The following is a 55,996-nucleotide window of genomic DNA, read 5'->3' on the forward strand; positions in this document are numbered from 1 at the left end:
GCGCCCGGAGACCAGCCAGTACAGCGCAGTCCACGGATTATAGCTGGCGACGCGGGTCGCATCGGTGCCCAGCCCCACCGGCACGTCCAGTTCCAGCATTTTCGCTACCGGCGGGGTATGTTTCACCGCCTCTTTGCCGTAGCGATCGACAAAATATTCGCCCTGGAAGGCCATCCGATGCTGCACCGCAATACCGCCGCCCAGCGCCTTCACCCGCTCAATGTTACGCTCGGTAATGGTCTCGGCATGATCGAAGAACCAGTGCAGACCATTAAACGGGATATCGCGGTTCACCTTCTCAAACACGTCCAGCATCCGACTGATGGACTCGTCGTAGGTGGCATGCAGGCGGAACGGCCAGCGATGCTCCACCAGATGGCGCACCACCCGCTCCAGCTCATCCTCCATGCCTTGCGGCAGATCCGGCCGCGGCTGCAGGAAATCTTCAAAATCCGCCGCCGAGAACACCAGCATCTCGCCGGCGCCGTTGGCGCGATAGAAGTCGGTGCCCTGCCCCGGCTTCAGCATATCGGTCCAGCGTTCGAAGTCCTCCAGCTCCTGCTTCGGCCGCTGGGTAAACAGGTTGTAAGCGATGCGCACGGTCATCTGCTCTTTCGCATGCAGCTGTTCGATAATTTCATAATCTTCCGGATAGTTCTGGAAACCGCCCCCGGCGTCGATGGCGCTGGTCAGCCCCAGTCGGTTCAGCTCGCGCATAAACTGGCGGGTAGAATTCACCTGCAGATCCAGCGGCAGCTTCGGCCCTTTGGCCAGCGTAGCGTAGAGGATCATGGCGTTCGGCTTGGCGATCAGCATCCCGGTCGGGTTGCCACGGCTATCGCGGACGATCTCTCCGCCCACCGGATCCGGCGTCTCTTTGGTATAACCCACGGCTTTCAGCGCCGCGCGGTTCAGCAGCGCGCGATCGTAGAGATGCAGCACAAACACCGGTGTATCGGGCGCCGCGTCGTTCAGCTCTTCCAGGGTTGGCATCCGCCGCTCGGCGAACTGGAATTCGCTCCAGCCGCCGACCACCCGCACCCACTGCGGGGAGGGAGTGCGATCGGCCTGATCCTTAAGCATTCGCAGGGCATCGGCCAGCGAGGGGACGCCCTCCCAGCGGAGCTCAAGGTTGTAGTTCAACCCACCGCGGATCAGGTGCAGGTGAGAATCGTTGAGCCCAGGGATCACCGTATGCCCTTTGAGATCGACGATTTGCGTCCCCTCGGCGGCAAAGCTCATGATCCGATCGTGACTTCCGGTAGCAACAATTTTTCCGTCGGCGATGGCCACGGCTTCCGCCAAGGGATTCGCACGATCGAGGGTATGAATCTGACCGTGGGTCAGAATCAGTGTGGCAGTTTGCGACATAACGCACTCCTTGAGGAGGCTGACTCAGTTTTTCTTTAACCAGCCAGCAAACAGGCGGGTCACGATGGGCATCCAGAACCAGACCACCAGCGCAACCACGCAGGCATCATTGATCAGGTGCAGCAGCAGGCTCCCTTTGAGCGACGGCAACAGCATGCCGGTGACCGCAGGCACCAGGTTGGTGCTGGGAAAAATCACCAGCAGGGTGATCAGAAACTGTTTCCACCGCCGCGGCTGGCGCACGTTCGCCGCCGGCGGGGTAAACCAGAAGGCCGGCTCCGTCCGCACCTCCGTCCGATCGCCTTCCGTCAGCAGCGGCGCAATCTCTGCCACCAGCTGCCGACGGGTTTCCGACTGCGTCCAGGCGTAGAGGTGCTCCAGGGTATCGAAGCGGATAATCACGCTCCACAGATTCTGCCCCGCGGTGGGACGGATCACATTCGCGCCAAGATGGCCGGGAAACTCGGCCGCAATGGGCATAATTTTACCGAGCCACTCTTCGTAGCGCTGGCCGTGTTGCGGATCGAGCAGATGGCTGATGACCAGGGTTACCGATTTTTGCTGCGCCATAAAGCGTTCCTTACTTCAGGGGAATGACAGGATTGCTCCCGCCATTGGCCATAAATGATATACACAACATCATTCATGCTGCGTCGAGGCGACAGAGTGGTACGTCCCCGGAGCTGAGCTGAGGCAGTGACCGGGGACGGGCAAACGCAGCCGACAAAGAGGCAGCCTGAAGGATGAAGTGATTTACGCTTTGCGCTCCGGCGCGCCATGCACCATGGTATAAGCGTAATCCACGCCCATCCCGTAGGCGCCGCTGTGTTCGCGTACGAGGTCCATCACCGCATCGTAGGTCGCTTTGCGTGACCAGTCGCGCTGGTACTCCAGCAGCACCTGTTGCCAGGTGACCGGCACCGCGCCCGCCTGCACCATCCGGTCAATGGACCGCTCATGGGCGTCGACAGAGGTGCCGCCGGAGGTATCCGTCACTACGTACACCTCGTAGCCTGCTTCCAGCGCCATCAGCGCCGGGAACGTCAGACAGACTTCGGTCCACAGGGCAGAGATCACCAGCTTTTTACGGCCGGTCGCTTTCACCGCCGCCACAAACGCGTCGTCTTCCCAGGAGTTCATTGAGGTACGTTCAATCGGCTTGACGTCAGGATGCACGGCCAATAATTCCGGCCAGATATAACCGCTGAAGCTTTTGGTCTCTACGGAGGTATAAATCACCGGCACATTAAAAATTTTGCCCGCTTTTGCCAGCGCCACGGTGTTATTTTTCAGGGTCTGGCGATCGATATTCGCCACGCCAAATGACATCTGCGGCTGGTGGTCAATAAAGATAAGTGCGGAATTAGTGGGATCGAGCAGTTCACGAATAGACATTAAATACCTTCTTAATCAATAAGTTAAAAAGATTACATGATGGTTAATGCGTCGTGTAGATCCTGACTGATAAAGCATGGTGAGTATAGCCAGTTATTTCTAACAAGTTATTAAAGTTTTTTTGTGGTTTATTTTTTTGCCCGTAGCAAGGATTTGCTCGCATCCGCATTAATCAAATTTTTACGCCAAACTGTTCTGATTTATTCACTGGCATTGATTATTGCGCTTAGGTACAACAAGGGAAAATGAATTAATGGATAGCTCCCCTATGCGCGTGAACTTTGATGTACTCATGATCCTTGATGCCCTGGACAGACACGGCTCCTTCGCCACCGCCGCGGAGTCGCTGTATAAAACCCCCGCCGCCCTGAGCTATATGATCCAAAAGCTGGAGAACGATCTGGATATTGTGCTGTTGGATCGCTCCGGCCACCGGGCGAAGTTTACCGATACCGGCCGGTTGATGCTGGAGAAGGGGCGGCAGCTTTTAAGTGCCGCCAGAGATCTGGAAAAGCAGGCGCAGCAGCTAAGCGCGGGCTGGGAACGCGAACTGGCGATTGCCCTCGATGCTTCCTTTCCCTTTTCTGCCCTGCTGCCGCTGATCGCCGAGTTTTATGCGCAAAATCCGCAGACGCGCCTGAACTTCAGTCATCACACCCTCGCCGGTTCGTGGGAAGAGCTGACCCACCATGGCGCGGATATTATCCTCGGCGCCATCAATGAGCCCCCGACCTCTGCAGAGTGGTCATGGCAAACCCTCGGCGCACTGGATAATATTTTCGTGGTTGCCCCCGCCCACCCGCTGGCTCAGGCGAAGGAGCCACTGACCAATAAACAGCTCAGCCAGCATCGGGCCATCGTGATCCGCGACAGCGCCCGTTATTGCCATCCGCTAAACAGCAATCTCCTCGACGAGCAGCCGCAAATCGGCGTCGATGATTTCGCCAGTAAAGTCGAACTGCTGTGCGCCGGGTTGGGCTGCGGCTTTCTACCGCGCCATATCGCTCGCCCGTGGCTGGAAAAAGGCAGTCTGGTGGAGAAAAGCGTCGCCTGCTGGCGGGAAAAAGATATCACCTACATGGCCTGGCGCAGCGGCAATGACGGGCTGGCTCAGCACTGGTGGCGGGAGGCGCTCCTCCGCGACGACCTGCTGAGCCAGCTCTACCGTTAACGGCCGGACCAGACGCTGGCGGAGATGGCCGGGAGGGTCAGCACTCCGTCCTGGAAGGCGCCGGCGCCTTCCAGCAGCGTCCACCCTGCCACGTTCAGCAGTGGGGAATCCTCGATAACCACCTCGCAGGCTTCCCCGCGGTTAATTGCCACCAGCACCCGCTGCTGTTTGTAGACCCGGACAAACACCACTACGTTATCCTCGGCGTAAATCACCTGGCAGCCGCCGTAGCGCAGCGCCTGCTGAGCCTTACGCAGTTTTGCCATCCGCTGATACAGCGCCAGCAGTTGGGTATCCTGCAGCGCCGGATCCCACGGGAACGGTTTGCGGCAGAACGGATCGTTATTGCCATCCACGCCCACCTCGTCGCCGTAGTAGATGCACGGTACGCCCGGCCAGCTAAACAGCCACACCACCGCCAGCGGCAGGCGTGCTACGTCTTTGCCAAGGAGAGATTTAAAGCGCGCCGTATCATGGCTGTCGAGCTGGTTGAACATCCGCAGCTGCTGCTGATGCGACAGCCCGGCGCGATAACTATCCATCCACGCCATACAGGTCTGGGCGTCTATCTTCTGCGGATCGTAGGAAATATCAGTATTGGCGAGGAATCCCCAGATCGGGAAGGTAAAGCCGCGATAGTTCATCGCCGAATCTTCGGCATCCGCCTGCAGCCACTGTCGCGCATCGCCAAAATGTTCGCCAAAGACAAAGGCTTCTGGCTGCGTTTGCTTTGCCGCCTGAGTGATGCCGGCGATATGCTGCAGGTTATTTCGCGCCCCGCCACCTTCGCCCAGCATATGCACCACGTCCAGACGCCAGCCGTCCATGCTCCACGGCGCCTTCAGCCAGTGGCGTACGATGCTGTCCTCGCCGGCATAGATCTCGTTGACCAGGCTGGTCGACCGATAGTCGAGCTTCGGCAGACTGGCATAGCCCAGCCAGTTGTGCGCCTGCCCCTCCTCTGAGAAGGTGAACCAGTCGCGCCACGGGGAGTCCGGATAGTGGCCGGCGCCGCCGCTGCCCTGCTGGTGTCGGTCGAACCAGGGATGGGAATCGCCGGTATGGTTGAACACACCGTCGAGGATCATACGCATCCCCGCCCGCTGCGTATTGTGGCGCAGCCGGAGCAGCGCCGCGTCGCCGCCAAACTGCGGATCGACGCGCCGATAATCCTCGGTATCGTATTTATGCACGCTGGGGGCGGCGAAAACCGGGTTCAAATAGAGGGCGGTGACGCCGAGCTGCTTCAGATACGGAAGTTTTTCGCTGATGCCGTCGAGATCGCCGCCGTAGAACGTCGACCCGCCCGCTTCGCCGGTTAGCGGTTCGTCCCACGCTTTGCGCACAATCTCCCGCCCCGCCGCGTGATGGTAATAGACTGCATCCTGGTCAGCCTCACGTGCGGCGCTGCGGGCAAAGCGATCGGGGAAAATCTGATAGAAAACCTGATCGACCACCCACTGCGGGCCGGCGTCCGGCAGGTCAATGGCAAACTGCTCCAGCCTGGCCGGCGGGAAACGGGTGAAACCTTGTGGCGTAAACCAGCGCTGATGGTCAGCCCACAGCAGCTTAAAGCTGTAGCGGCGGCGTGGCTGGCCGCTGGCGAGAGAGATTTCACCGCGCCATACCACCACGCCGGGCTGCGGCGCCTGGCGGAGCCGCTGCATCGGCAGCGACAGCTCTTCGTTATCTTCTTCCGCGCGCAGCGTGATCCGCTGCGGCAGCGACTCACCGCTTAACCACAGGGTAATAAACAGTCGGTCCTGTTGCACCTTGATAAAGGGTGCAACCGGAAGGTGCCATGCCTTCAACATCGTGAATCCTCATTGTGCAGAATGGGCACACCTTGCCATAGCCGTCAGGCGCAGAACTCATCATCACAGGATTTTTTGGGGGAGGATAACGGGGGAGGACGCGGGACTGCAAGCCGCCCCGGTCGCGTGATGCTGACCGGGGCGGTGTCATTTACTGAGCCTGCGCCAGGCGGCGATCGCGACGGGTCTTAAAGACCCAGCCCAGCAGCAGCAGGCCGATCCACGCCATACCGACATACAGCGAGATACGAGTATCCGGATGATAGCCGATCAGGGCGATAATAAAGGCCAGGAACACCAGGCCGACTACCGTGGTCACCACTCCGCCGGGGACTTTGAATTTCAGCGCCTTAACCTCTTCGGGTGACAGACGGCGGCGGAAGGCAATCTGTGACAACAGGATCATAATCCACACCCACACCGTAGCGAAGGTGGCCAGGGAGGCGATCACCAGGAAGACGTTTTCCGGCATGATGTAATTGAGATACACCGCAAACAGCAGCGCAATGGTCATCACCATCACCGTCACCCACGGAATACCGCGACGCGACGTTTTAGCGAACACCTTCGGCGCACTGCCCTGCTCAGCCATACCGTGCAGCATACGACCTACGCCGAACACGTCGGAGTTAATCGCCGACAGCGAAGCCGTCAGGACCACGAAGTTAAGAATACTGGCCGCGAAGGTAATGCCCAGATGCTGGAAGGTCAGAACAAAGGGGCTGCCGTCGGTTCCCACCTGGTTCCACGGATAGATGGACATAATGACGAACAGCGTGCCGACGTAGAACACCAGAATACGCATCGGCACCGAGTTGATCGCGCGCGGAATGGATTTCTCCGGGTCTTTCGCCTCACCGGCGGTAATACCGATGATTTCGATGCCGCCGTAGGCGAACATCACCATCTGCAGCGACATCACCATCCCCAGCCAGCCGTTGCTGAAGAAGCCACCGTTGCTCCACAGGTTATGAATGCCGGTCGGCTGGCCGCCGTTGCCGATCCCCCAGATAATAATGCCGAACCCGGCGAGGATCATGATGATAATGGTGGCCACTTTGAAGAACGAGAACCAGAACTCCAGCTCACCAAACACCTTGACGCTCATCAGGTTGACGGCGCAGATGATCAGTACCACGCTGAGCACCCAGATCCAGTGCGGCACCGTCGGGAACCAGACGCCCATGTAGATACCGAAGGCGGTGACGTCGGCGATGGCGACGATCAGGATTTCGAAGCAGTAGGTCCAGCCGGTGATATAGCCCGCCAGTCCGCCGAGGTTTTCCTGGGCATAGCGGGAAAATGAGCTGGCGGAAGGGTTATGCACCGACATCTCACCGAGCGCCCGCATAATGATATATGCCGCGACGCCACCGATAATGTAGGCCAACAGCACGCTGGGTCCGGCCATTTTAATGGCGTCGGCTGAGCCGTAAAAAAGCCCGGTGCCGATGGCGGAACCCAGGGCCATAAAGCGGATGTGCCGGGTGCTTAGCCCGCGCTTAAGCTTGTTACTACTTTCCATCGTGGTTTTTTCAATGCCGTTTAACACAAAAAATAAAAAACCACGGAACCCGAAGTCCCGTGGTTAAACGCTTTTCCTTAACGCCTGTTAATGGGCGCTGGAAGTCACCTGACGTCCGGCTGCGCGATCCCAGATCACCGCGAGGAACACCATCACGGCGGTGGGCATCAGCCAGGCCAGGCCCTGCTCCGCCAGCGGCAGACGCGCGGTCCAGGCCGGCAGAATCGCGGCAAACGCCGATGACTTAATCCCGTCAATGATACCAAACATCAGACTGATAAACATGGCCGGCGCGATAACGCGGGACGAATTATGCCACCAACTGCGGGTAAAGCTTAATACAACCAGTGCGATACACGGCGGATAGATAGCGGTCAGCACCGGAATTGACACCTGAATCAGATGGCTCAGGCCCAGATTGGAGACCGCCATCGAGAACAGGCCAAGGATAAAGACCAGCGTGCGATAGGAGAACGGCAGATACTGGGCAAAGAACTCGGCGCAGGCGCAGGTCAGGCCCACCGCCGTCACCAGGCAAGCGATGAAAATCAGCGCCGCCAGCAGGAAGCTGCCTGCCCCGCCGAAGGTATGCTGCACGTAGGAGTGCAGAATGGCCGCGCCGTTGGCGGACTGGTCCACGAGAGTGGCGCTGTCAGAACCCAGACGGAACAACGCCAGGTACAGCAGCGTCAGGCCAACGCCTGCCATCAGGCCAGCCCAGACGGTGTAGCGGGTCAACAGACGCGCTTCGCTGACGCCGCGGGAGCGTGCCGCATTGACAATCACGATCCCGAACACCATCGCGCCGAGGGTATCCATGGTCAGGTAGCCGTTAACGAAGCCATTGGAGAATGGCGCCGTGCGATACGCTTCCAGCGCGTCGCTGATCGGGCCCGCTGGCCAGACAATGGCCGCTACCGCCAGCACAATCAGGGCAATAATTTTCAGCGGCGCGAGGAAGTTGCCCACGGTGTCCAGCAGTTTGCCCGGATAGAGGGAGACCAGAATCACCAGCGCGAAGTAGATAACGCTGTAGATCAACAGCGGCAGCGGGCCATCGCCGGTCAGCGGCGCAATACCGACCTCAAAGGAGACGGTCGCGGTACGCGGGGTCGCGAACAGCGGCCCCACCGCAAGATAACACACCACCGCCAGCAGGATACCCGCCACTTTACCAATGGGGGTGCTCAGGCTTTCAACGCCGCCGCCGACTTTCGCCAGCGCCACCACCGTCAGCACCGGCAGACCCACCGCAGTGATCAGGAAGCCGATCGCCGCCGTCCAGACGTGCTCGCCCGCCTGTAAGCCAACCATCGGAGGGAAAATAATGTTGCCTGCGCCAACAAACAACGCGAAGGTCATAAAGCCCAACGCTATGATGTCGCGAGATTTTAACTGATGGGTCATAAATTCATTACTGCCTGTGGATGTGGTGTTGTAAAAAAATGGAAAAATACCGCGCTCCCCTCTCAGGGACGATACAGCGGCTATTGCCGGTAAACTCAGCGAGATATGCTCCCGAAGCGGCGTGGGAAAGAATTGTTTTTGGTATTACCACGCAAAAGCAGTCTGTCATCGACTACGCAGGCGCAATTTAAACGCTTATAACGTTTTAAAGCAAGGCACGATCGCAAAAGCAGATGATTATGCTGGTTATCAGTTGTGCACCAGAATCATTTACCATATTGATGGAAAACCCGTGGCTTATCATGCGAACAAAAAAGCAGCACACGTTCATTAAATAGGCGAGGAAAAAAGGGATGCCAACGAAAATGACCAGCCGGGGCTGGTCATTGGCAAGATAAGCTGACAGCACGCCGATCAGGCGTCGTTTCTGGCAATTAATCGTTCCGGGAGCAGGAAGCTAAAACGGGTTCCCTTGCCCACCGTGCTGGCGATCTCCAGCCGGCTGTCATGATGGTTGACAGCGTGTTTGACGATCGCCAGTCCCAGACCGCTGCCCCCCGTTTGCCGGGAGCGAGCTTTATCCACCCGATAAAAGCGCTCGGTCAGACGGGGAATGTGCTCCGGCGCAATACCCGGTCCATTATCCTCAACGCTGAACAGCGCCCCCTGCGGGGTCCGCTGCCAGCTGACGCGAATTTCGGTCCCAGGCGGGGTGTGGTTCACCGCGTTATAGACCAGGTTGGAAATCGCGCTGCGCAGCTGTTCCTCGTTGCCAAGCACCTTGAGCTGCTCGTCAACGGTGAAGATCAGCGTCTGTTTCTCCTGGCTGAGGGTCTGCGCCTCGCGCTCCACCACCCGCAGCATCATCGGCACGTCAATGCGATCATTCATCACCAGCGCCGGCGCGGCTTCAATGCGCGACAGTGTCAGCAACTGCTTCACCAGCCCTTCCATACGCTGAGTTTGCTCCCGCATGGTGTGCAGGGCTTTTTCCCGCGTCGCCCCCTCCAGCACCTGCTCCTGCATCATCTCCAGATAGCCCTGCAGCACCGTCAGCGGGGTGCGCAGTTCATGGCTGACGTTGGCGAAAAAGTTCCGCCGCGCCCCTTCCAGTTGATGCATCTGCGTCACGTCGCGCGCCACCATCAGCCACTGCTTGTCGGTGTAAGGCATCACGCGAATTTCCAGATGGCGAGCGTTATTCAGCACCAGGTTGAGTGGCTTAGAAAAATCACGCTGTTTCAGATAGTTGGCGAACTCGGGATAACGCAGGAGGTTGAGAATATTTTGGCCACTGTCGTCCGGCCAGCGCAGGTTTAGAATCTGCTGCGCCAGGCCATTACACCAGAAAATGGCCCCCTCTTCCGTGGTCAGTACGACCGCATCCGGCAGCGATTCCGCTCCGCTGCGAAAACGTTTAATCAGGCTTCCCAGCTCGCGTCGACGCTTTTTATTACGCATCTGCATCTGATGCAGACCATACAGCAGCGGCTCCCAGCTGCCACGGCCAGGCGGAGGAGTCATGCTCCGATCCACCCACAGCCACCACGACAGGCGCATCAAATTCCAGAAATGCCAGACCAGCAAACCGGTCACTGCCGCCAGTAAAAACCACGGCAAATGCCCCCAAAATGCCCCCAGAATCAGGGCCGGAATACACGCTAAAAAGAGCTCCAGCGCCAGCCTTTTCCATGACAGCCGTTCCAGCACGGGTCACACTCCTGTCAAAATTCAGAAACGGGCGGAGAAACGATACCCCGTGCCGCGAACCGTTTGCACCATACGATCATGGCCACTGTGTTCCAGCGCTTTGCGCAGGCGGCGAATATGGACGTCCACCGTGCGGTCTTCCACATAGACGTTGGTTCCCCAGACGTGGTTCAGCAACTGCTCGCGGCTGTACACTCGCTCAGGATGGGTCATAAAGAAGTGCAATAACTTAAATTCCGTCGGCCCCATATCCAGCGGACTGTCGCCGGTCATCACCCGGTGCGACGAAGGGTCGAGGCTCAGACCCTGCATTTCGATCACCTCTTCCACCGCCATCGGCGAAATACGGCGCATCACCGCCTTGATCCGCGCCACCAGCTCTTTCGGTGAGAAAGGCTTGGTAATGTAATCATCCGCCCCGGTCTCCAGGCCGCGAACGCGATCCTCTTCTTCTCCACGCGCGGTCAGCATCACGACCGGGATATCCCGCGTCATCGCCTCGCGCTTGAGCAACTTAATAAACTGCAGCCCCGAACCACCCGGCAGCATCCAGTCAAGGAGAATCAAATCAGGCCAGGGTTCATTGAGTTGATTCACCGCGCTGTCATAATCTTCCGCCTCGACGGGCTGAAAGCCATTTTGCTCCAGAACAAAGCAGACCATTTCGCGGATTGGAGCTTCATCTTCAACGACCAGAATTCTTCTCGCCATTATTTACCCTGTGTTTTTTAGCCATCAGTATAGAAGTGCGGCGTCATTATGCGTCACTTTTGTGACAGATTTATGAAAAAAATGACGGTCTGATGATCGGGTAATTTGAAGCATGACGCGGACTTACCCCCCGCCGACAAATGATATACTGCCGCCCATGCTTTTTTCGCTAGGGAAGATTTATGCGCCTCCTTCACACCTCCGACTGGCATTTGGGCCAGAATTTTTACAGCAAAAGCCGTGCGGCCGAACACGACGCTTTTCTTACCTGGCTGCTGGACCGCGCGCAGGAGCATGAAGTCGACGCCATTATCGTGGCTGGCGATATTTTTGATACCGGCTCGCCGCCGAGCTACGCCCGCGAACTGTATAACCGTTTTGTCGTCCAGCTGCAGCAGACCGGCTGTCGCCTGGTGGTGCTGGCGGGCAATCACGATTCGGTGGCGATGCTCAATGAGTCCCGCGATATTCTCGCCTTTTTGCACACCACCGTGGTGGCGAACGCCGGCTACGCGCCCATTGAGCTGCCGTTGCGCGACGGCACCCCGGGTGCCATCTTTTGCCCGGTGCCGTTTTTACGCCCGCGCGAGCTGGTCACCAGTCAGGCCGGCCACTCCGGTCGGGAAAAACAGCAACAGCTCCTGCACGCCATCAGCGACTATTATCAGGAGCAGTATCAGCAGGCCTGCGCGCTGCGCGGCGATCGGCCGCTGCCCATCATTGCCAGCGGCCACCTGACCACCGTCGGCGCCAGCAAAAGCGATGCCGTCCGCGACATTTACATCGGCACGCTGGATGCCTTTCCGGCGCAACACTTCCCGCCTGCCGACTACATTGCGCTGGGCCATATTCACCGCGCGCAGGTGGTCGGTGGTTGCGAACACATCCGCTACAGCGGCTCGCCGCTACCGCTGAGCTTCGATGAAACCGGCAAAGCCAAATCGGTGCACCTGGTGAGCTTTAACGACGGGCGCCTCAGCGCCGTGGAAACCCTGGAGGTGCCCGTGACCCAGCCGCTGGCAGTGATCAAAGGCGATCTGGCCGCCATCACCGCCCAGCTGGAGCAGTGGCGCGGCGTCGAGCAGGACCCGCCGGTGTGGCTGGATATCGAAATTACCACCGAGGACTACCTGCACGATATTCAGCGTCATATTCAGGCGCTGACGGAGGATTTACCGGTGGAAGTGTTGCTGGTACGCCGCAGCCGCGAGCAGCGCGAGAAAATATTGCTCAACGCCCAGCGGGAGACCCTCAGCGAACTGAAGGTGGAAGAGGTGTTCGAGCGCCGGCTGGCGCTGACCGAGATTGACGATGACAAGCGCGCCCGGCTGCACGAGCTGTTCACCCATACGCTGCATACACTTACCGCGGAGGACGAAAACGCATGAAAATCCTCAGTCTGCGTCTGAAAAATCTCAACTCCCTGAAGGGTGAATGGAAGATAGACTTTACCGCCGAGCCGTTCGCCAGCAACGGCCTGTTCGCCATTACCGGCGCCACTGGCGCCGGCAAAACCACCCTGCTCGATGCCATTTGCCTGGCGCTTTATCACGAGACGCCGCGCCTGAATAAAGTCTCCCAGTCGCAAAATGACCTGATGACCCGCGATACCGCCGAGTGTCTGGCGGAAGTCGAGTTTGAAGTAAAAGGCATCGCCTACCGCGCTTTCTGGAGCCAGAACCGGGCGCGCAACCAGCCGGATGGCAATCTGCAGGCGCCCCGCGTCGAGCTGGCGCGCTGCGCCGACGGCAAAATCCTCGCCGATAAGGTCTCGGACAAGCTGGAGCAAACCGCGACGCTCACCGGCCTCGACTATGGCCGCTTCACCCGCTCAATGCTGCTTTCCCAGGGGCAATTTGCCGCCTTCCTGAACGCGAAGCCGAGCGATCGCGCGGAACTGCTGGAGGAGCTGACCGGCACGGAAATCTACGGCCAGATTTCGGCCATGGTCTACGAACAGCACAAAACCGCTCGCCACGCGCTGGAGAAGTTCGAAGCCCGGGCGGCGGGCATCGTCCTGCTGACGGAAGCGCAGCAGCAGGCGTTGCTGGAAAGTTTGCAGGTACTCACTGACGAAGAGAAAACCCTGCTGACGCAGCAGCAAAATCAGCAGCAGCAGCTTCAGTGGCTGACGCGCCGCGACGAGCTGACGCAACAGCACCAGCAGGCGGTCACCCGGCAGCAGCAGGCCCGCCAGGCGCTGACCGACGCCGCCCCGGCGCTGGCGAAGCTTGAGCTGGCCCAGCCCGCCGCCCAGCTGCGCCCCCTGTGGGAGCGTCAGCAGGAACAGGTGGCTGGTCTGGCGCAAACCCGGCAACGGATCAACGAAGTAAATGCTCGCTTACTTGCCTGCACCGCGCAGCGCGCGCGCATCCGCCGTAGCGCCCTGCACGCTCAGCAGCAGCGTCAGGCTGAACTGACGGAGCTGGCGCAGTGGCTGGCCGCCCATGATCGATTCCGCTTATGGGGTCAGGAGATTGCCGGCTGGCGAGCGCAGTTCTCGCAGCTGACGCGGGATAAACAACAGCTAACGGCTCAGACCACCCGCCTGGGCGCGCTGCGCCAGAAACTGAGCGCTCTGCCAGTCAGTTCCCTGTCGTTGTCCGCAGAGGAAGTCACGGCGGCGATGGCGCAGCAAACGCAGTCGCGGCCGCTGCGCCAGCGGCTGATCTCCCTGCATGAACAGCATCAGCAGTTGCACAAACGCCTGCGTCAGCACGCCGAGAGCGTCCAGCAGGCGCAGACGGAGCAGGCAAAACTCAACGCCACCCTGACGCAACGTCGGGAGCAATATAAAGACAAAAACCAGCACTATCTCGACCTGAAGGCGCTCTGCCAGCGGGAAGAAACGATTAAAGATCTGGAAGGTTACCGCGCCCGGCTCGAGGCGGGTAAACCCTGCCCGCTGTGCGGATCCTGTGAACATCCGGCGATTGAGCAATACGCCTCCCTAACGGTCACGGATAATCAGCGCCGCCGCGACGCGCTGGAAAAAGAGGTCGCCGCGCTGAAAGAAGAAGGTCTGCTGGTCCTCGGGCAGGTCAACGCCCTGACGCAGCAGCTCCAGCGTGAGACCGAAGCGGCCCGGCGGCTCACAGAGGAAGAGCAAGCGCTCACTAAAGCGTGGCAGGAAACCTGCGCCGCTCTGCAGGTCACCCGGGATATTGCGCAAGAGATAAACGACTGGATGCAGGAGCAGGAGCGCTACGAGCAGCAGCTCTATCAGCTCAGCCAGCGTCTGATGTTACAGAGCCAGCTCAACGACCAGCAAGCGCTGGAGCGCCAGGCTCACCAGCAGCTGGAGACCACGCGCCAGGGGCTGGAGAACGCCCTGCAGACGCTGTCACTCAGCCTGCCGGAAGAAGGCGCAGAAGCCGCCTGGCTGCACGCTCGCGAAAGCGAATTTTCCCGGTGGCAGGCGCAACAGACGCAGCATGGCATGATTCAGGAGCAGATCGCCGCCCTGAAACCGCTGCTCGATACGCTGCCGTCCGGCGACGAGGATGACGCGGAGGCTGAGCCGGTTATCCCGGACAACTGGCGCGAAATCCACGAGGAATGCCTGTCGCTGCACAGCCAGCTCGTCGCCCAGCAGCAGCTGGAGACTGAAGAAACGGCGCGCGTGCACCAGTCACAGACGCAATTCACGACTGCCCTGGCCGCCAGCCGCTTTAACGATCGGGAGGCGTTCCTCGCCGCGCTGCTGGATGACGAGACCAGCCAGCGGCTGACGCAGTTAAAACAGACGCTGGAGCAGCAGCTCCAGCAGGCGACGGCGCTTTGCGAGCAAGCGACCCAGCAACAACAGGCGCATCTGGCGCTGCGTCCGCAAGGATCAGACACTGACGGCCCCACCCTGCAAACGCAGCTGCACGCCCTGGCCCAGAGGCTGCGGGACAATACCACCCGCCAGGGTGAGATCCGCCAGCAGCTCAGGCAGGATAATGAAAGCCGCCAGCATCAGCAGGCGCTGGGACAGCAGATTGCAGAGGCGACGCAGCTGGCGGACGACTGGGGCTATCTGAATTCGCTGATCGGATCCAGCACCGGCGACCGGTTCCGCAAATTCGCCCAGGGGCTGACCCTCGATAATCTGGTCTGGCTGGCAAACCAGCAGCTCAACCGCCTGCACGGCCGCTATCTGCTGCAACGCAAGGCCAGCGAGGCGCTGGAGCTGGAGGTTGTCGATACCTGGCAGGCCGACGCCGTGCGCGACACCCGCACCCTCTCTGGCGGCGAAAGTTTCCTCGTCAGCCTGGCGCTGGCCCTGGCGCTGTCTGACCTGGTGAGCCATAAAACGCGGATTGACTCCCTGTTTCTCGATGAAGGCTTCGGCACCCTCGACAGCGAAACGCTGGATACGGCGCTGGACGCCCTGGATGCCCTTAACGCCAGCGGCAAAATTATCGGGGTGATCAGCCACGTGGAGGCGATGAAGGAACGTATTCCGGTGCAGATCAAAGTGAAGAAGATAAATGGCCTGGGTTACAGTCGGCTGGACAGAGCGTTTGCCGTGGAGTGAGGTCTGGGTTATTGCGATGTTCCCGCAGCCCGGCCCTCTCCCGGAGGGCCCGGATGCGGGGAAACGGTTCAGGTCCCCTGGAGCGGCCACAGCCAGGCCGCGCCGCGTACTCCGCTGGAGTCACCGTGCAACGCTTTGCGGATCGGTGTTTCACACTCGCCGCCGAAGACCCACGGCTTCACCAGGTCCGGTACCGTCTGGTACAGTCGCTCGACGTTGCTCATCCCGCCGCCCAGCACGATAACGTCCGGGTCGAGGATATTCACCACGTGAGCCAGCGATTTCGCCAGCCGCTGTTCATAGCGGCTCAGCGCCAGTTCGGCCTTTTCATCACCTTCACCCACCAGGCGCATAATCTCGCTGCCGGTTAACCCCTTGCCGCTCAGCCGCTGGTAGTCGGTGGCAAAGCCGGTGCCGGAGATAAAGGTTTCGATACACCCCTGTTTACCGCAGTAGCAGGGCACTTGCGCACGATAGCACAGCTCATCGTCGTCCATCCACGGCAGCGGGTTATGCCCCCACTCGCCGGCATTACCGTTGCCGCCGATATGCGCCCGCCCGTTGAGCGCCACCCCGGCGCCGCAGCCAGTGCCGATAATCACCGCGAACACCGTTTGCGCCCCCGCCGCCGCGCCGTCCACCGCTTCCGACACCGCCAGACAGTTGGCGTCGTTGGCCAGCCGGACTTCACGCTCAAGGCGCAGGCTGAGATCCTTATCAAAGGGCTGGCCGTTGAGCCAGGTCGAGTTGGCGTTTTTCACCACCCCGGTATAGGGCGAAATTGAGCCAGGAATGCCCATCCCCACGGTACCCTGCTGTCCGGTCGCCTGCTCGGCCATCGCCACCAGGGTGGCGATAGTCTCGATGGTTTGCCGGTAGTCCTCACGCGGCGTGGGTAACCGGTGGCGAAACAGCTGCTCTCCCTGGTCACTCAGGGCTATCACTTCGGTTTTTGTTCCACCTAAATCAATACCAATACGCACGCTCAGCTCCTCACCCCGATTAACAATGCAAGCATAGCGACAATTCGCTATCATGCCCGCCTGATTTAACGACAAAGCCGTGGAAATTATCATGCTGTGGTTCAAAAATTTAATGGTTTACCGTCTCAGCCGCGATATCGAATTGCGCGCCGAGGAGATGGAAAAACAGCTGGCCGAGCTGACATTTACCCCTTGTGGCAGCCAGGATATGGCGAAAACCGGTTGGGTGTCGCCGATGGGATCGCACAGCGACGCGCTGACGCATACGGCAAACGGCCAGATCGTTATCTGCGCGCGTAAAGAAGAAAAGATCCTGCCGTCGCCGGTGATCAAGCAGGCGCTGGAAGCGAAGATCCAGAAGCTGGAAGCCGATCAGGGCCGCAAGCTGAAGAAGACCGAGAAAGATTCCCTGAAAGATGAAGTGCTGCATTCGCTGCTGCCGCGCGCCTTCAGCCGCTTCAGCCAGACGATGATGTGGATCGACACCGTTAACGGCCTGATCATGGTGGACTGCGCCAGCGCGAAGAAAGCGGAAGACACCCTGGCCCTGCTGCGTAAAACCCTCGGTTCGCTGCCGGTGGTGCCGCTGACCCTGGAGAATCCGATTGAGCTGACGCTGACCGAGTGGGTCCGCTCCGGCACCGTGGCGCAGGGCTTCCAGTTGCTGGATGAAGCCGAGCTGAAAGCGATGCTGGAAGATGGCGGCGTGATCCGCGCCAAGAAACAGGATCTGGTCAGCGACGAAATCGCCGTGCACATTGAGGCCGGGAAGGTCGTCACCAAGCTGGCGCTGGACTGGCAGCAGCGTATTCAGTTTGTGATCTGCGACGACGCGTCGATTAAGCGCCTCAAGTTCTGCGATGAATTACGCGATCAAAACGAAGATATCGATCGGGAAGATTTCGCCCAGCGCTTTGACGCCGACTTTATCTTAATGACCGGCGAGCTGGCCGCTCTGATCCAAAGCCTGGTAGAAGGGCTCGGCGGCGAAGCACAGCGCTAAGCGCCGCTTTCCTTCCTGCCAGGCAGGAAGGAAAAAACAACCCGGCGGCAGGCGCCGGGTGTCACTCTGGCTTACAGATAGCGGCACAGATAAGAGGTTGGCTCAGCCACCTGCAGATGAAATTCGCTGTTGCCTGGCACATTGAAAACTTCGCCGGCGGCGTAAACTTTCCACTCAGTCTCACCCGGCAGCAGGACATTCAGCGCCCCGCTGACCACCGTCATCTCTTCCGGCTGCGCCGTACCAAAGGTATATTCCCCTTCCGCCATCACGCCAACGCTGGCGCGACCGGTACTGCTGCTGGTGAAGCCAATGGATTTCACTTTTCCGTCAAAGTATTCATTGCTTTGAAGCATAAACAAGCCCTTCTGATCGTCGATTAAAGGCTCAATATAGGGGGCGCTCCTTGCCCCTGTCACGTGAAATTAACACATTAGACCAATAGTTCTGCCGCCAGTCGGGAAACCAGCACATTCGACAGCAAAACCGGGACGTCCAGGGCTTTTTGTAACACATCGCGGTGATGTTGATAGTAACCGAGACAGTCGAGCACCAGGACGTCGGCGCCCTGCTCCAGCAGCGCTTTACCGGCGCTTAATAGCTCACTGTCGCTGCCGGTAAAGGGGTTGGCCAGCGCGTAGTACGGCGACTTTTCCAGCGAGAGCCACTTTTGCCGCTGCATGGGCATGATCTCTTCCACCGGCACGATCACCCCCACCTGATGCCCATCGACGATCGACGCCACCAGCGGCGGGATGATCCGCTGCGGCTCAAGAAGGATCGCATGGTGGGTCGTAAAACCACTCAACTGTTCGGAGCTAAGCAACAGGATCACATCATAGTTCTGCCGATCCAGCATCGCGATCACACTGCGGATATCCCGTTCAATTTTCTGCCGCGATATCATCGCCAGCTGGTTATCACTGAGCAAGGTCAGCAGGCCCTGCTCGCCGTCACCCACCGTGTACTCTTTGCTTACCTCAGCATGGGTCATATCGCCCAGCAGACTAATGTGGGTGATCTGTTCTTCCCTGATATGTTCGGTCAGGAGCGGCAACACTCCCGCCAGCGGCACAACGCCGATGGTCAAAATTGCCATCGTTGCACTACTCATATCATGTACCTTTTCACTACCACTGCTTCAAGACAGACTTACCACACACAGCATCCGCCCCCCTGTTGAGTAAAAATCAACCGTCGAGAAGCGTAGCAGCTCCGCGCCGCCGTTGAATGTAAAGATTGACCGGCGGCAGCGGCGTGCCTGAAAAATCCGTGTGTTAGATATTCATTAGTACGACTGATAAATAAAAAATGTGAGATACGCCCGATATTGCCAGTATGGCAGGCAATCCGGGCTCAGGGGTTACGACTTGTCAGGATCTTCATAGCGCCGCTTGGCATCCACGGCTTCCTGCTCGGTAGGATGTTCGCTGATCAGCGAATTGGGTTCAGGATAATCCGCGCGGAGTTGATACCAGGTGACGGTCTGACCCTGCGGGCCTTTCTCTACCGCCACAACGCGGGCTTCTCTCGGATAAGGGGGCCTGTTTGGCATAGTTCTTCCTTCTTCTGGCGTCAGAACTATCAAGTATAGGCGCCCCTCACCGTCTTAATGTAAGTAAATTCTTAACTTACCGGGGTCGCCGTCACGCCACACAGCATGGTCATAATCTGCTCCACCACCCGATCCGGGGAGGCCGTGGCATCCACGATGTGATGGGCGGCGTCACGGTATAAGGCTTCGCGCTGCGCCAGCACCTCGCCCACTTCTTCACGTACCGGTTTCCCGGTCAGCGTCGGCCGCTGCTCGGCTTTTGGGTAGGCCTCCAGACGATCAATCAGCGCCGACACCGAGGCCTGCAGATAGATCACCACGCCATTCTCCCGCATAAACTGGCGGTTACCTTCCGCCAGCACAATGCCGCCGCCGGTGGCGATCACCGTATTCGGCAGAGTCACGGCCTTCAGCGACAGGGTCTCCAGTTCGCGAAAACGCGCCCACCCTTCTGCCTGCACGATCTCTGCCACCGTCCGCTGCTCATGAGCCTGCAGCCGATGATCGGTATCGGAGAACTGAAAATGCCGCGCTCGCGCCAGCGCATGGCCGACGGTGGTTTTACCGCAGCCCCGTGGCCCGATGAGAAAGATTGGCTGTGTCATGACCGAAGACCCCCTGGTTCCGCCTGTCGTAAAAAATGAAAACGAAAGAACGTATTATCGCTGTTTGTTCCGCAACGCATGCGTAAATTAAACGTTACACAACTTCTTTACACCCCTATTACCACAGTGAGAAAAGGGGCTCTTGATGTAAACTTATCATTGCATTAAGTGTTTAACCAGCTTTACTTTCGGCTGGGCGTTATTTTTTATCCAACGCTGGCGTAAACGGTAACACATTTATGCATAGCTTTACGAAGCAACATATTTACAACATCGTGTTTCAGACGCACCCTGATGCCAATTCAACAGTGTGACAGAGGAATGTAACATGCAATCTGAAGAACAACGCCTTATTGATGGGCTGTTTTCCCGGCTGAAAGAGGCTGAGACACACAGTGCATCGCGCGATACCAGCGCCGAGGAGCGGATTGCCCAACATGTGAGCGCGCAGCCGGCGGCACCCTACTATATGGCGCAAACCATTCTTATCCAGGAAGCCGCGATTAAACAGCTTAACGATCGCATCCAGGCGCTGGAAAGCCAGGTCAGCCAGCTGCAGGCGGCGAAGCCCAGCAGCGGCGGATTCCTCTCCGGCTTGTTTGGCGGAGGCGGCTCGTCACGCGGTTCTGACCCTATCCCGGGCGCGGAGCAATACGGACGCCCGCAGGCCAGCGCCCAGCCGCAGTATGCCCCGCCGCAACAGCAGCAGAACTATGCCCCGCAGGCAGCCGCACGCGGCGGCGGCTTTATGGCGGGCGCGCTGCAAACAGCCGCAGGCGTAGCAGGCGGCGTGGTGCTGGGCAATATGCTGACCAATATGTTCAGCGGCTCGCACCCGCAGGAGATCGTCAATATCATCGAAGAGAAGCCGCAGCCTGATGCCACTCCCGCGCAGGACGCCACCGCAGGTGACGATCCGTTCCGCCAGGGAGACGATCAGTTCCTTGCCGACAATACCTGGAACGACGACTTCGACGCCGGCTTTGGCGACGATGATGTTGGCAGCGACGACGATAGCTGGGTCTAACCCTGCTGACGTTTAACCGCCAGCAACCACTTCTCCAGCTCGGCGGCAAACTGTTGCCGATCGCGCTGCGATAAACTATCCGGGCCGCCGGTCTGAACGCCGCTGGCCCGCAATGTCTCCATAAAATCCCGCATTGTCAGCCGCTCGCGGATCGTCGCCTCACTGTAGCGTTCCCCGCGCGGATTCAGCGCCGCACCGCCCTTCGCCAGCACTTCCGCCGCCAGCGGGATATCGGCGGTGATCACCAAATCCCCCGGCGCACACTGGCGGACGATTTCGTTATCCGCCACGTCAAAACCTTGCTCAACCCGCAGAGTGCGGATGAAACGCGACGGCGGTACGCGCAGCGGCTGATTCGCCACCAGCGTCACCGGGATCTGGGTTCGCTCTGCCGCGCGGAACAAAATCTCTTTAATCACGTTCGGACACGCGTCCGCATCTACCCAAATAGCCATGCCAGCTCCTGTTACCTGCAATAAGTGACGCCAATGTTACCTGCTTTTCTCCCCCATGAAAGCGCCAGGATGGTAAGCTAATCAGATCGTAACGAAAAAAGCAGAGGGGAATGGTGATGGATAAGAAAATTGGCTTTATCGGCTGCGGCAATATGGGTAAGGCCATTCTGGGTGGACTGATCGCCAGCGGCCAGGTACAGCCGGGACAAATCTGGGTCTACACCCCGTCGCCGGACAAGGTTGCGGCTCTGCGCGACCAGTATGGCATTAACGCGGCCGGGAGCGCTCAGGAAGTGGCGCAGATTGCCGATATCGTCTTCGGCGCGGTGAAGCCGGAGATCATGACCAAAGTGCTGGGCGACGTCGCCTCAAGCCTGAATAAAGAGTCGCTGGTGGTCTCCATCGCCGCCGGGGTCACGCTTGAGCAACTGGCGCGCGCCCTCGGTCACGATCGCAAAATTATTCGCGCGATGCCCAATACGCCGTCACTGGTCAACGCCGGTATGACCTCCGTCACGCCTAACGCGCTGGTGAGCAGCGAAGATGTGGCCGAAGTGCTGACCATTTTCCGCTGCTTTGGCCAGGCGGAACAAATTGCCGAGCCGATGATCCATCCGGTGGTGGGCGTGAGCGGCTCCGCGCCGGCCTATGTCTTTATGTTTATCGAAGCGATGGCCGATGCCGCCGTCCTCGGCGGGATGCCGCGCGCCCAGGCCTATAAATTCGCCGCCCAGGCGGTAATGGGCTCCGCCAAAATGGTGCTGGAGAGCGGCGAGCACCCGGGGGCGCTGAAAGATATGGTCTGCTCGCCTGGCGGGACCACCATCGAAGCCGTCCGCGTGCTGGAAGAGAAAGGGTTCCGCTCCGCCGTGATCGAAGCCATCACCCAGTGTATGGAGAAATCAGAGAAACTGAGCCGCGCCTGAGCCTGAGAGGGTAGGCAGTAATACCCTGAGTATTCAAAGAAGAAGGGAGCGGATAAGCGCTCCCTTTTTTTCAGGCTTTCTTCAGGCAGGTACTCATGAAGGTACTGCGTTCATCACCCTTCAACGATTTTGCCGAGGCCGCTTTGTTGCAGTCGCTCATCTTCTGCTGCTGAGGGGTGAGCGCTTTTCCTTGCGACGTGGTGGTCTCTTTTTTCAGGCACTGGCTCATAAACGTTTTGCGCTCATCTCCCTTCAGCGCTTTGGATGACGCTTGCTGATTGCAGTCCGTCATCTTTTGCTGCTGTGGAGTGGGCGTTTTTTCTGCCGCGCCAACCGCGCTGATAAAGATCAAGCCAAACAGTAGGGTCATTAGTAAGGTTATTTTCATCGCACCATCCTTCTGTGAGTGGATCGTTGTAAGTCTGGACGCAGATAGAAAAAAAACCAGCCGGTGACGCAATTTCGCCACCGGCAGCGACTTATTTCAGACTCAGGGCAGCTTTCATGGTCGAGAACAGGTCGGTCTGGTCGGTCAGGCCGACGACGTTAGCCGCGTGTGGACCGTAGGCCGCAATGCGCAGCTGGGTGCCGGTATGCTCCATCGACTCTTCCTCAGAGTTGCCGTAGCTCATGACCATCACTGCGCCATCGTGGGTATTCAGAGCCTGGGTCAGTCCCGGGGCTTTGCTGTCCGCCGGAATGATCTGGCTGGCGTGCGCATGGTCGGCGGTGACGATCACCAGGGTATTGCCATCTTTTCGCGCAAACTCCAGCGCCTTCTGCACCGCTTCGTCGAGGTCAACGGTTTCACCGATCTGGCCGCACGGATTCGCCGCATGATCCTGTTTATCGATGGAAGCGCCTTCCACCTGCAGGAAGAAACCTTTCTCGTTGCGGCTCAGCAGGTCAATCGCTTTCTCCGTCATCTGCGCCAGCGTCGGCACCGAGGCGTCGCGTTTCGGGTTTGGCGTACAGGTCACCGGCGCCTTATCGATATTGCCGTGATAAGACGCCTTCGGCCCTTCCCAGCGTACCGGCATATTGCCGTCGGCGAAGAGTCCCAACAGCGGCTTAGCCTGACTGGCGTCAGTCGCGGCGGCAAGAGAAGCCGCATCGGTCACTATCTGGTAGCCGCGGGCCTCCGCCTGCTCGCGCAGGGTTTTGCCCTGCCACTCGCCCGCCGTCGCCGTTTCGGCAAAGGTCTTCGCCCCGCCGCCTAAGGTGACATCCGGCCGGGCATTCAGCAGCTGTTCGGTAATGGAGCCTTTGCCCCCTTTCTCCAGCGCATTGCTGGGGCATTTTTCGCTGGTGACCGTGGGGCCGTAGCATTTACGCGATGTCACATGCGCTACCAGCGCCGCGGGGGTGGCATCCTGCAGCTCGGCGGTGGAAACGTTGCCGGTGGCCAGCCCCGCCGCTTTCGCCAGCTCGAGGAGGGTCTGGTGATCTTTTTCATGAATATCGACGCCCAGCGCGCCGTTATAGGTCTTCACGCCGGTGGTCCAGGCGGTGGCGGACGCCGCCGAGTCGGTCACGTAGTCCGGTTTACCGGTTTTTTTATCCAGCGAATAGTGCGTGTATTGTCCGGTTAACGGCAGGGCGTCAATGCCTTTAAAGAAACCGCCCGCCCCTTCCGCATAATTTCGCGCAGCGGTAATTTCCGAATCACCCATGCCATCGCCAATCAGCAAAATAACGTTTTTAGCCGGCTTATTGATTAACGAGGCGCGCAGCGCTTCGGTTTGATCGCCTGTTAAACGACGCGCGCCGCCGGGAGTGGTGATATCTCCTTGCGCAGCGCGATTTTCCAGAACCGGCGCAGCAGTGGTTTCTGCATGAATAACCGGCGAGCCCAGCAGAGGAACCAGGGCAATAAACAGGGCGCTTAATTTCACTTTTGTCATCTCCATGTAAAAAATACTTAAAAAAACAAAACGGGGGAGACTTTATAAAAGGGAGATGACAGAAAAATGACGGCATCCTTGTCGTGTCACAAAGACTAGCTACGAGGATGCCGCAACAGCTTCTTTAGATATTGCTGCAGCAGCATCGCATCCTGGTCGTTGACCGGCGGACAGGGCGTCACCTGGTCTATTGCCTGCTCAATATCCTGAATCAATGCCTGCTGGGCATCATGCTCCATATGGCGCAATAATGCGGTGACCACGATCTCCAGCGCTTCAACCTGCACCGTCAGTTCCTTTGCTTCTTCTTCCTTTTGCGCCAGTTTAACCAGTAACTCAGCAATGAGATTCTTCATAGCACCAGTTCCTTATGCGAGGCCTGTTTTTGATTGGGATGTCATACCCGATGACGGACCTCAGAATTACTTAAAATAAGAATCATCGCAACACCCAATATACAGCGAAACGTTTTACCACAACAAAATACCACTATAAATAGTATTGTTTAATCATGGCCGGGGATGGTTATACCCAGATGGTGCGGGAAATAATGAAATGGAATATCGCTCACGAAATGGCGATAACAAAAAGTAATGGTTAATCTACGACGGTGAATAATGTTGACGGTATTCTGATGAAATACCGTCAACAGAGAATTACGCCGCAGCGCGACGGGTGCGGCGCAGCATCCATGCCAGCTGCCAGAGGTTGATGAAGACGATAATGGCGGTGGCAATAAACACCCAGCGGAAGCCGGCCATGGCGGATACAGAGGCGCCAATCAGCGGCCCGGCGACATTGCCCAGATACATAAACGACTGGTTATAGCCAAAGATGCGCCCGGTGACGCTGTCGCTACTGTATTTCAGCAATAAGGTCTGCACCGCCGGGAGCATCGCGCCATCGGCAAAGCCAAGCAGGAAACGCAGCGTCCCCAGCTGCAGTGGGGTGGTGACAAAGGACATGGCGAAGAACATCACCACTGCGCAGCAGAGCGTCGCGAGCAGGATCCGCGAGGTACCGATGCGATCGCCTAACTTACCCAGCCGTGGCGCAGAAATCAGCGCTGACACGCCGGGCACCGCGGCGATCATCCCGGCCAGAAAGGCGATATTGTTGCTGTCCGGCACCATCGACTTGATAAACAGCGCCAGAATTGGGCCAATTGAGCCGTTGCACAACTGGATCACCAGGGTGGTGAAAAAGAGGCTGATCACCAGCCCCGGGTAGGGCAAGGAGGCAAAGACTTGTTTCCCGGTGAGGCGCTCGCTTTTGCTGACCTGCGGGCGGGCGCCCTCTTTAATCAGAAACAGCGTCACCAGGAAGCTTACGGTCAGCAAAATCGCGGTGATGATAAATACGGCGCGCAAACCGACATGATCAGCCAGGAAGCCGCCGAGCAGTGGGCCGCCGATCACGCCGCTGATTTGCGCCGTTGATAGCGTGCTCAGCGCCCAGCCGCTACGCTCGCGCGGCACCTGGGAGGCCACCAGCGCCATGGCGTTGGGGATATAACCGGAGGTTAAGCCCATGATCGCCCGCAGGATAAACAGCTGCCAGACGTTAGTGGCGAAGGCCTGCAGTAAAATAGCAATCGCCATCCCCAGCGAGGCACGCAGCAGCATCAGCTTGCGGCCTTTGCGGTCTGCCAGGCTCCCCCACATCGGCGAAACGATCGCCGAGACAAGAAAAGTCACGCTGAAGGTCAGCCCCGACCACATCGACAGCGCTTCATGCGAGGTGACGCCCAACTGGGAGACGTAGAGGGGCAAAAAAGGGAGAATTTGACTGATCGCCAGGCCGGTAAAAAAGCAGCCAAACCAGACGGAGATAAGATTAACCTTCCAGGATTCCATAACTACGCGTATTCATTAATGATTTGCCAATTATTACCTAGCTTAGCAATTTCATTCCACTGGTGTACTACCATAGATGCGCTGGCGATGAGTTTGGTGTTTTATGAGTGCGGATGAGAACCTGACGAAGCATTTTCTGGTCATTTAGGCTGCTCACAGCGCTTTATGCTCAAAAGCAGAAGCCCTGTCCGCGCATCCCCAGATGAAAATGATTGGCGTGAGCCGCATTGTACTCTGGCCCCAGTGCGTTGCCGAAGTAGTGGCAGCTGTTGCTCAACAGCGCCGCCAGCCAAGGATGCGAGGTCTCGTTCCGCCAGCCCTGCAGGACGCTGACGCGTCGGCCGTCCGCCAGACGGAAACCGCTGACGTCCAGCGCGTCCGCCGTGGCGTGTTCACTGCGCCGCGCCTGTTGCCGATGGTAGATATTGCGGCAGGCGAAGCTGCCGAGATGATCGATCTGGCGCAGATCGCTCGCCATCAGCTGGCGGGTCAGCGGTTTCGCCTGCTGCTCGACATACAGCGCAGTGCTGAGCGCCAGCGGGCAGCTGGCGAGGAAGCTGCTGCTCAGCATCACGCTGCCAAAATTCGCCACTCGCACCACGTTATGCAGCGGGCAGCTTCCCTCGCTGTCGGCCACCGGCCGGCTGGCGATAAGCCGCCGGCGATTGGCTTCCGCCAGCAGGGAGGCGCACTGATCTGCCGTCAGCCTGCGCAGCTTGAATGACGTCAGCCAGCCCGGGGGATCGTCCAGCGCCAGCGGTACCAGAGGATTCAGGTGCGGCGGCAGATAGCGGTATCCCAACAGGCCCGCGCCGAGCAGCCCGGCCAGCACCAGCAGCGTCTTTCCTCTCACGCCCACTCCCGTCAATTGATCAGGTAAATATTATGGCAGGCAGGCAGCGGTTTCACATGGTATGTTATGCCCTTTGATGTTATCTGGATGGAAGTTGAAATGGCAAAGATGAGGGTTGGGATCGTTTTTGGCGGCAAGTCGGCGGAGCATGAAGTGTCGCTGCAGTCAGCGAAGAATATCGTGGAAGCGATTGATAAATCGCGCTTCGATGTGGTTCTGTTGGGCATTGATAAACAGGGGCTATGGCACATCAACGACGCCGGCAACTACCTGCTCAATGCTCAGGATCCTGCCCGCATTGCCCTGCGCCCTTCCACAGTGACTCTGGCGCAGATCCCAGGCCGCGAAGCACAGCAGCTGATTAACGCCGACAGCGGCCAGCCGCTGGCGGCTATCGATGTGATTTTCCCCATCGTCCACGGCACGCTGGGCGAGGATGGCTCCCTGCAGGGCATGCTGCGCATGGCGAATCTGCCTTTCGTGGGTTCCGATGTGCTGGGCTCCGCGGCCTGTATGGACAAAGACGTGACCAAACGTCTGCTGCGCGATGCCGGGCTCGCTGTCGCCCCGTTTATCACCTTGACCCGCGCCAACCGCGCGCAGTTCAGCTTTGCCGATGTCGAAGCGAAGCTGGGCCTGCCGCTGTTCGTGAAGCCGGCCAATCAGGGCTCATCGGTTGGCGTCAGCAAAGTTAAAAACGAAGAGCAGTACCATCAGGCGGTGGCCCTGGCCTTTGAATTTGACCATAAAGTGGTGGTGGAACAAGGCATTAAAGGGCGGGAAATTGAGTGTGCGGTGCTGGGTAACGACCACCCGCAGGCCAGCACCTGCGGTGAAATTGTCCTCAACAGCGAGTTTTACGCCTACGACACCAAATATATCGATGACCAGGGCGCGCAGGTGGTGGTCCCGGCCGCCATCGCCCCTGAGATCAACGACAAGATCCGCGCTATTGCGGTGCAGGCCTACCAGACCCTGGGCTGCAGCGGCATGGCCCGCGTTGACGTGTTCCTCACCGCCGACAACGAGGTGGTGATCAACGAGATCAACACCCTGCCGGGCTTTACCAACATCAGCATGTATCCGAAGCTGTGGCAGGCCAGCGGCCTCGACTACACCAGCCTGATCACCCGGTTGATTGAGCTGGCGCTGGAGCGCCATGCCGCGGACCGGGCGCTGAAAACCTCCATGAACTAAAACGCGTTTACCGCGCCTGGCAGCAGGGGTCTCAGGCCTCTTCTGCCGGGCGGCGGCGGATCACCAGGCCCGCGGCCCAGAAGCTAATCACCCAGGTCACCAGACCAACGGCGTAAGATTGCCAGCCCTGCGTTTCAAACCCCAGCAGCCCCACCACCCCATTGAGAATAAAAATTAACCCCAGCGCCACCGCGTAGTAGTGCCAGTCGCGGCGAATTTTATCAGTGAGCTTCATGCGGCCTCCAACAGCAAAAAACGCATCTTCGCATAGCCGCCCGCGGCGGTCTGTAGCGCCAGGGAGAATGTTGCTGGATTGCGACGCCGCTCTCCCTTTTGGATCCTGTGGCGCGGTTAACACAACGGCGAAAACAGGATTATTCCTGGACGGCAATTACCAGCAATCTGATACTGACAAAGGCCCCTCACTGCCAGAATACCTGCCATAGAGCTGGAGAAAAAACCAGCAGCGCAGAGGTGGGAGGGCCTATGGCTGAATTCAGTTTTTCAAAATCGCTTTTGGGAAATAAAAAAAGAGGGGCGCTGACCGGCAGCCATATCGCCTACGGGCTGTTCGTCCTGGTCTGCTGCTGGGCCGGCGCGCAGATGCTCAGCATGCTGATCCACGCCCCGGGGGTATTTGAACGCTTGATGCAAACGCAGGACGCCAGCCGTCCGCAAGTCGACATCAGCCTCGCCGTTGGCACTCTCTTTGGACTGATCCCTTTCGCGATCGGCTGCTCGTTCATCGGGCTGCTCGCGCTTATCGTGCGCTGGCGTCAACGCCGTTAACGCCGCGCCATACAGTTTGCCCGCCGCTCATCAACCCGTTTTGCAAACCACGCCGTCGTCAGATTTCGGGTAATTTTCGGACTCTCCAGCTGGATCCCTGGCAACATTTCCCGCGGCAGGGTCTTGCCCGCCTTTTTCTCGGCGAGGCGGAAAACCTGCTGATAAAGGTCGGTCTTCTCAAACGCCAGGCTGTCACCCTTTTTCAGCTGGCGGTGGATCTCGCTGTCGCTCATTCCCAACTGGCCCGCCAGGCGACGCACCGCCAGTTCGGTGCTGCCCGGTTCATCGCTGTCGTATCGGATAAGGTCGCCGTCGAGCGCTAGTTTTACCCCGCTGGCTTTCACCACCGCGTTCTGGAAGGCGGCGTTACGGCTGGCATACCAGCCGGCGTTGAAGTCGGCAAAGCGGTACAGCGGCGCACTGTAACTGGCCGGGTAGTTCAGCAGATGATAGGTGCCAAACCACAGGCCACCGCGCAGGCTGAAGACCTCCTGGCGCACCGTACCGCTCATTTTCCACGGGTAGCCGGAGGTGTGCTGCTCGGCAAAGGCAATGCTGACCTGCATTGGGCCTCCGGTATGCACCGGGTTAAGCGAACCGAACAGCTTCTGCCCCATCGGCACCATCCCGATAAAGTCATCAAAAATGGCGCTCAGCTGCTTTTCCGTCTTCACGTTGTCCAGACGGTCGCTGTAGCTTTTGCCGTTTGGCGAAGTGATCTTCAGCGCGGTATGGACCAGAAACGGCGGAATGTGCATTTTTTCCGCCCGGCGGTCAATTTCCTGCCAGGCGATTTTATTTAGCCCCGGCACCACCGGATCGGACTGATAGTTAGACTCCTGCTGCGCGACCGCCAGCACCGAACAAACGTTCTCTTCCGTCGGCGCCAGCTTCTGGCTGTCAAACGCGGTGGCGATGGCTTGCGCCCAGGCCTCCCGATCCTTGACGCTGGCCGGCATTTTCTGCCGCACCACCGACGCCACGTCAACGGGCTTCTCGCCCTCTTTCAGCGTCGGGGCCTGCTGGCTGGTACAGGCGCTCAGCACCATGGCCGCCAGCAGCGTCAATGAACCGGGAATAATGCGCGATAAACGTGCGGCCATCATGCTTCCTTGTCTTGATTAACGTAATGTCGGGATCGCTTCCTGCAGCGGCTTGCCGTCCAGCTCGCGTTCAAAACTGCGCAGACGTTTGTAGATGGACATCAGTTCCACCAGCGTCGTCCACGAGCTGATCAGGTACTGGAACGAGCCGCGCACCTGGCCGAAAACGTTGGTAATTTGCGTCATCAGCCCGAGGGTAATCGTACCGGCAACGATCGACGGAAACAGCAGGAAAAGGCCGAAAACGTTATCCACCTGCAGGTAGAGAATGCGGGCGATATTGAAATACATATAGTGGAAATAGAGACGGAAATAGTTGCGACGCACCGCGCTGAACAGCTCGCGCACCGTCGGCGGCGTGGCGCGGGTTTCATCGTCCTCACCATAGACCAGCTCTTTACGATAGGCGGCTTCCACGCGCTGGTTTTTAAACTCCAGGCCAGGCAGCTTAATCCCCACTACCGCCAGCATGCCGGTTCCCATCAGCGACCAGACGATAGCGGCAATCACCAGGCCATACGGCAGATGACCGACGATGGGCAGGTCGGGAACGTGTTCGGAGAGTGTCACCAGCACCGGCAGGAAGGCGATCAGGGTCATCACCGCGTTGATAAAGCTCACCCCCATATCTTCCAGGGTGGAAGCAAAGCGCATGGTATCTTCCTGCACACGCTGCGCGGCGCCTTCGATATGGCGCAGATGCTGCCAGTGGGCCATATAGTGTTCGTTCATCGCCGTACGCCAGCGGAAGACATAGTGGCTGACGAAGAAGTTGTTCATCACGCCAATGATCACCGCGATGATCGCGATGCCGAGAAAGATGCCGATCTCCTGATAAAACTGGTTGATGCTGACCTTATGCGGGGTGGCCAGCGCGCTCTGGATCAGGTCGTAGAACGGCGCATACCAGGCGTTGATCGCCACCCCGACTTCCACCAGAAACCAGGTGACGAAGATGATGAGCGACGTGCCGAGAATCGACCAGTACTGCCAGCGGTGCGGGCAGTAGACAAACCAGAACAGTGCAAATACGCCGACGCAAAACAGATAGTAAGCGTAGAACACCAGATAGTTGAGCGACCAGAAGCGCGCCGCGCTGATCGCCACATTTTGCGATGCCCCGGTGACCCGCAGCAGCCAGTCGCCGCCGCCCGCCTGCCAAAAGATCACGGCCAGCAGCGACCAGATAAAGGCAGAAATAAAAAACGGCCCCGGTTTGGGGAAAAAAGATTTAAACATTATTGTCTCCTGCTAACCTCTTATCGTTCTGCTATTGCTGTGTACGACGCATACGTCGGCCGCCGCGTGGATGCGCTCTCGCGGGGCAGACGAATGATAAGACCGGATATCAACAGCTTAGTTCTGCTGCCAGGCGTGCAGAATTGTTTCTGTGGGTTTCACCTGTAAAGGATTGCCAGGAACGGTCAGCGTACGCCACACCTCATTGTAGTGGGCGATAAGCGTCGCGGCCTGCGCGGCGGGGCGGTCGGCGGTGGTGTGGGCATCTTCCGCGATCACAATACCGTACCCGCGGCTGGCGCCGTTTTTAATGGTAGTGTCGAGGCAGTAGTCGGTGGCGCAGCCGCAGATGACGAATTGCTGAATGTCGTGTTCGTCCAGCACCTGCGCCAGCGAGGTGTGATAGAAGGCGTCGCAGGCGGTTTTGGTGACATACAGCGCGCCAGCTGGCTGTTCCAGCTCGGGAAGCAGGGCGAAGCCTTCGCTGCCGGCTTCGAGGCCGCCGGCTTCATCATGCTGAATGAAAATAACCTTGTCCGCCGCGCGCACCAGACGATTAATTTGCGCGACGCAGCGCTCGCGCGCCAGACGCGGCGTGGCGAACACGCCGTTTTGCATATCCACGACCATCACTACCCGTTGAGCCGTCATTGTTCTCTCCCACGAACTTTCAGCCAAACGGTCATCATACGCGGCAGCGGAAAAAGCCGATATCTGAAAGAGTAAAAAAGTCTTTTTTACGCACCGTTACCTTTTTCCTGCAGGAATGTCGTGAATCCCACTTTGTTCTGCGCCACTTCGTAGTATAAATACCCTCTTCTCTTTTATTTATTTAATGGATGATCTCCGTTGAAACGTAGTTTGCTCATTTTTGCTGCGCTGTGCGCGGCGTCGTGGACCTCGGTACAGGCCGCACAGCCCACCGTTGATCCGGTTTTCGCCTCGGATGTGGTCGATCGTTACGCCAATCATATCTACTACGGCAGCGGCGCCACCGGTATGGCGCTGGTGGTTATCGATGGCAATCAGCGCGTTTTTCGCAGCTTTGGCGAAACCCGCCCGGGGAATAATCAGCACCCGCAGCTCGACTCGGTGATCCGTATCGCCTCCCTCAGCAAACTGATGACCAGCGAGATGCTGGTGAAGCTGCTCGATCAGGGGGTGGTGAAACTCAACGATCCGCTAAGCAAATACGCCCCGCCGGGCACCCGGGTGCCTGACTGGCAGGGGACGCCGATCACGCTGGCGAACCTCGCGACCCATACCAGCGCCCTGCCGCGCGAGCAGCCTGGCGGCGCCGCTCATCGCGCGGTGTTTGTCTGGCCGACCCGCCAGCAGCGCTGGAACTGGCTCTCTACCGCGACCCTGAAGACGGCGCCCGGCTCGCAGGCCGCCTACTCCAACCTGGCCTTCGATTTACTGGCGGACGCCCTCTCCAACGCCGCCGGCAAACCTTATCCGCAGCTGTTCGAAGAGCAGATCACCCGGCCACTGGGGATGAAGGACACCACCTTTACCCCGTCACCGGATCAGTGCCAGCGGCTGATGATCCCGGAAAAAGGCGCCAGCCCATGCAACAATACCCTGGCGGCGATCGGTAGCGGCGGAGTCTACTCGACACCAGGCGATATGATGCGCTGGATGCAGCAGTTCCTGTCATCCGATTTCTATACCCGCAGCCAGCAGGCCGACCGGATGCAGACGCTGATTTATCAGCGTAACCAGCTGACCCGGGTGATTGGTATGGACGTGCCGGGCCGCGCCGACGCGCTGGGACTTGGCTGGGTGTATATGAAGCCGAAGAATGGCCATCCGGGGATTATTCAGAAAACCGGCGGCGGCGGTGGGTTTATCACCTATATGGCGATGAATCCGCAGGCTAACGTCGGCGCTTTTGTGGTGGTGACCCGCTCGCCGTTAACCCGCTTCAACAATATGAGCGATGGCATCAACGACCTGGTCAGCGAGTTGAGCGGCGCGCAGCCCAACATGCAGACGGCCAGCCAGTAAGTTCGTGGGGGTTTCGCCGACACGACATAACGATCGTTTTGGCGAAACATCCCCATGCCATTTCAGTTACACTAACGTCTTTCATTTCACAAAATCAGGCAAACCATGACAGATTTAATCACTCGCCCCCGCCGCCTGCGTCAATCCGCTGCGCTGCGCGCCCTGTTTGAAGAGACAACACTGAGTTTGAACGACCTGGTGTTGCCGATCTTTGTTGAAGAAGAAATTGATGATTACAAAGCGATCGAGGCCATGCCCGGCGTGATGCGCATTCCGGAAAAATATCTGGCGCGTGAAATCGAACGCATCGCCAACGCCGGTATTCGCTCGGTGATGACCTTTGGCATTTCTCATCACACCGATGCCACCGGCAGCGATACCTGGAATGAAAATGGTCTGGTGGCGCGTATGTCGCGGATCTGCAAGTCCACGGTGCCGGAGATGATCGTCATGTCCGATACCTGCTTCTGCGAATACACCTCCCACGGCCACTGTGGCGTGCTGTGCGACCACGGGGTGGATAACGACGCGACCCTGGAAAACCTCGGCAAGCAGGCTGTTGTCGCCGCCGCCGCGGGGGCGGACTTCATCGCCCCTTCCGCCGCGATGGACGGTCAGGTACAGGCGATTCGCCGCTCGCTGGATGCCGCCGGTTTCACTAATACGGCGATTATGTCCTACTCCACCAAGTTCGCTTCTTCCTTCTACGGCCCGTTCCGCGAAGCGGCCGGTACCGCGCTGAAAGGCGATCGTAAAACCTATCAGATGAGCCCGATGAACCGCCGGGAAGCCATTCGCGAGTCCCTGCTCGATGAAGCCCAGGGCGCCGACTGCCTGATGGTGAAACCGGCTGGCGCCTATCTGGATATTCTGCGCGATATCCGTGAACGCAGCGATCTGCCGCTCGGCGCCTATCAGGTCAGCGGGGAGTACGCGATGATCAAATTCGCCGCCCAGGCGGGCGCTATCGATGAAGAGAAAGTGGTTCTGGAAAGCCTCGGCGCTATCAAACGTGCAGGCGCCGACCTGATCTTCAGCTATTTCGCCCTCGATCTGGCCGAGAAAAAAATCCTCCGTTAAACCCGCCCCTCCCCGGTGGCGCTTCGCTTACCGGGGCTACCAAACCTCATCCCCGGTGCGCTGCATTTATCGCGACCACCACACCGTAGCCCGGATAAGGCGCTTGCGCCGCTATCCGGGGACAGGCGCTAACCAATATCTGTAGCTAAAATTTTGCGCGCCGCTTTCCATCTTCTGCGCCTTCTCCTTGGCGTACCGGATTTCGCCTTCTACCGTGTTAAACCACATCATAAATACCGAATTCCAGGAGATCCTGTGGTGGCTTATCGACGTTATTACATTAAGGGGGGAACCTGGTTCTTCACCGTTAATCTTAAAGACCGTAGAAGCATGCACCTAACTGAAAACATAGAATTATTGCGCTACTCTGTCGCCGTTGTTAAACAACATCGACCCTTTACTATTGATGCCTGGGTGGTGTTGCCTGAACATCTCCATTGCATCTGGACACTACCTCATCATGATGACGATTTTTCTTCACGCTGGAGAGATATCAAAGGCTGTTTTACCAGAACGTTAAAACGGCAACGCCTCTGGCAACCGCGCTTCTGGGAGCATGCCATACGCGATGAAGATGATTACCGCCGACATGTTGATTACATCCATATCAATCCACTTAAGCATGGCTGGGTCACCCGAGTGATCGATTGGCCATTTTCAACCTTTCATCGCGATGTCCAGCGCGGGCTATATCCCCCAAATTGGGCTGGCGATAGCTTTGATCTTATCTGTGGTGAACGCCGATAGCCTCTCCCCGGTGGCGCTGACGCTTACCGGGGCTACAAATCGGCGCCAACCGTAGCCCGGATGAGGCGTTAGCCGCTATCCGGGAAACCTCCCCCGCTGCGACCGAAACTTCACTCAACTGTAATCTGAACGACATCTCCACCTTCTACTGTCTGGGCAGGACGGAGGAGGAGCCACTATGTTTAGTCTCGACAACGTACTCGATGACCTGTGGCCTCAGGCGAGGCCCGCCCCCTGGCAAAAGAAACTGTTAAAAAAGCTGTTTCATGAGGAAGAGTTTCAACAATTTGCCGATCGTCATCGCCACCTGAAGGGGCTTGATACGGTCGAACAGGTACTGGAATACCTCAATATCCGTTGTGCCATCCCGGCGCACGATCTCGAACAAATCCCCGAAGATGGCCCGCTGGTCATTATCGCCAACCACCCCACCGGCACCCTCGACGGCCTGGCGCTCCTGTATGCGGTATCCCGCGTGCGCCGCGACGTCAAAGTGGTCACCAACCGCATGCTCACCCACCTTGAGCCCCTGAGCTCGCTGTTTATCCCGGTGGATAACATTCATGGCCGCACCGCTAAAGCGGCGCTGCAGCAGATGGATCACCAGCTGCAGGCCGGCGGGGTGCTGATCTTCTTCCCGGCGGGGGAAGTCTCCCGTCTGACCCGCCGCGGTATCCGCGATAGAAAATGGCACTCCGGTTTTATTAAGCTGGCGGCAAAATATCGCGCCCCGCTGCTGCCTGCATGGATTAACGCCCACAACAGCGCCCTGTTTTATGCCAGCACGCTGATATCAGACAACCTGCCGCTGCTCCTGCTGATGCAGCAGATGTTTCGCCGGCGCAACAGCAGCCTGCCGGTGCGCATCGGCCAGCAGATCCCCTGGTCGAACTGGTTCGATGCGCAGTCCAGCGCTCGCGATCTTACCGGCCGCTGCTATCAGCATCTTGAACAGCTGCGCAAAGGGCTGCCGGGGCAGTTCAAAACCGCAAGCGCCATCGCCCGCCCGGAAGATCGGGCGCGGCTCAAACGTGAGCTGAACAAGGCCGAATGCCTGGGCCGTACCGCCGACGGCAAAATGATTTACCTCTGGCAGCGCAACGGCCAGGAGGAAGCGCCGCTGCTGCGCGAGCTGGGACGTCTGCGGGAAATCGCCTTCCGCGCGGTCGGGGAAGGCAGCGGCAAACGGCGGGATATCGACGGGTATGACGATGACTATCTGCATCTGATCCTGTGGGATGAAGACGATCTGGAAATCGTCGGCGCTTACCGCTTTATGCCGACGGCCATCCAGCTGGCAAAGCGCGGCCTGGAAGGGATCTACAGTTACAGCCTGTTCCATTACGACGGGCGGATGGACGATGTCCTGCAGCAGGGCATTGAGCTGGGGCGCAGCTTTATCCAGCCGCGCTACTGGGGGCGTCGCGGGCTGGATTATCTGTGGTCCGGCATCGGCGCTTATCTGGCGCGCTATCCGCACTATCGCTATCTGTTTGGTCCGGTGTCGATTTCTGGCGGGTTGCCGCCCGCCGCCCGCGATCTGCTGGTGGCGTTCTACCGGCTGTGGTTCCCGGCAACGCATCCGCTGGCGGAGTCGCGTCGACCTTATCCGGCATCGCTGCCCGACGTGCTGGCGCAGTTTGGCGGGCAGGATTACAACGACGACCTGGCCCGGCTGAAGTCCCTGCTCGGCAATCTCGGCTGCGCGATCCCACCGCTGTATAAGCAGTACTCGGAAGTGTGCGAGCCGGGCGGCGTGCAGTTTATCGATTTCGGCAGCGACCCGGATTTCAATAACTGCGTGGATGGTCTGGTGCTGGTGGATCTCACCTACCTGAAGGCCAATCGCTATCAGCGCTATATTGGCGCGCATCTGGGTGCGCAAAAATCGGCATAAACGCTTTTCCCGGCTTGCGGCGCGTTGCGCCTTAGCCGGGCTACGGTTCACCGTTTCCGGCGGATCGGTAGCCCGAAAAAGGGCGGCTGATGCCTTAACCGGCTACAAGCATTACCCCGCCCGGTAATACGGCTTATCGCCGAGGATCGTCGCCCGGTGCATGATCCGCCGCTGTGGCAGATAGTCGGCGTTGGCGTAATGCTGGGTCACCCGGTTATCCCAGATAGCGACATCGTTCGGCTGCCAGCGCCAGCGCACCTGAAACTCCGGTTTAGTCACATGGGCAAACAGGAAATTCAGCAGCGCCGCGCTCTCTTTCTCGCTTACCTCGACAATTCGCGTGGTAAACCCTTCATTAACGAACAGCGCCTGCTTGCCGGTCACCGGGTGGGTACGCACTACCGGATGCAGCAGCGGCGGATGCTTCGCCACCGCTTCCTGCCAGCGCCGATGCTCGGCTTCGGTCTTGTTGTACTTATACTCCTGGAACGATTTGCGGAAATCGTGTTCGGCATGCAGGCCGCTCAGCAGCTGCCGGAAAGGTTCTGACAGCGCTTCCCAGGCGGCGATGCCGCTGGTCCACAGGGTGTCTCCGCCGGTTGTCGGCAGCTCTTTCGCCGCCAGAATGGCGCCAGCGGGCGGCGTATCGATAAAGGTGACATCGGTATGCCAGTTGTCATTGTCCGGGGGATTATCGTTGTGGGTATCGAGGACGATAATCTCTTCCACGCCAGGGGCGTGAGGGTAGACCGGATGGATATGCAGGTCGCCAAACCGCAGCGCCAGGTCGCGCTGTTGCGCCGGGGTGATATTCTGCTCGCGCAGGAACACCACCTGATGACGCAGTACCGCGTGATACAGCTGTTCAAACTGGTTGTCGCTCAGCGGACGGGTTAAATCCGCCCCGGTCACCTGCGCGCCAATATACGGCCCCAGCGGGGTAATGCTCAGACGTTCACTCATTGTACTTCTCCATGCCAGGGCGTCAGGCGCCGCTGCAGCGCGCGCAGACCCAGTTCCAGTAAAAAGGCGATAATGGCAATCACCGCGATCCCCGCCAGCACCACATCGGTCGCGAGAAACTCGCCAGCAGACTGCACCATAAACCCTAACCCGCGAGTGGCGGCGATCAGCTCAGCGGCCACCAGCGTTGACCAACCCACCCCGAGACCAATGCGCAGCCCGGTGAGGATCTCCGGCAGCGCGCCGGGGAGGATCACCAGCCACAGCACCTGCGCCCGGCTGGCGCCCAGCGAACGGGCGGCGCGAATGCGCACCTGCTGCGCGCTTTTTACCCCTGCCAGCGCCGACATCGCTACCGGGGCGAAAATCGCCAGGTAGATCAGCAGGATCTTCGAGGTTTCACCGATGCCAAACCAGATCACCATCAGCGGTAGGTAGGCCAACGGCGGCACCGGACGATAGAGTTCGATCAGCGGATCGAGGATCCCACGCACCGTCGGGTTGAGCCCCATGGCGATCCCCACTGGGACGCCAATAAGCACTGCCGCCAGCAGGGCGATGACGATCCGCGTCAGGCTCGCCGCCAGATGCTGCCAGAGCGTCGCATCCATAAAACCCTGCGGCCCGGCGATAGTGATAAGCTTCTGCAGCACCTGGCCCGGCGGCGGCAGAAACAGCGGGCTAATCAGCTGCAGCGCCGCGACCGCCCACCAGACGGCCAGCAGCACCGCCAGGGTCGCCACGCTGAGGGTGAGCTGACGGGAGAGCGGCCAGCGCCACTTCAGCGTCGACTGACGCGGTTTGTCGTTCAGTAGCACGCTCATGAGAAAGCCTCCCGTTGGTCAAACACCCGGCTCAGAATGTATTCCCGCTGTTCAATAAAGCGCGGGTCGGATTTGATGCTGCGGCAGGGTTCTCCCGCGACAAAACGACGGCTGAAATCAAGCGGCAGCCGCTCCACCACCCGACCCGGCCCCGGCGACAGCAGCACCAGCTCGGTCGCCATGAAAATGGCTTCTTCAATGTCATGGGTGATCAGCAGCACCTGTTTGCCGGTCTCATGCCAGAGCGTCAACAACAGCGTTTGCATCTGCTCGCGGGTAAAGGCGTCAAGCGCGCCGAAGGGCTCATCCAGCAGCAACAGCTGCGGATTCGCCGCCAGCGCCCGGGCGATACCCACCCGCTGGCGTTGACCGCCGGACAGCTGCCAGATAAAGCGCTTTTCCGCCCCTTCGAGGCCGACCTTCTTCAGCATCTGCGCCGCCGCTTGCCGGCGCTGCGCTTTATCCACGCCCGCCAGCTGGAGGCCCAGCGCCACGTTATCCTGCACATTGCGCCACGGCAGCAGGCCTTCATTCTGGAAGACCACGCCGCGCTCTGCGCCCGGCCCGGTCACCCGCTGACCTTCGAGGGTGATGCTGCCGTGCTGATAGGGCACGAATCCGGCAATCAGGTTCAGCAGGGTAGTTTTACCGCAGCCCGAGGGCCCCAGCACCACCAACAGCTCCCCACTCTCCAGCGTCAGGTTGATATCCGCCAGCGCCGGTTTACCGCCGTAGTCGGCGGAAAGATGCGAGATTTGCAGCATCGCCGCCTCCTTTACTTCACGAAACGGTCAGTGACGTACTGACGATAATCGGTTCCCGCCGCAGGCACTTTGCCCTGCTCTTTCAGGAAGCGCGCGGTATCGACGATGGCCTGATTGACCGGGCCGTTCAATGCCTGCGCCTGCTCAGCGGCGGTCAGATAGGTGTTCCCCTTCACCAGCCCCGGAACATCGGCTTCCGGCACGCCGCTCAGGCGCGCCAGCTTGCTGATGTTGTCCGGCTGTTTCAGCCATGTTTCCGGGTTGGCGATGTAGGGCTGCTGGGCGTCGATGGCGCTTTTAGCAAAGGCTTTGACGATCTCCGGATGCTGCTCGGCGAAGTCCTTACGGACCACCCAGACGTCGAGGGTTGGCGCGCCCCACTCCCCAACCTGCGCGGAATCGGTCAGCACCTTGCCCTCTTTTTCCAGTTCGTTAACCGCTGGCGCCCAGACGTAAGCGCCATCGATATCCCCGCGCTGCCAGGCGGCGATAATCGCTGGCGGCTGCAGGTTAATAATCTGCACCTGTCCCGGCTTGATGCCCCAGTGTTTGAGCGCCGACAGCAGGCTGTAGTGGGTGGTGGAGATAAACGGCACGGCAATGCGCTTGCCGATCAGATCTTCCGGTTTAGTGATGCTCTTTTTCACCACCAGCGCTTCGGAGTTGCCGAGCTTTGAGGCGAGCAGGAACACTTCGATCGGCACCTGCTGACTGGCGGCCACCGCCAGCGGGCTGGAGCCGATATTGCCGATCTGCACATCGCCGGAGGCCAGGGCGCGCACCACGCTGGCGCCGCTGTCAAATTTCCGCCAGTCGACGGTCGCGCCGCTGGTTTTGGCGAAGGTATTGTCCGCCTGGGCGACTTTCGCCGGCTCAGCGGAGGTTTGATACGCCACGGTCACGTTGACCGCCTGCGCCTGGAAGGCGGCGACGGCCAGCGCCGCCAGAAGAGTAATTCGCGATGTGAATGCCATAGTGTCTGCTTCCCCTGAGTTGTTATAGGTGCAGTATTTCCGGCATCAGGATGCAGATGAAGTAATTAAAAATTCTGGCTAATAGCGAATCGTTTTTAGAACAAAAGCGGGAAAGGATAGTTGGTTTTGTGCGGTGGGTTGGCGCCGCGTGCCGGCGACGGATCGCGCAATGTGTAGGCCGGGTAAGCGCAGCGCCACCCGGCACAAAACTCAGCGCTTCGCGTTAAGCGCGGCGATATCCTTCGGCGTGGTGCGGCAGCAGCCGCCAATCAGCTTCGCCCCGGCCGCCAGCCACTGCGGCAGATAATCCGCCAGGGTGGCGCAGGCTTCGCCATGATGGTGCCAGGTCTTGCTCACCGCATCATAATGTTCGCCGGAGTTAGGATAGACCACCAGCGGCAAGGCCGTCAGGCTGTGCAGATGCGCCAGCGCCGCGGGCGTATTTTCCAGGGCGATACAGTTGATGCCCACCGCCACCACCTGCGGGTTATTCGCCAGGGCAGTCATCACCTCGCGCAGCGGCGTGCCATCGCTGAGATGTTCGGCGTCGCGCAGCGTGAAAGAGTACCAGGCGCGGGCGCGGGGATAGTCTTGCAGCAGGGCCGTCAGCGCCTGGATCTCAGCGAAGGACGGCAGGGTTTCACAGGCCAGCAGGTCGGCGCCCGCATCCAGAAGGGCTTCGACGCGCGGGCGGTGGAAATCCTGGAACTCTGCCGCGCTGCGCTGATAATCACCGCGATACTCCGAGCCGTCGGCGAGAAACGCGCCATACGGCCCTACCGAACCGGCCACCAGCAGCGTGCCAGCCTGCGGGTTCTCGGCGAGGTACGCCTCGCGCGCTTTGCGCGCCAGTTCGACGCTTTTGCCGATCAGCGCCCGGGACTGCGCATCATCCAGCCCGCGTGCGGCAAAGCCGGCGGGAGTGGCCTGATAGCTGGCGGTGATCGCCACCTGCGCGCCGGCGCGAAAGTAGTCGAGATGCACATCGCGGATCAGCTGCGGGTTCTCCAGCAGCACTTTCGCCGACCACAGGCTGTCGGCCAGATCGCAACCGCGCGCCTCCAGCTCGGTGGCCATAGCGCCGTCCAGCAGGACATAAGGCTGGGCGGCCAGAAGGGCAGTGAACGGATTAGTCTGCGACATGTTGGGACTCCTGAGTCATATTCCGTGAACGAGTGAGATACCAGGCACCATAGCACAGGGCCACAAAGGGGATCCCGCACCACAGCGCAATTCTCTGGCTCGGGTCAAAGGCGAGGCCCACGCAGGCCACCAGGCACAGCACAAAGCCCAGAACGGGCACCACCGGATACCAGGGAGCGCGATACTGCAGATCGCCCAGGGCCTTACCCTGCTGCAGATGGCGGCGGCGGAACATAAAGTGTGAGGCGCAGATGCTCAACCACACCGCCACCACCGCAAAGCCGGAGATCGCCGACAGCGCCACAAACACCGTATCGGGCGCCACCACGCTGGAGAACAACGCCAGCACGCCACCCAGCATACTCACCGACAGCGCGGTCACCGGCACGCCCCGTTTATTGACTGTGGCAAAGCAGGCCGGCAGCGTCTTCTCGTTCGACAGCGACCACAGCATCCGTCCGGAAGCGTACAGGCCGGAGTTAGCCGCCGACAGGATCGCCGTCAGGATCACGAAGTTGAAAATGTCCGCCGCGTAAGGGATGCCCACCTTTTCAAACACCAGCACGAAGGGGCTTTTCTCCACCCCCGCCTGCTGCATTGGGATCAGCGCCGCCAGCACAAACACGGTGCCGATAAAGAAAATAATCAGCCGGGCGATGGTGGTGCGGATGGCGACCGGAATGACCTTGTGCGGGTTTTCCGTCTCTCCGGCGGCAATGCCGATAAGCTCCGTTCCGGAGAAGGCGAAGTTCACCGCCACCATGGTCATCAGGATCGGCAGGCCGCCGTGCGGGAACCAGCCTTCGGCGGTGATATTATGCAGGCCCGGCGCCGGGGAGCCATCCTGCATCGGAATGAAGCCGAAAATGGCCGCGCCGCCGAGAATAATAAACGCGATGATGGTGATCACTTTCACCAGTGAGAACCAGAACTCGCCTTCGGCGAAGAAGCGCGTAGAAATGATATTAAGGCCGAAGATCACTGCGCAGAATACCACGCACCAGATCCAGACCGGCACCTGCGGGAACCAGTACTGCATGCAGAAGCCCGCCGCGGTGAAGCTCGACCCCAGCGCCACCGTCCACGTCAGCCAGTAGAGCCACGCCACGGTATAGCCCGTCGCCGGGCCAAGATAGCGCGCCGCGTACACGTGGAAGGCGCCGGTCTCCGGCATCGCCACCGACAGTTCACCGAGACACTGCATCACCAGCCAAACCACCAGGGCGCCAATCAGGTACGCCAGCAGCGTCCCAGCCGCGCCGGTGGTAGAAATGATATAGCCGGTATTAAAGAATAAGCCGGTGCCAATCACGCCGCCGAGCGACAGCATGATCAGATGGCGCGTTTTCATGGTGCGCTTCAGTTGCCCACCTTGTTGTTGTGTTGTGCTTTGCATTTTATTTTCTCACGCCAGCCCGCTTGCCCGGGTCATGATGCGTATAAACGTATAGACATCTAAACATCCAAAAGAAGAAGAGTTATACCGTGACGCCGCGGAAAAAGCAAAACCGCTGCACCAGGGCACGCGCCGACAGCGTGCAGCCTGCCCCATTTTTGCGCAGCGCCGGCTGGCGCGCCACGGACTGACGCCTCCTCGCGACAGACAACGTTCTGGCACTCTCTTTGCAGCCTGTCGTTCAGAACCTTTCTATCTGGCGAGGCAACACGTATGACAGAGCAAACCACCACCTTAAAAAGAACGCTCGGCAGTTTTCGTTTATGGGGGATCGCCGTCGGACTGGTGATTTCCGGGGAGTACTTCGGCTGGAGCTACGGCTGGTCACAGGCGGGCACGATGGGGTTTATGGTCGTCGCCCTGGCGGTCGCCGCGATGTACTGCGCCTTTATTTTCAGCTTTACCGAGCTGACCACCGCCATCCCGCACGCTGGCGGCCCTTTCGCCTACGCCTACCGCGCCTTCGGGCCCACCGGCGGCTTTATCGCTGGTTTTGCCACCCTGATTGAATTCGTCTTCGCCCCGCCGGCCATCGCCATGGCCATCGGCGCCTACCTCAACGTGCAGTTTCCGGCGCTGGATCCGAAATGGGTCGCCTGCGGCGCTTACGTGATCTTTATGACGCTCAATATTCTCGGCGTCGGCATTGCCGCCACCTTCGAGCTGATCGTCACCCTGCTGGCCATCTTCGAGTTGCTGGTGTTCATGGGCGTGGTCGCGCCCGGCTTCTCCTGGAGCCACTTCACCACTAACGGCTGGGCGGGCGCGGAAAGCTTCAGCGGCCTGGCGCTGCCGGGGATGTTCGCCGCCATTCCGTTCGCTATCTGGTTCTTCCTCGCCATTGAGGGGGCCTCCATGGCGGCCGAAGAGGCCAAAGATCCGCAGCGCACCATTCCGCGCGCCCTGGGCGGCGGCATTCTGACGCTGACGGTGCTGGCGATCGGCGTGATGGTCTTCGCCGGCGGCGTCGGCGACTGGCGCGCGCTCTCCAATATTAACGATCCGCTGCCCCAGGCGATGAAGACGGTCGTGGGCAATGGCAGCGGCTGGCTGCATATGCTGGTGTGGCTGGGGCTGTTTGGCCTCGTCGCCTCCTTCCACGGGATCATTATGGGCTATTCGCGGCAGATCTACTCCCTCGCCCGCGCCGGCTATCTGCCCGCCGGGCTGGCGACCCTCAACCGCCGCACCCGTACCCCGCATCTGGCGATCCTCGCCGGCGGCGTGGTCGGTATCGCCGCGATCTTCTCCGACTCGCTGATCACCATCAGCGGCATGCCGCTGACCGCCTGTATCGTCACCATGTCGGTATTTGGGGCTATTGTTATGTATATCACTTCCATGGCGGCGCTGTTCAAACTGCGCCGTAGCGAGCCGAAGCTGATCCGTCCGTTCCGCGCCCCGCTCTACCCGCTGGCGCCGGCCTTTGCCCTCGGCATGGCGGTGATCTGCCTGGTAGCGATGGTCTGGTATAACCTGCTGCTGGCGCTGATTTTCGCGGCGATGATGCTCGGCGGCTACCTATGGTTCCGCAAAACCGCAGCAGCCCGTGAACGGGCGCCAGTGGATCCTCAACTGCGCACGGTCTCCTGAGGAGGCGGCATGTATAAAACCACGCTATCGGGCCAGGTATGGCGCTTTGATAGTCTGAAAACGTTGATGGCAAAAGCGTCGCCGGCCCGCTCCGGCGACGCCCTCGCGGGGGTTATCGCCACCTCAGCCGAAGAGCGGATGGCGGCGAAAATGGCCCTCGCCGAGGTGCCGCTGACCGACATTCTCGACAACCCGCTTATCCCTTACGAGCAGGATGAAGTGACCCGCCTGATCCTCGACACCCATGATGCGCAGGGCTTTGCCGCCCTGCGTCACCTGACGGTCGGCGATTTTCGCGACTGGCTGCTGGATGATGCCACCGATACCGCCACGCTGCAGCGGGTCGCCCGCGCCATCACCCCGGAGATGGCGGCGGCGGTCAGTAAGCTGATGCGCAATCAGGATCTGATCCTTGCCGCCAGCAAATGCCAGGTGGTGACGCGCTTTCGCAACACCATCGGCCTGCCCGGCCACCTCAGCGTGCGCCTGCAGCCCAACCATCCCACCGACGATCTGAAAGGCATCGCCGCCAGTATGCTCGACGGGCTGCTGTACGGCGCCGGGGACGCGGTGATTGGCATCAACCCGGCCAGCGACAGCTTACCGGTGCTGGCGCAGCTGAACGTCATGCTGGACGATATTATTCAGCGCTTCGCCATTCCCACCCAGTCCTGCATTCTGACCCATGTCACCAATACGCTGCAGCTGATTGAGCGCGGCGCACCGGTGGATCTGGTGTTTCAGTCGGTAGCCGGAACCGAAGCGGCCAACAGCGGCTTCGGCATCAATCTTGCCATGCTGCAGGAGGCCCGCGAGGCGGCCCTCAGCCTCAGGCGCGGTACCCTCGGCAACAATGTGATGTATTTTGAGACCGGCCAGGGAAGCTGCCTGTCGGCCAACGCCCACCACGGCGTCGACCAGCAGACCTGTGAGGCGCGGGCCTACGCGGTCGCCCGCCACTTTGAACCGCTACTGGTCAATACCGTGGTCGGCTTTATCGGTCCGGAGTATCTCTACGACGGCAAGCAGATTATTCGCGCCGGGCTGGAGGATCATTTCTGCGGCAAGCTGATGGGCCTGCCGATCGGCTGCGACGTCTGCTATACCAACCACGCGGAAGCGGATCAGGATGATATGGACACCCTGCTCACCTTGCTGTGCACCGCCGGGCTCACCTTCCTGATCGGCGTGCCTGGAGCGGACGATATCATGCTCAATTACCAGAGCACCTCGTTCCATGACGCGCTGTACGCCCGTCGCCTGCTGGGCTTAAAGCATGCCCCGGAGTTCGCCGACTGGCTGGCGAAGATGCAGATTATCGATCCGCACGGCGCGCTGCGGCTCACCGACGCCCGCCATCCGCTGTTGTCCGTCCTGCCGCAAGGAGCCCCCGTATGAACCGTCCCGATGCCTGGAACCCGCTGCGTGAATTTACCGATGCGCGGATCGCCCTGGGGCGCAGCGGCGCCAGCCTGCCGACCCGCGAAGTCCTCAACTTTGGTCTGGCCCACGCCAGAGCGCGGGATGCCATTCATCAGCCGTTCGCCAGCCAGCAGCTGGTGGCGCCGCTGGCGGCGCTCGGCCTCGACGCCCTGACGGTGCACAGCGCCGCGCCGGACCGTCACACCTATCTGCGGCGTCCGGATCTCGGGCGGCAGCTCGCCGACGAAAGCCGCGCCGACCTCGCCGCCAGCGGCGTCCGCCCCGCCGATCTGCTGCTGGTGATCGGCGATGGCCTCTCTTCCTGGGCGGTAGAGCGCCAGGCGGTGCCATTGATCCGCGCCCTGCTGCCCTATCTGCAGACGCTGGGTATCGGCCTGGCGCCGGTAGTGCTGGCGCATCAGTCGCGGGTGGCGCTGGGGGATGATATTGGCGAAACCCTGAAAGCCCGCGCGGTGGCGATCCTGATTGGCGAACGACCGGGTCTCTCCTCGCCGGACAGCCTCGGCGTCTACCTTACCTGGCAGCCCCATCGTCAGCGTCTGGAATCTGAGCGCAACTGTATCTCCAATATTCGTCCGGAGGGATTAAGCCATGACGCCGCCGCCTTTAAACTGGCCTGGCTGCTGGAGCAGGCTTTTTTACGCCGCGTCACCGGCGTGCAGTTAAAAGATGAAAGTGATAATCCAGCGCTGCATGGGAAAATAAAACCGTTGACCCCTTTAAAATAATAAGTCACGTGAGCAGCAGAATAGATTTTCAATATGACCTGGCGCACCTGAATATTATATTCGGGTGCGCGCTGAAATTGCCCGGCGACGCTTCGCTTGCGCGGGCCTGCGCAAACCGTTCAACCGGTTTATATGGCCTATTTCCCAGACTGGGTAAGGCGTCAGCCGCCCGCCGATAAAATGCGTTCACCGTACCAAAAACCGTGTTGTCGCCAGCCCTATGCCCTTCCCTGCAGGTAATAAGAATATTGCATGAGTAAAAACGAAACGGACGTTGTAAGGTAAATCAGCGCATTAACAATATCCGTCATATTTCAAGTTGCATGTGCGTTGGCGGCGTTTTCTCCCCCCAGTCACTGACTTCTGTAAGCGCCTGGGGACTCGCTCACTTGCCGCCTTCATGCGACGCGAATTATTTAGGGTATATATCTCGTTATCTATTCAACATAACAGCCAATAATTCGCCGGACACGCTGGCGAATTATTCGTCAATGTTATGCAGTCATTGATGGTTAAAGATAAATAATCGACCGACGGAGAAATACCAATGAAATCGTTTTCCGGGAAAGCGTCTTTAATGGCCACGCTGGTTGCCGCGCTGGTCGGCGCCAGCAGCGCGCAGGCAGCGGAAATTAAAATCGGGGTGGTATTACCCCTGAGCGGCGCCCTCAGCGGCTACGGCCAGCCGTCGCAGAAAGGGCTGGACATTATTCAAGCCATCACCCCGACGTTAAAAAATGGCGATACCATTAAGCTTATCGTTATCGATGATAAAAGCGACAAAGTCGAAGCGGCCAACGCCATGCAGCGGCTGGTCTCCAGCGATAAAGTGGATGCCGTGATCGGTGAAGTCACCTCCTCCAACACCCTGGCGATGACCAAAATCGCCGACGACAGCAAAACGCCGCTGGTCTCCTCCACCGCCACCAACGACCGCGTCACCCGTAACCATCCGTACGTCAGCCGGGTCTGCTTCTCGGACAGCTTCCAGGGGGTGGTCGGGGCCAATCTGGCCTCCCGCGATCTGAAAGCCAAAACCGCCGCCATCGTGTTTGACAGCAGCAACGACTACTCCGTCGGCCTGGCGAAAGCGTTCCGCACCCAGTTCCTGAAAAACGGCGGCACCATTCCCATCGAGGTACAGGCCCCGGGCGGCAGCAAGGACTTTAAAGCCCAGCTGGCGAGCGTCAAGGCGAAGAATGTCGACATGATTTACATGCCGATCTACTACACCGAAGGGGCGCTGATTGCCGTGCAGTCTAAACAACTGGGGCTCAACAAACCGGTGGTAGGCGGCGACGGTCTGGCCGCGGATCAGGTCTTCTTCGATGTCGGTAAAGACGCGGTCAACGGCTATATGACCACCGATTATTACTCGCCGAACGCCAAAGAGCAGACCCCGGCCGGGGAAACCTTCATCAAAGCCTGGGAAACCAAATACCAGCAGCCGACCCATACCTGGGGCGCAATGGCGGCGGATGCCTATAACGTCATCGTCAACGCCATGAACCAGTGCAGCGATCCCCATGATCGGGTCTGCGTGAATGAAAAAATCCGCGCCACCAAAGGTTTCCAGGGCGTGACCGGCACGCTGACGTTACAGAACGGCGATGCCATTCGCAGCGCGGTCATCAACGAAGTGAAAGATGGCAAGCTGGCGTTTCGTACCGTGGTTAACCCTTAAGTTGTGACGAGGCTACAAAATGGACGGCGCCATTTTTCTCCAGCAAGTGGTCAATGGAATGAGTCTTGGGGGCATGTACGCCCTGATTGCCATCGGTTATACGATGGTTTATGGCGTGCTACGGCTGATCAACTTCGCCCATGCGGACGTCATGATGGTCGGCGCGTTTAGTACGCTGTTTTTATTTTCTTCAGTTGGGCTACCCTTCGGGGTAGCCGTTTTCCTGACCCTCGGGCTGTGCGGTCTGTTTGGTATGCTGATTGACCGGGTCGCCTATCGTCCGCTGCGCCAGGCCTCGAAAATCTCCATGCTGATCACCGCCATCGGCGTCAGCTTCTTCCTCGAAAACCTGTTTAACGTGCTGTTCGGCGGCAGCTCACGCTTCTTCTCCGCCCCTGACTTTTTCAACCAGACCCGCGCCTTCGGCAGCGTCATCATTACCAACGTGGCGTGGATTGTGCCGCTGATCACCGTCCTGCTGCTGCTGGCGATCCTCTGGCTGCTGTACCGCACCCGCTATGGGATGGCGATCCGCGCGGTGGCCTTTGACGTCAACACCGTGCGCCTGATGGGCATTGACGCCAACCGGATCATCTCCCTGGTCTTCGCCCTCGGCAGTAGTCTCGCGGCGCTCGGCGGCGTGTTCTACTCCATCAGCTACCCCACTATCGATCCCCTGATGGGCGTGCTTATCGGCCTGAAGGCCTTTGCCGCCGCCGTGCTGGGTGGGATCGGCAGCGTCACCGGCGCGGTGCTGGGCGGCTTTATCCTCGGTTTTACCGAGGTGGTCGCCGTGGCGATCTTCCCCGAACTGGGCGGCTATAAAGACGCTTTCGCCTTCCTGTTCTTGATTCTGGTCCTCTTGTTCCGCCCGGTCGGCATTATGGGCGACGAACGTCTGGAAAGGAGCCGTTTCTGATGCTCAACGCGACGACGACCGCCGGGGCGCAACTGCGCAACCTGGCCATTATTGTCATCTGTATCGCGCTGCTGGCCGGAATCAACGTGGTTTTCAATGACTACATTGTTCGCGTCATCAGTACCATTTTCATCTTTATGATCCTCGCGGTCAGCTACAACCTGATCAACGGCGTGACCGGCCAGCTGTCGCTGGAGCCGAACGGCTTCGTGGCAGTGGGCGCCTACGTGACCGCCCTGCTGATCCTCTCCAGCGACAGCAAGGTAGACATGTTTGAAATGGCCGCCCCCAGCCCGTGGATCCTCAGCCTGCACGCGGGCTTCCTCCCTGCCCTGCTGATAAGCGGCCTGTGCGCGGCGGCGCTGGCGGTGTGCCTCGCCGTACCGGTCTTCCGGGTACGTGGCGACTACCTGGCCATCGTCACCCTCGGCTTTGGGTTTATCATCAAGATCCTCGCCATTAACAACCCGCAAATCACCAACGGCGCCATCGGGCTGAACGATATTCCGCAGCAGCCGCATCTCCTGTTCTGGTGCGGGCTGTTCGCCCTGCTGGCCACTGGCATGATCCTCCAGCTGGTGTGGTCGAAGTATGGCCGGATGATGAAAGCCATTCGCGACGATGAAGATGCGGCGATCGCCATGGGGGTCAACACCTTCCGCATCAAAACCTGCGCCTTCGCCACCAGCGCCTTCTTCGAAGGGATCGGCGGCGGTCTGCTGGCTTCGCTGCTGACCACCATTTCCCCGGGGCTGTTCGACTTTATGCTCACCTTCCAGCTGCTGATTATTATCGTCCTCGGCGGACTCGGCAGCACTACCGGCGCCCTGCTCGGCACCGTACTGGTGGTCGGCAGCGGCGAATGGCTGCGCTTCCTCGACCAGCCGCTGCAGTTCTTCGGTCACGATCTCGGCGCGTATCCGGGCCTGCGAATGGTGGTCTTCTCGCTGCTGTTGCTGATCATCATGCTCTTCGCCCGCGAAGGGCTGTTGGGGAAAAAAGAGATTTGGCAGATGGGAAGAAGGAACAGCAGCTATGGCGGAAAATAACGTTATCCTGCAGGTGCAGGACGTCACCATGCAGTTTGGCGGCCTGCGGGCCATCGACAACGTCAGCTTCCATGTTGATGAAGCGGAGATCTTTGGTCTTATCGGCCCCAACGGCGCGGGCAAAACCACTTTGTTTAACGTCATCACCGCCAACTATAAACCCACCAGCGGCAACGTCACCCTGGCGGGTACGTCGCTGAAGGGGCTGAAGCCCAACCAGGTGGTGAACGCCGGGATCGCCCGTACCTTCCAGAATATCCGTCTGTTTAACTCCATGACGGTGCTGGAGAACGTGATGGTCGGACTCGACCGCGCCAGCCGCTACTCGCTGCTGGAGGCGGCGCTGCATATTGGCCGCTACTTTCCGGCCGAGCGGGCGGCGAAAGCCAAAGCCATGGCCATTCTGGAGGACATCGGCATCGCCCACTTCGCCCATATGCAGGCCACAAACCTGAGCTATGGCAACCAGCGCAAAGTGGAGATCGCCCGCGCGCTGGCCACCGCGCCGAAGCTGCTGCTGCTCGATGAGCCGGCCGCCGGGATGAACCCGAAGGAGACCGAGGATCTGGCAGAACTTATCTTCCGCATGCGCCATGACTATCAGCTCAGCGTCCTGCTGATTGAGCACGATATGCCCTTCGTCAACCGCCTGTGCGAGCGGGTGATGGTCCTGGAGTACGGTAAGCCGCTGTTCAGCGGCCTGATGGCCGAGGCGATCCAGCATCCTGACGTCATTTCCGCTTATCTGGGAGAAGCCAATTATGCTTAACGCCCGGGAACTTAAGGTCTTTTACGGCGTGATCCAGGGGCTGAAAGGCGTTGATATCGACGTCTATGACCGGGAAATCGTCACCCTGATCGGCAGCAATGGCGCCGGTAAAACCTCCACCCTGAACGGGATCGTCAACCTGGTGCGCTCCAGTGGGCGCGTCAGCTTCCTCAACGACGATATCTCACGTAGCCAGACCCACCAGATTGTGCGCCGCGGGCTGGCGCTGGTGCCGGAGGGACGCCGGGTCTTTACCAACCTGACCATCGAAGAGAACCTGCGCATGGGCGCTTACAATAATCTCGCCGGCTACACCCGCCTGCGCGATCGCATGTATGCCCTCTTTCCACGGCTCAAGGAGCGGCGCCATCAGATGGCGGGCACCATGAGCGGCGGCGAGCAGCAGATGCTGGCCATCGCCCGGGCGCTGATGAGCGAACCGGTGTTATTGATGCTGGATGAACCGAGCCTCGGACTGGCGCCGAAAATTGTCGGCGAGCTGTTCGGCATCATTAAGCAACTGCGCGAAGAGAATATGACGGTGCTGCTGGTGGAGCAGAATGCGACGGCAGCGCTGGCTATCGCCGATCGGGCGTATGTCCTGGAGAATGGCCGGATCACCTTGTCAGGCGCGGCGCGGGAGATGCTGACTAACCCGGAAATTAAGCGGATGTATCTGGGGGGATAAGCGTGGTCAAAACTGCCTGGGCTGCGGCGGCGCATCCTATGATGCCGCAACCTCAGGCAGTCTCTTGCTACACAAAGCACACCTCGTTCCAGTAGGCTTCTCGCGTCCTGCGTCGCTCAGTATGTCTTATCATGACGGAACCACCGGGTTTCCACGTTGCCAATGTCCACGCCGTAGAGGCTGGCCACCGGCAGTATCGCCTCCATGACGCGCTGGGTATCCTGCTGTCCGGCTTCACCGTTGGACATCAAAGCCAGCCAGCCCGTTAATCGTTGCCACAATGCCACTTTCATTTTCTCCTCTGTCGGGAAGCGAATCGCTTGGGTCTATTTCAACCACAGTTGGCCGGGCGCGGGAAATATTAATTCCGAATTTGCAATCCTGGCTGGCGCATATTACGCCCGGTCCTTTCCCCTCACCCTAACCCTCTCCCTGAGGGAGAGGGAACCGCCCGGCAATCGTTGCCGCGCCGGTAAAACGCCAGCGGCGCATAAAGAATACCCACAGGTTTGTTAAGTTCTTTTTCGTTATAGATAAGAATTTTTTCTTCTTTGCCGCCGACGGGGAATTTGTGGGAGCGTGATGTCCACAAAACAAAACAGGGATTCAGGGGAAAAAACATGCGCAATAAAACCACAAAAATTGCACTGGCGCTGGGTATGCTGCTGCTTGCGTCTCAGGCACAGGCAGACCAGCTGGCTGACATCAAAGCCGCCGGCGTCGTGAAAGTCGCCACCTTCGACGCCAACCCGCCGTTCGGCTCCGTGGATGCTAAAACCCACCATATCGTCGGCTACGATGTCGACTTTGCCCAGGCGCTGGCGAAAGCGCTCGGCGTCAAACTCGAGCTGGTGGCGACGAACCCGGCTAACCGTATTCCGCTGCTGCAGTCCGGCAAAGCCGACCTCATCGTCGCCGACATAACCATCACCCCGGAGCGGGCCCAGGTTATTGATTTCTCAACGCCGTATTTCGTCACCGGCCAGCAGTTCCTCGTGCCGGCCGGTTCTCCGGATAAGCTCGATGAGTACAGCAAAGCGCGCATCGGCGCGGTGAAAGGCACCACCGGCGAACAGGCCCTGCACCAGCGTTTCCCGCAGGCTCGCGTTCTCTCCTATGACGATATTCCGCTGGCCCTGACCGCCCTGCGCAACGGCAACGTCCAGGCCATCACCCAGGACAGCACCATCCTCGCCGGTCTGCTGGCGGAAGCGCCGGATAAAGCCAAGTTTAAAATTCTGCCCGACCTGCTCAGCAAAGAAGAGATTGGCGTGGGCGTGAAGAAAGGCGAACCGGCCCTGCTGAAAGCCGTTAACGATGAGCTGGTGAAGCTGGAGAAAACCGGCGAAGCCGCGAAAATCTATGATGTCTGGTTTGGTCCTGCCACTAAAACGCCGCAGCCGCGCGCCTTTACCATAGAAGCGAAATAATATGTTCTCGGGTTTACTCTCCCACTCCGCGGCCCCGGCCGCGGATTTTTCACGTCTGCAGCGCGCCAGCATTACGTTTCGTGATGTGGCCAAGCGCTACGGCGATCATCAGGTGCTAAACGCCATCAACCTGCAGGTCGAACCCGGCGAAGTGGTGGCGATCCTTGGCCCTTCCGGTTCGGGAAAATCGACGCTGATCCGCTTGATCAACCAGCTCGAATCCTTAAGCGGCGGCGAGATCCTGATCGACGATAAACCGACCAGCCGGCTGAGCGGCAGCGCCTTGCGCCAGCTGCGCAGCCGCGTCGGTTTTGTCTTCCAGCAGTTCAACCTTTACGCCCACCTGACGGCGCAGGAGAACATCACTCTGGCGCTGGAGCGCGTCCACGGCTGGGGGAAAAGTGCGGCTCAGGAGCGGGCGCTGGCGCTGCTGCGCCAGGTCGGACTGGAAGAAAAAGCGCAGCAGATGCCGGCGCAGCTCTCCGGCGGCCAGCAGCAGCGGGTGGCGATCGCCCGCGCCCTGGCCTCCTCGCCGCAGATTATCCTGTTCGATGAGCCCACCTCGGCGCTCGACCCGGAGATGATCGGCGAAGTGCTGCAGGTGATGAAAACCCTCGCCCACAGCGGGATCACCATGCTGGTGGTGACTCATGAGATGCAGTTTGCCCGCGAAATTGCCGACCGGGTGGTGTTTATCGACGGCGGCGACATTCTCGAGGTCGCCCCGCCGGCTGAGTTTTTCGCCCATCCGCAGCATGCCCGCGCACGGCGTTTTCTGCAGAAGGTGCTGGATCCGCTGCACCAGGAGAGCCTCGCGTGACGCCGATGCTTGACTGGCACGGCGTCCTGAGCGGGCAGCCGTTGCAATGGATTATCTCTGGTTTTCTCACCACCGTCTGGGTCAGCGTCGCCGGGATCCTGCTCGCCACCTTGCTGGCGGTCCTGCTGCTGGCCCTGCGCCTCGGCGGCGGCCGCGCGGGGCGCGGACTGGTGGCCGCGTGGGTCTCGTTGTTTCGCAATACCCCGCTGCTGGTCCAGCTGCTGTTCTGGTACTTTGCCGCCTGGAATCTGCTGCCGCTGGCGGTGAAGGAGGTGGTGAACGACGAACACGCCTGGTCCATTCTGCCGGGTAACGTCTGGTGGCTGACGCCGGAATTTCTCTGCTCAATGTGGGGGCTGGGGGTCTTTACCTCCGCCTTTCTGGTGGAAGAGATCGCCTCCGGACTGCGCGCCGTCAGCCACGGGCAGCGGGAAGCCGCGCTGTCGCAGGGCTTTACGCCGTGGCAGGAGCTGCGCTTTATCCTCCTGCCGCAGGGGCTGGCCAACGCCTGGCAGCCGATTGTCGGCCAGTATCTTAACCTGATGAAACTCTCATCGCTGGCCAGCGGCATCGGCTTTGCGGAACTGACCTATCAGGTACGACAGATTGAGAGCTATAACGCGCACGCGCTGGAGGCGTTTGCCGTCGGTACCGCGCTGTACCTGGCGCTGGGGGTGGCGATGGGCGTGGCGCTAACGCGTCTCGGCCCGGGAAGAAAACTGCAACGGAGCGCCCAACATGAACGCTAATCTGGCGGTGATCGCCGATAACCTCGATTACCTGCTGTGGGGCCGACTGGCGGAGGGCCAGCCCGGCGGCGTGGCGCTGACCCTGCTGATGGCCATCGGCGCCACCCTGCTGGCGCTGCCGGGAGGCATTGCGCTGGCGGGCCTGGCCTGGCGCTACGGCGGGCTGGTGCGGCGTCTGCTGTTTCTGTGGGCGGAGATTATTCGCGGCATCCCGCTGATATTTGTCATCTTCTGGCTGTGGTATCTGCTGCCGATGCTGACCGGCGGCGATCTGCCCGGCGCGGTGACCGTGACCCTGGCGCTGGCGTGGTTTACCGCCGCCTCGGTGATGCACTCAGTGCTGGCCGGGCTGCAGTCGCTGCCGAAAGGACAGTATGAGGCGGCGCTGACCCAGGGGTTCGCCCCCGGGCAAACGCTGCGCCTGGTGCTGCTCCCGCAGGCGCTGCGCAACGTTCAGCCCTCGCTGGTGGGGATCTTTATCGGCCTGCTGAAAGACACGTCGCTGGCGTTTATCGTCAACGTCCCGGAGCTGACCACCGTGGCCGGCCAGGTCAACAACCGGGTGCAGATCTATCCCCTGGCGATCTTCGTCTTCACCGGCGCGGTGTACTACCTGCTGTGCTGCGGTCTGAGTCTGCTGGCCAGCCGGCGTTTTACCCGCCGCGCGACCGCCGGATAAGGCTCACTCCGCGGGGCGGGGCTTCACCGGGCAGGTATCGCTGATCTTAATAAATTTGTCGTTATAAACCAGATAGTGGTTCCCCGGCTGGCGCAACGCCGGCTGGCGAACCACGTCGCCAGGACGCAAATACCACGCGTCCCCCTCCTCTTCGGTCGAATCGCATCCGGGTTTAATCAGCAATTTAAACCAGGTATTACCGGTGTTGCTCACCGTCCCGGCCACCTTATCGAAAGACCATTTAAACTGCACCTCGCGCGGGCGCACCACCAGAATGGTATCCATCACCACCACCGGCTCCATGCTGACCTCGCCGCCGGTCGGGCTGCGCCTCGTCAGGTTACGGGTGGGGATTTCGCGAAACGAGACCCGATAGTAGCGCTCGCGGTTATCCCGCGGGCCATGATAGTAAAATTTGAAGTACTCGCTCTCACCTGCCTGCAACACCAGCTGGCGGGGGGCGAAC

The 55,996-nt window shown here is 59.5% G+C and carries 57 protein-coding genes (2 of these 57 running past the window's edge); 24 read left to right on the forward strand and 33 right to left on the reverse strand.

From position 1 onward, the window contains the following. The 3 genes from CWM57_RS11140 to CWM57_RS11150 all read right to left on the reverse strand — a co-directional run. Positions 1-1,371, reverse strand: the 5' portion of a protein-coding gene (locus CWM57_RS11140; protein ID WP_074386757.1) for an amidohydrolase. Its footprint begins 498 nt before the window's first position; only the first 1,371 of its 1,869 coding nucleotides appear in the window; it begins with the start codon at positions 1,369-1,371; its stop codon lies off the left edge, out of view. A 24-nt stretch (positions 1,372-1,395) separates the two neighbouring features. Further along, positions 1,396-1,941: an antibiotic biosynthesis monooxygenase gene (locus tag CWM57_RS11145; protein WP_074386758.1), complete on the reverse strand. Its 546-nt coding sequence runs from the start codon at positions 1,939-1,941 to the stop codon at positions 1,396-1,398. A 183-nt stretch (positions 1,942-2,124) separates the two neighbouring features. Then, entirely contained in the window at positions 2,125-2,766 is a 642-nt protein-coding gene (locus CWM57_RS11150) for a hydrolase (RefSeq protein WP_002890357.1), read from the reverse strand. A 268-nt stretch (positions 2,767-3,034) separates the two neighbouring features. On the opposite strand from CWM57_RS11150, the gene CWM57_RS11155 reads away from it, so the two are divergent. After that, on the forward strand, positions 3,035-3,937 hold the full coding sequence (locus tag CWM57_RS11155; RefSeq protein ID WP_074386813.1) for a LysR substrate-binding domain-containing protein: 903 nt from the start codon (positions 3,035-3,037) through the stop codon (positions 3,935-3,937). On the opposite strand, the gene malZ is transcribed toward CWM57_RS11155, so the two are convergent. The 5 genes from malZ to phoB all read right to left on the reverse strand — a co-directional run bounded on the left by malZ (position 3,934) and on the right by phoB (position 11,104). Next, entirely contained in the window at positions 3,934-5,751 is a 1,818-nt protein-coding gene (malZ, locus tag CWM57_RS11160; RefSeq protein WP_100676209.1) for a maltodextrin glucosidase, read from the reverse strand. The genes CWM57_RS11155 and malZ overlap by 4 nt on opposite strands. Before the next feature lie 151 nt (positions 5,752-5,902). Then, positions 5,903-7,276: a proline-specific permease ProY gene (gene proY, locus CWM57_RS11165; RefSeq protein ID WP_061156408.1), complete on the reverse strand. Its 1,374-nt coding sequence runs from the start codon at positions 7,274-7,276 to the stop codon at positions 5,903-5,905. An 87-nt stretch (positions 7,277-7,363) separates the two neighbouring features. Further along, entirely contained in the window at positions 7,364-8,683 is a 1,320-nt protein-coding gene (gene brnQ, locus CWM57_RS11170) for a branched-chain amino acid transporter carrier protein BrnQ (protein WP_061155592.1), read from the reverse strand. A 414-nt stretch (positions 8,684-9,097) separates the two neighbouring features. Next, entirely contained in the window at positions 9,098-10,393 is a 1,296-nt protein-coding gene (gene phoR, locus CWM57_RS11175; protein ID WP_061155593.1) for a phosphate regulon sensor histidine kinase PhoR, read from the reverse strand. A 21-nt stretch (positions 10,394-10,414) separates the two neighbouring features. After that, a complete protein-coding gene (phoB, locus tag CWM57_RS11180) occupies positions 10,415-11,104 on the reverse strand; it encodes a phosphate response regulator transcription factor PhoB (protein ID WP_002890343.1) in 690 nt (229 codons plus the stop codon). A gap of 182 nt (positions 11,105-11,286) precedes the next feature. Between phoB and sbcD the strand changes: the two genes are divergently transcribed. Continuing rightward, positions 11,287-12,492, forward strand: coding sequence for an exonuclease subunit SbcD (gene sbcD, locus CWM57_RS11185; protein ID WP_061155594.1), 1,206 nt, complete (start codon positions 11,287-11,289; stop codon positions 12,490-12,492). Continuing rightward, positions 12,489-15,626, forward strand: coding sequence for an exonuclease subunit SbcC (gene sbcC / locus CWM57_RS11190; protein WP_100676210.1), 3,138 nt, complete (start codon positions 12,489-12,491; stop codon positions 15,624-15,626). Before sbcD ends, sbcC begins: the two co-directional genes overlap by 4 nt. Before the next feature lie 68 nt (positions 15,627-15,694). Here sbcC and mak read toward each other — a convergent pair whose 3' ends face one another. Next, positions 15,695-16,609: a fructokinase gene (gene mak, locus CWM57_RS11195; RefSeq protein ID WP_100676211.1), complete on the reverse strand. Its 915-nt coding sequence runs from the start codon at positions 16,607-16,609 to the stop codon at positions 15,695-15,697. A 91-nt stretch (positions 16,610-16,700) separates the two neighbouring features. On the opposite strand from mak, the gene rdgC reads away from it, so the two are divergent. After that, positions 16,701-17,612 carry a recombination-associated protein RdgC gene (gene rdgC, locus CWM57_RS11200; protein WP_100676212.1) on the forward strand — a complete coding sequence of 304 codons (912 nt, stop codon included), beginning with the start codon at positions 16,701-16,703 and terminating at the stop codon, positions 17,610-17,612. Positions 17,613-17,683: 71 nt separating this feature from the next. Here the strand turns inward: rdgC and ppnP are convergent, their stop codons facing one another. The 4 genes from ppnP to aroL form a co-directional block, all read right to left on the reverse strand. Beyond that, entirely contained in the window at positions 17,684-17,968 is a 285-nt protein-coding gene (gene ppnP, locus CWM57_RS11205; protein WP_002890284.1) for a pyrimidine/purine nucleoside phosphorylase, read from the reverse strand. 77 nt (positions 17,969-18,045) lie between these two features. After that, positions 18,046-18,726, reverse strand: a complete 681-nt coding sequence (locus tag CWM57_RS11210) for an AroM family protein (protein ID WP_100676213.1) — start codon at positions 18,724-18,726, stop codon at positions 18,046-18,048. A 249-nt stretch (positions 18,727-18,975) separates the two neighbouring features. Next, positions 18,976-19,167, reverse strand: coding sequence for a YaiA family protein (locus tag CWM57_RS11215; protein ID WP_008805350.1), 192 nt, complete (start codon positions 19,165-19,167; stop codon positions 18,976-18,978). Positions 19,168-19,238: 71 nt separating this feature from the next. Beyond that, on the reverse strand, positions 19,239-19,772 hold the full coding sequence (gene aroL / locus CWM57_RS11220; RefSeq protein WP_061155599.1) for a shikimate kinase AroL: 534 nt from the start codon (positions 19,770-19,772) through the stop codon (positions 19,239-19,241). A gap of 328 nt (positions 19,773-20,100) precedes the next feature. On the opposite strand from aroL, the gene CWM57_RS11225 reads away from it, so the two are divergent. Further along, the gene (locus CWM57_RS11225) at positions 20,101-20,799 is read left to right on the forward strand and encodes a DUF2076 domain-containing protein (protein WP_061155600.1); all 699 of its coding nucleotides are present in this window, start codon (positions 20,101-20,103) and stop codon (positions 20,797-20,799) included. Here CWM57_RS11225 and CWM57_RS11230 read toward each other — a convergent pair. Beyond that, on the reverse strand, positions 20,796-21,254 hold the full coding sequence (locus tag CWM57_RS11230) for a YaiI/YqxD family protein (protein WP_061155601.1): 459 nt from the start codon (positions 21,252-21,254) through the stop codon (positions 20,796-20,798). The two genes, CWM57_RS11225 and CWM57_RS11230, sit on opposite strands and share 4 nt — an antisense overlap. 116 nt (positions 21,255-21,370) lie before the next feature. Here CWM57_RS11230 and proC point away from each other — a divergent pair, with 116 nt between their 5' ends. Next, on the forward strand, positions 21,371-22,180 hold the full coding sequence (gene proC, locus CWM57_RS11235) for a pyrroline-5-carboxylate reductase (RefSeq protein WP_100676240.1): 810 nt from the start codon (positions 21,371-21,373) through the stop codon (positions 22,178-22,180). A gap of 70 nt (positions 22,181-22,250) precedes the next feature. Here proC and CWM57_RS11240 read toward each other — a convergent pair whose 3' ends face one another. The 5 genes from CWM57_RS11240 to CWM57_RS11260 form a co-directional block, all read right to left on the reverse strand. Beyond that, positions 22,251-22,568: a PsiF family protein gene (locus tag CWM57_RS11240; protein ID WP_074386765.1), complete on the reverse strand. Its 318-nt coding sequence runs from the start codon at positions 22,566-22,568 to the stop codon at positions 22,251-22,253. Between the two features lie 91 nt (positions 22,569-22,659). Beyond that, positions 22,660-24,090 carry an alkaline phosphatase gene (gene phoA / locus CWM57_RS11245; protein ID WP_165784181.1) on the reverse strand — a complete coding sequence of 477 codons (1,431 nt, stop codon included), beginning with the start codon at positions 24,088-24,090 and terminating at the stop codon, positions 22,660-22,662. Positions 24,091-24,179: 89 nt separating this feature from the next. Further along, positions 24,180-24,440 (reverse strand): anti-adapter protein IraP, encoded by a 261-nt coding sequence (iraP, locus tag CWM57_RS11250; protein ID WP_008805343.1) that lies wholly within the window; start codon positions 24,438-24,440, stop codon positions 24,180-24,182. A gap of 300 nt (positions 24,441-24,740) precedes the next feature. Next, a complete protein-coding gene (locus tag CWM57_RS11255) occupies positions 24,741-25,940 on the reverse strand; it encodes a multidrug efflux MFS transporter (protein ID WP_074386766.1) in 1,200 nt (399 codons plus the stop codon). 169 nt (positions 25,941-26,109) lie between these two features. After that, positions 26,110-26,793, reverse strand: coding sequence for an extensin family protein (locus CWM57_RS11260; protein ID WP_074386767.1), 684 nt, complete (start codon positions 26,791-26,793; stop codon positions 26,110-26,112). Between the two features lie 99 nt (positions 26,794-26,892). On the opposite strand from CWM57_RS11260, the gene ddlA reads away from it, so the two are divergent. Continuing rightward, complete coding sequence (gene ddlA / locus CWM57_RS11265) at positions 26,893-27,990, forward strand: D-alanine--D-alanine ligase (protein ID WP_012542722.1); 1,098 nt, start codon at positions 26,893-26,895, stop codon at positions 27,988-27,990. 31 nt (positions 27,991-28,021) lie between these two features. Here the strand turns inward: ddlA and CWM57_RS11270 are convergent, their stop codons facing one another. Next, a complete protein-coding gene (locus CWM57_RS11270; protein WP_012968852.1) occupies positions 28,022-28,225 on the reverse strand; it encodes a DUF2754 family protein in 204 nt (67 codons plus the stop codon). A gap of 251 nt (positions 28,226-28,476) precedes the next feature. Here CWM57_RS11270 and CWM57_RS11275 point away from each other — a divergent pair, with 251 nt between their 5' ends. Further along, positions 28,477-28,779 carry a YaiY family protein gene (locus CWM57_RS11275; RefSeq protein WP_074386768.1) on the forward strand — a complete coding sequence of 101 codons (303 nt, stop codon included), beginning with the start codon at positions 28,477-28,479 and terminating at the stop codon, positions 28,777-28,779. On the opposite strand, the gene CWM57_RS11280 is transcribed toward CWM57_RS11275, so the two are convergent. The 3 genes from CWM57_RS11280 to CWM57_RS11290 form a co-directional block, all read right to left on the reverse strand. After that, positions 28,776-29,882 carry a DUF1615 domain-containing protein gene (locus CWM57_RS11280; RefSeq protein WP_100676214.1) on the reverse strand — a complete coding sequence of 369 codons (1,107 nt, stop codon included), beginning with the start codon at positions 29,880-29,882 and terminating at the stop codon, positions 28,776-28,778. The two genes, CWM57_RS11275 and CWM57_RS11280, sit on opposite strands and share 4 nt — an antisense overlap. A gap of 18 nt (positions 29,883-29,900) precedes the next feature. After that, the gene (gene sbmA, locus CWM57_RS11285) at positions 29,901-31,121 is read right to left on the reverse strand and encodes a peptide antibiotic transporter SbmA (RefSeq protein WP_061155611.1); all 1,221 of its coding nucleotides are present in this window, start codon (positions 31,119-31,121) and stop codon (positions 29,901-29,903) included. Positions 31,122-31,238: 117 nt separating this feature from the next. Further along, the gene (locus CWM57_RS11290; RefSeq protein WP_162493340.1) at positions 31,239-31,751 is read right to left on the reverse strand and encodes an isochorismatase family protein; all 513 of its coding nucleotides are present in this window, start codon (positions 31,749-31,751) and stop codon (positions 31,239-31,241) included. A 219-nt stretch (positions 31,752-31,970) separates the two neighbouring features. Between CWM57_RS11290 and ampH the strand changes: the two genes are divergently transcribed. The 4 genes from ampH to CWM57_RS11310 all read left to right on the forward strand — a co-directional run bounded on the left by ampH (position 31,971) and on the right by CWM57_RS11310 (position 36,855). Continuing rightward, positions 31,971-33,131, forward strand: a complete 1,161-nt coding sequence (ampH, locus tag CWM57_RS11295; protein WP_061155613.1) for a D-alanyl-D-alanine-carboxypeptidase/endopeptidase AmpH — start codon at positions 31,971-31,973, stop codon at positions 33,129-33,131. Between the two features lie 105 nt (positions 33,132-33,236). Next, the gene (gene hemB, locus CWM57_RS11300) at positions 33,237-34,211 is read left to right on the forward strand and encodes a porphobilinogen synthase (protein ID WP_002890201.1); all 975 of its coding nucleotides are present in this window, start codon (positions 33,237-33,239) and stop codon (positions 34,209-34,211) included. Positions 34,212-34,466: 255 nt separating this feature from the next. Next, a complete protein-coding gene (locus CWM57_RS11305; RefSeq protein WP_100631416.1) occupies positions 34,467-34,958 on the forward strand; it encodes an REP-associated tyrosine transposase in 492 nt (163 codons plus the stop codon). A gap of 178 nt (positions 34,959-35,136) precedes the next feature. Beyond that, complete coding sequence (locus CWM57_RS11310; protein ID WP_100676215.1) at positions 35,137-36,855, forward strand: lysophospholipid acyltransferase family protein; 1,719 nt, start codon at positions 35,137-35,139, stop codon at positions 36,853-36,855. 111 nt (positions 36,856-36,966) lie between these two features. On the opposite strand, the gene tauD is transcribed toward CWM57_RS11310, so the two are convergent. The 7 genes from tauD to CWM57_RS27640 all read right to left on the reverse strand — a co-directional run bounded on the left by tauD (position 36,967) and on the right by CWM57_RS27640 (position 43,130). Further along, the gene (tauD, locus tag CWM57_RS11315) at positions 36,967-37,818 is read right to left on the reverse strand and encodes a taurine dioxygenase (RefSeq protein WP_004144604.1); all 852 of its coding nucleotides are present in this window, start codon (positions 37,816-37,818) and stop codon (positions 36,967-36,969) included. After that, positions 37,815-38,642 carry a taurine ABC transporter permease TauC gene (gene tauC / locus CWM57_RS11320; RefSeq protein WP_074386773.1) on the reverse strand — a complete coding sequence of 276 codons (828 nt, stop codon included), beginning with the start codon at positions 38,640-38,642 and terminating at the stop codon, positions 37,815-37,817. The genes tauD and tauC overlap by 4 nt, the downstream gene beginning before the upstream one ends. Further along, positions 38,639-39,406, reverse strand: a complete 768-nt coding sequence (gene tauB, locus CWM57_RS11325) for a taurine ABC transporter ATP-binding subunit (RefSeq protein ID WP_023288561.1) — start codon at positions 39,404-39,406, stop codon at positions 38,639-38,641. The genes tauC and tauB overlap by 4 nt, the downstream gene beginning before the upstream one ends. Positions 39,407-39,417: 11 nt before the next feature. Next, positions 39,418-40,380, reverse strand: coding sequence for a taurine ABC transporter substrate-binding protein (tauA, locus tag CWM57_RS11330; RefSeq protein ID WP_008805331.1), 963 nt, complete (start codon positions 40,378-40,380; stop codon positions 39,418-39,420). A gap of 210 nt (positions 40,381-40,590) precedes the next feature. Next, positions 40,591-41,523 carry a homocysteine S-methyltransferase gene (gene mmuM, locus CWM57_RS11335; RefSeq protein ID WP_100676216.1) on the reverse strand — a complete coding sequence of 311 codons (933 nt, stop codon included), beginning with the start codon at positions 41,521-41,523 and terminating at the stop codon, positions 40,591-40,593. Further along, a complete protein-coding gene (mmuP, locus tag CWM57_RS11340; protein ID WP_100631414.1) occupies positions 41,510-42,919 on the reverse strand; it encodes an S-methylmethionine permease in 1,410 nt (469 codons plus the stop codon). The genes mmuM and mmuP overlap by 14 nt, the downstream gene beginning before the upstream one ends. A gap of 82 nt (positions 42,920-43,001) precedes the next feature. Then, entirely contained in the window at positions 43,002-43,130 is a 129-nt protein-coding gene (locus CWM57_RS27640) for a hypothetical protein (RefSeq protein WP_165784182.1), read from the reverse strand. A 62-nt stretch (positions 43,131-43,192) separates the two neighbouring features. On the opposite strand from CWM57_RS27640, the gene eat reads away from it, so the two are divergent. Genes eat through eutC form a run of 3 tightly spaced genes read left to right on the forward strand, consistent with a single transcriptional unit; the run spans position 43,193 to position 46,743 of the window. After that, entirely contained in the window at positions 43,193-44,572 is a 1,380-nt protein-coding gene (eat, locus tag CWM57_RS11345) for an ethanolamine permease (protein ID WP_061155617.1), read from the forward strand. A gap of 9 nt (positions 44,573-44,581) precedes the next feature. Beyond that, entirely contained in the window at positions 44,582-45,970 is a 1,389-nt protein-coding gene (locus tag CWM57_RS11350; RefSeq protein WP_025713481.1) for an ethanolamine ammonia-lyase subunit EutB, read from the forward strand. Next, positions 45,967-46,743, forward strand: a complete 777-nt coding sequence (gene eutC / locus CWM57_RS11355; RefSeq protein WP_064166043.1) for an ethanolamine ammonia-lyase subunit EutC — start codon at positions 45,967-45,969, stop codon at positions 46,741-46,743. The genes CWM57_RS11350 and eutC overlap by 4 nt, the downstream gene beginning before the upstream one ends. Before the next feature lie 441 nt (positions 46,744-47,184). Here the strand turns inward: eutC and CWM57_RS27645 are convergent, their stop codons facing one another. Next, positions 47,185-47,328 carry a hypothetical protein gene (locus CWM57_RS27645; RefSeq protein WP_165784183.1) on the reverse strand — a complete coding sequence of 48 codons (144 nt, stop codon included), beginning with the start codon at positions 47,326-47,328 and terminating at the stop codon, positions 47,185-47,187. On the opposite strand from CWM57_RS27645, the gene CWM57_RS11360 reads away from it, so the two are divergent. The 5 genes from CWM57_RS11360 to CWM57_RS11380 are packed head-to-tail and all read left to right on the forward strand — an operon-like array spanning position 47,321 to position 51,852. Then, positions 47,321-48,427, forward strand: a complete 1,107-nt coding sequence (locus tag CWM57_RS11360; protein ID WP_162677948.1) for an ABC transporter substrate-binding protein — start codon at positions 47,321-47,323, stop codon at positions 48,425-48,427. The genes CWM57_RS27645 and CWM57_RS11360 overlap by 8 nt on opposite strands. A 19-nt stretch (positions 48,428-48,446) precedes the next feature. Further along, positions 48,447-49,346, forward strand: coding sequence for a branched-chain amino acid ABC transporter permease (locus tag CWM57_RS11365; RefSeq protein ID WP_002890128.1), 900 nt, complete (start codon positions 48,447-48,449; stop codon positions 49,344-49,346). Next, on the forward strand, positions 49,346-50,395 hold the full coding sequence (locus CWM57_RS11370) for a branched-chain amino acid ABC transporter permease (RefSeq protein ID WP_008805324.1): 1,050 nt from the start codon (positions 49,346-49,348) through the stop codon (positions 50,393-50,395). The genes CWM57_RS11365 and CWM57_RS11370 overlap by 1 nt, the downstream gene beginning before the upstream one ends. Next, positions 50,382-51,164: an ABC transporter ATP-binding protein gene (locus CWM57_RS11375; protein ID WP_008805323.1), complete on the forward strand. Its 783-nt coding sequence runs from the start codon at positions 50,382-50,384 to the stop codon at positions 51,162-51,164. Before CWM57_RS11370 ends, CWM57_RS11375 begins: the two co-directional genes overlap by 14 nt. Then, on the forward strand, positions 51,157-51,852 hold the full coding sequence (locus CWM57_RS11380) for an ABC transporter ATP-binding protein (RefSeq protein ID WP_004204908.1): 696 nt from the start codon (positions 51,157-51,159) through the stop codon (positions 51,850-51,852). Before CWM57_RS11375 ends, CWM57_RS11380 begins: the two co-directional genes overlap by 8 nt. Positions 51,853-51,968: 116 nt before the next feature. Here CWM57_RS11380 and CWM57_RS11385 read toward each other — a convergent pair whose 3' ends face one another. Then, positions 51,969-52,145 (reverse strand): hypothetical protein, encoded by a 177-nt coding sequence (locus CWM57_RS11385; RefSeq protein WP_077274703.1) that lies wholly within the window; start codon positions 52,143-52,145, stop codon positions 51,969-51,971. 327 nt (positions 52,146-52,472) lie between these two features. Here CWM57_RS11385 and CWM57_RS11395 point away from each other — a divergent pair, with 327 nt between their 5' ends. From CWM57_RS11395 to CWM57_RS11410, 4 genes are read left to right on the forward strand one after another with little or no spacing between them, the layout of a single operon-like run. Next, positions 52,473-53,282, forward strand: coding sequence for an ABC transporter substrate-binding protein (locus tag CWM57_RS11395; RefSeq protein ID WP_002890106.1), 810 nt, complete (start codon positions 52,473-52,475; stop codon positions 53,280-53,282). 1 nt (position 53,283) lies between these two features. After that, positions 53,284-54,102 carry an amino acid ABC transporter ATP-binding protein gene (locus CWM57_RS11400; RefSeq protein WP_077268421.1) on the forward strand — a complete coding sequence of 273 codons (819 nt, stop codon included), beginning with the start codon at positions 53,284-53,286 and terminating at the stop codon, positions 54,100-54,102. After that, entirely contained in the window at positions 54,099-54,851 is a 753-nt protein-coding gene (locus CWM57_RS11405) for an amino acid ABC transporter permease (RefSeq protein WP_012968860.1), read from the forward strand. Before CWM57_RS11400 ends, CWM57_RS11405 begins: the two co-directional genes overlap by 4 nt. Then, entirely contained in the window at positions 54,841-55,530 is a 690-nt protein-coding gene (locus CWM57_RS11410) for an amino acid ABC transporter permease (protein WP_008805320.1), read from the forward strand. The genes CWM57_RS11405 and CWM57_RS11410 overlap by 11 nt, the downstream gene beginning before the upstream one ends. Positions 55,531-55,533: 3 nt before the next feature. Here CWM57_RS11410 and CWM57_RS11415 read toward each other — a convergent pair whose 3' ends face one another. Next, a protein-coding gene (locus CWM57_RS11415; RefSeq protein ID WP_012542735.1) for a fimbria/pilus periplasmic chaperone crosses the window boundary here: on the reverse strand, positions 55,534-55,996 show its 3' portion. It continues 248 nt past the right edge of the window; 463 of the gene's 711 nt are visible here — the last part of the coding sequence; the start codon falls outside the window, past its right edge; the stop codon is at positions 55,534-55,536.

Source organism: Klebsiella sp. G-Nf4 (genome assembly GCF_002810615.1).
Taxonomy (GTDB): domain Bacteria; phylum Pseudomonadota; class Gammaproteobacteria; order Enterobacterales; family Enterobacteriaceae; genus Klebsiella; species Klebsiella variicola.

What these genes read in the sequence shown, in the direction of transcription:
- CWM57_RS11145 (WP_074386758.1), bottom strand. Translation starts at nt 1,941, where the DNA reads ATGGCGCAGCAAAAATCGGTAACCCTGGTCATCAGCCATCTGCTCGAT.
- CWM57_RS11150 (WP_002890357.1), bottom strand. Translation starts at nt 2,766, where the DNA reads ATGTCTATTCGTGAACTGCTCGATCCCACTAATTCCGCACTTATCTTT.
- CWM57_RS11155 (WP_074386813.1), top strand. Translation starts at nt 3,035, where the DNA reads ATGCGCGTGAACTTTGATGTACTCATGATCCTTGATGCCCTGGACAGA.
- malZ (WP_100676209.1), bottom strand. Translation starts at nt 5,751, where the DNA reads ATGTTGAAGGCATGGCACCTTCCGGTTGCACCCTTTATCAAGGTGCAA.
- proY (WP_061156408.1), bottom strand. Translation starts at nt 7,276, where the DNA reads ATGGAAAGTAGTAACAAGCTTAAGCGCGGGCTAAGCACCCGGCACATC.
- brnQ (WP_061155592.1), bottom strand. Translation starts at nt 8,683, where the DNA reads ATGACCCATCAGTTAAAATCTCGCGACATCATAGCGTTGGGCTTTATG.
- phoB (WP_002890343.1), bottom strand. Translation starts at nt 11,104, where the DNA reads ATGGCGAGAAGAATTCTGGTCGTTGAAGATGAAGCTCCAATCCGCGAA.
- sbcD (WP_061155594.1), top strand. Translation starts at nt 11,287, where the DNA reads ATGCGCCTCCTTCACACCTCCGACTGGCATTTGGGCCAGAATTTTTAC.
- sbcC (WP_100676210.1), top strand. Translation starts at nt 12,489, where the DNA reads ATGAAAATCCTCAGTCTGCGTCTGAAAAATCTCAACTCCCTGAAGGGT.
- rdgC (WP_100676212.1), top strand. Translation starts at nt 16,701, where the DNA reads ATGCTGTGGTTCAAAAATTTAATGGTTTACCGTCTCAGCCGCGATATC.
- ppnP (WP_002890284.1), bottom strand. Translation starts at nt 17,968, where the DNA reads ATGCTTCAAAGCAATGAATACTTTGACGGAAAAGTGAAATCCATTGGC.
- CWM57_RS11210 (WP_100676213.1), bottom strand. Translation starts at nt 18,726, where the DNA reads ATGAGTAGTGCAACGATGGCAATTTTGACCATCGGCGTTGTGCCGCTG.
- CWM57_RS11215 (WP_008805350.1), bottom strand. Translation starts at nt 19,167, where the DNA reads ATGCCAAACAGGCCCCCTTATCCGAGAGAAGCCCGCGTTGTGGCGGTA.
- aroL (WP_061155599.1), bottom strand. Translation starts at nt 19,772, where the DNA reads ATGACACAGCCAATCTTTCTCATCGGGCCACGGGGCTGCGGTAAAACC.
- CWM57_RS11225 (WP_061155600.1), top strand. Translation starts at nt 20,101, where the DNA reads ATGCAATCTGAAGAACAACGCCTTATTGATGGGCTGTTTTCCCGGCTG.
- CWM57_RS11230 (WP_061155601.1), bottom strand. Translation starts at nt 21,254, where the DNA reads ATGGCTATTTGGGTAGATGCGGACGCGTGTCCGAACGTGATTAAAGAG.
- proC (WP_100676240.1), top strand. Translation starts at nt 21,371, where the DNA reads ATGGATAAGAAAATTGGCTTTATCGGCTGCGGCAATATGGGTAAGGCC.
- CWM57_RS11240 (WP_074386765.1), bottom strand. Translation starts at nt 22,568, where the DNA reads ATGAAAATAACCTTACTAATGACCCTACTGTTTGGCTTGATCTTTATC.
- phoA (WP_165784181.1), bottom strand. Translation starts at nt 24,090, where the DNA reads ATGGAGATGACAAAAGTGAAATTAAGCGCCCTGTTTATTGCCCTGGTT.
- iraP (WP_008805343.1), bottom strand. Translation starts at nt 24,440, where the DNA reads ATGAAGAATCTCATTGCTGAGTTACTGGTTAAACTGGCGCAAAAGGAA.
- CWM57_RS11255 (WP_074386766.1), bottom strand. Translation starts at nt 25,940, where the DNA reads ATGGAATCCTGGAAGGTTAATCTTATCTCCGTCTGGTTTGGCTGCTTT.
- ddlA (WP_012542722.1), top strand. Translation starts at nt 26,893, where the DNA reads ATGGCAAAGATGAGGGTTGGGATCGTTTTTGGCGGCAAGTCGGCGGAG.
- CWM57_RS11270 (WP_012968852.1), bottom strand. Translation starts at nt 28,225, where the DNA reads ATGAAGCTCACTGATAAAATTCGCCGCGACTGGCACTACTACGCGGTG.
- CWM57_RS11275 (WP_074386768.1), top strand. Translation starts at nt 28,477, where the DNA reads ATGGCTGAATTCAGTTTTTCAAAATCGCTTTTGGGAAATAAAAAAAGA.
- CWM57_RS11280 (WP_100676214.1), bottom strand. Translation starts at nt 29,882, where the DNA reads ATGGCCGCACGTTTATCGCGCATTATTCCCGGTTCATTGACGCTGCTG.
- sbmA (WP_061155611.1), bottom strand. Translation starts at nt 31,121, where the DNA reads ATGTTTAAATCTTTTTTCCCCAAACCGGGGCCGTTTTTTATTTCTGCC.
- CWM57_RS11290 (WP_162493340.1), bottom strand. Translation starts at nt 31,751, where the DNA reads ATGGTCGTGGATATGCAAAACGGCGTGTTCGCCACGCCGCGTCTGGCG.
- hemB (WP_002890201.1), top strand. Translation starts at nt 33,237, where the DNA reads ATGACAGATTTAATCACTCGCCCCCGCCGCCTGCGTCAATCCGCTGCG.
- CWM57_RS11310 (WP_100676215.1), top strand. Translation starts at nt 35,137, where the DNA reads ATGTTTAGTCTCGACAACGTACTCGATGACCTGTGGCCTCAGGCGAGG.
- tauD (WP_004144604.1), bottom strand. Translation starts at nt 37,818, where the DNA reads ATGAGTGAACGTCTGAGCATTACCCCGCTGGGGCCGTATATTGGCGCG.
- tauC (WP_074386773.1), bottom strand. Translation starts at nt 38,642, where the DNA reads ATGAGCGTGCTACTGAACGACAAACCGCGTCAGTCGACGCTGAAGTGG.
- tauB (WP_023288561.1), bottom strand. Translation starts at nt 39,406, where the DNA reads ATGCTGCAAATCTCGCATCTTTCCGCCGACTACGGCGGTAAACCGGCG.
- tauA (WP_008805331.1), bottom strand. Translation starts at nt 40,380, where the DNA reads ATGGCATTCACATCGCGAATTACTCTTCTGGCGGCGCTGGCCGTCGCC.
- mmuM (WP_100676216.1), bottom strand. Translation starts at nt 41,523, where the DNA reads ATGTCGCAGACTAATCCGTTCACTGCCCTTCTGGCCGCCCAGCCTTAT.
- mmuP (WP_100631414.1), bottom strand. Translation starts at nt 42,919, where the DNA reads ATGCAAAGCACAACACAACAACAAGGTGGGCAACTGAAGCGCACCATG.
- eat (WP_061155617.1), top strand. Translation starts at nt 43,193, where the DNA reads ATGACAGAGCAAACCACCACCTTAAAAAGAACGCTCGGCAGTTTTCGT.
- CWM57_RS11350 (WP_025713481.1), top strand. Translation starts at nt 44,582, where the DNA reads ATGTATAAAACCACGCTATCGGGCCAGGTATGGCGCTTTGATAGTCTG.
- eutC (WP_064166043.1), top strand. Translation starts at nt 45,967, where the DNA reads ATGAACCGTCCCGATGCCTGGAACCCGCTGCGTGAATTTACCGATGCG.
- CWM57_RS11360 (WP_162677948.1), top strand. Translation starts at nt 47,321, where the DNA reads ATGGCCACGCTGGTTGCCGCGCTGGTCGGCGCCAGCAGCGCGCAGGCA.
- CWM57_RS11365 (WP_002890128.1), top strand. Translation starts at nt 48,447, where the DNA reads ATGGACGGCGCCATTTTTCTCCAGCAAGTGGTCAATGGAATGAGTCTT.
- CWM57_RS11370 (WP_008805324.1), top strand. Translation starts at nt 49,346, where the DNA reads ATGCTCAACGCGACGACGACCGCCGGGGCGCAACTGCGCAACCTGGCC.
- CWM57_RS11375 (WP_008805323.1), top strand. Translation starts at nt 50,382, where the DNA reads ATGGCGGAAAATAACGTTATCCTGCAGGTGCAGGACGTCACCATGCAG.
- CWM57_RS11380 (WP_004204908.1), top strand. Translation starts at nt 51,157, where the DNA reads ATGCTTAACGCCCGGGAACTTAAGGTCTTTTACGGCGTGATCCAGGGG.
- CWM57_RS11385 (WP_077274703.1), bottom strand. Translation starts at nt 52,145, where the DNA reads ATGAAAGTGGCATTGTGGCAACGATTAACGGGCTGGCTGGCTTTGATG.
- CWM57_RS11395 (WP_002890106.1), top strand. Translation starts at nt 52,473, where the DNA reads ATGCGCAATAAAACCACAAAAATTGCACTGGCGCTGGGTATGCTGCTG.
- CWM57_RS11400 (WP_077268421.1), top strand. Translation starts at nt 53,284, where the DNA reads ATGTTCTCGGGTTTACTCTCCCACTCCGCGGCCCCGGCCGCGGATTTT.
- CWM57_RS11410 (WP_008805320.1), top strand. Translation starts at nt 54,841, where the DNA reads ATGAACGCTAATCTGGCGGTGATCGCCGATAACCTCGATTACCTGCTG.